At 39.6% G+C, this 57,671-nt stretch carries 57 protein-coding genes and 1 tRNA gene (2 of these 58 only partly in view); 29 read left to right on the top strand and 29 right to left on the bottom strand.

The features are described from left to right. Nucleotides 1-1,536, bottom strand: the 5' portion of a protein-coding gene (locus C4F40_RS19175; RefSeq protein ID WP_196941033.1) for a carboxy terminal-processing peptidase. 582 nt of this gene lie to the left of the window's left edge; the window shows 1,536 of its 2,118 coding nt (coding positions 1-1,536); it begins with the start codon at nt 1,534-1,536; its stop codon lies off the left edge, out of view. A gap of 199 nt (nt 1,537-1,735) precedes the next feature. Continuing rightward, nucleotides 1,736-2,842: a tetratricopeptide repeat protein gene (locus tag C4F40_RS19170; RefSeq protein WP_196941032.1), complete on the bottom strand. Its 1,107-nt coding sequence runs from the start codon at nt 2,840-2,842 to the stop codon at nt 1,736-1,738. 155 nt (nt 2,843-2,997) lie between these two features. On the opposite strand from C4F40_RS19170, the gene C4F40_RS19165 reads away from it, so the two are divergent. The 7 genes from C4F40_RS19165 to rfbA all read left to right on the top strand — a co-directional run bounded on the left by C4F40_RS19165 (nt 2,998) and on the right by rfbA (nt 9,388). Further along, a complete protein-coding gene (locus C4F40_RS19165; RefSeq protein ID WP_196941031.1) occupies nt 2,998-4,278 on the top strand; it encodes a replication-associated recombination protein A in 1,281 nt (426 codons plus the stop codon). An 85-nt stretch (nt 4,279-4,363) separates the two neighbouring features. Beyond that, complete coding sequence (locus tag C4F40_RS19160; protein WP_196941030.1) at nt 4,364-4,882, top strand: 3'-5' exonuclease; 519 nt, start codon at nt 4,364-4,366, stop codon at nt 4,880-4,882. Nucleotides 4,883-4,902: 20 nt separating this feature from the next. Next, complete coding sequence (locus C4F40_RS19155; RefSeq protein ID WP_196941029.1) at nt 4,903-5,892, top strand: mannose-1-phosphate guanylyltransferase; 990 nt, start codon at nt 4,903-4,905, stop codon at nt 5,890-5,892. Nucleotides 5,893-5,932: 40 nt separating this feature from the next. Further along, nucleotides 5,933-6,985, top strand: a complete 1,053-nt coding sequence (gene rfbB, locus C4F40_RS19150) for a dTDP-glucose 4,6-dehydratase (protein WP_196941028.1) — start codon at nt 5,933-5,935, stop codon at nt 6,983-6,985. Nucleotides 6,986-7,018: 33 nt separating this feature from the next. Continuing rightward, nucleotides 7,019-7,567, top strand: a complete 549-nt coding sequence (gene rfbC / locus C4F40_RS19145; RefSeq protein WP_196941027.1) for a dTDP-4-dehydrorhamnose 3,5-epimerase — start codon at nt 7,019-7,021, stop codon at nt 7,565-7,567. Nucleotides 7,568-7,630: 63 nt separating this feature from the next. Then, nucleotides 7,631-8,485: a dTDP-4-dehydrorhamnose reductase gene (gene rfbD / locus C4F40_RS19140; protein ID WP_196941026.1), complete on the top strand. Its 855-nt coding sequence runs from the start codon at nt 7,631-7,633 to the stop codon at nt 8,483-8,485. Nucleotides 8,486-8,506: 21 nt separating this feature from the next. After that, the gene (gene rfbA / locus C4F40_RS19135; protein ID WP_196941025.1) at nt 8,507-9,388 is read left to right on the top strand and encodes a glucose-1-phosphate thymidylyltransferase RfbA; all 882 of its coding nucleotides are present in this window, start codon (nt 8,507-8,509) and stop codon (nt 9,386-9,388) included. Nucleotides 9,389-9,658: 270 nt separating this feature from the next. Here rfbA and C4F40_RS19130 read toward each other — a convergent pair whose 3' ends face one another. Further along, nucleotides 9,659-10,246 carry a hypothetical protein gene (locus tag C4F40_RS19130; protein WP_196941024.1) on the bottom strand — a complete coding sequence of 196 codons (588 nt, stop codon included), beginning with the start codon at nt 10,244-10,246 and terminating at the stop codon, nt 9,659-9,661. After that, nucleotides 10,246-11,061 (bottom strand): metallophosphoesterase family protein, encoded by an 816-nt coding sequence (locus C4F40_RS19125; protein WP_196941023.1) that lies wholly within the window; start codon nt 11,059-11,061, stop codon nt 10,246-10,248. The genes C4F40_RS19130 and C4F40_RS19125 overlap by 1 nt, the downstream gene beginning before the upstream one ends. 284 nt (nt 11,062-11,345) lie before the next feature. Here C4F40_RS19125 and C4F40_RS19120 point away from each other — a divergent pair, with 284 nt between their 5' ends. Then, nucleotides 11,346-14,693 (top strand): DEAD/DEAH box helicase, encoded by a 3,348-nt coding sequence (locus tag C4F40_RS19120; RefSeq protein WP_231390141.1) that lies wholly within the window; start codon nt 11,346-11,348, stop codon nt 14,691-14,693. A gap of 148 nt (nt 14,694-14,841) precedes the next feature. On the opposite strand, the gene C4F40_RS19115 is transcribed toward C4F40_RS19120, so the two are convergent. Beyond that, nucleotides 14,842-15,942: a DUF4407 domain-containing protein gene (locus C4F40_RS19115; RefSeq protein WP_196941021.1), complete on the bottom strand. Its 1,101-nt coding sequence runs from the start codon at nt 15,940-15,942 to the stop codon at nt 14,842-14,844. A gap of 150 nt (nt 15,943-16,092) precedes the next feature. On the opposite strand from C4F40_RS19115, the gene C4F40_RS19110 reads away from it, so the two are divergent. Both C4F40_RS19110 and C4F40_RS19105 read left to right on the top strand, forming a co-directional pair. Then, nucleotides 16,093-18,207: a M3 family metallopeptidase gene (locus tag C4F40_RS19110; protein ID WP_196941020.1), complete on the top strand. Its 2,115-nt coding sequence runs from the start codon at nt 16,093-16,095 to the stop codon at nt 18,205-18,207. 110 nt (nt 18,208-18,317) lie between these two features. Further along, nucleotides 18,318-18,635, top strand: coding sequence for a hypothetical protein (locus tag C4F40_RS19105; protein WP_196941019.1), 318 nt, complete (start codon nt 18,318-18,320; stop codon nt 18,633-18,635). A 215-nt stretch (nt 18,636-18,850) separates the two neighbouring features. On the opposite strand, the gene C4F40_RS19100 is transcribed toward C4F40_RS19105, so the two are convergent. Together C4F40_RS19100 and truA are read right to left on the bottom strand one after the other, a co-directional pair. After that, entirely contained in the window at nt 18,851-20,548 is a 1,698-nt protein-coding gene (locus tag C4F40_RS19100) for an ABC transporter ATP-binding protein (RefSeq protein ID WP_390881663.1), read from the bottom strand. Between the two features lie 62 nt (nt 20,549-20,610). Continuing rightward, nucleotides 20,611-21,378: a tRNA pseudouridine(38-40) synthase TruA gene (truA, locus tag C4F40_RS19095; RefSeq protein ID WP_196941017.1), complete on the bottom strand. Its 768-nt coding sequence runs from the start codon at nt 21,376-21,378 to the stop codon at nt 20,611-20,613. A 251-nt stretch (nt 21,379-21,629) separates the two neighbouring features. Here truA and C4F40_RS19090 point away from each other — a divergent pair, with 251 nt between their 5' ends. Together C4F40_RS19090 and C4F40_RS19085 are read left to right on the top strand one after the other, a co-directional pair. After that, nucleotides 21,630-22,103, top strand: a complete 474-nt coding sequence (locus C4F40_RS19090) for a DUF4293 domain-containing protein (protein ID WP_196941016.1) — start codon at nt 21,630-21,632, stop codon at nt 22,101-22,103. 7 nt (nt 22,104-22,110) lie between these two features. Further along, nucleotides 22,111-22,569 carry a hypothetical protein gene (locus tag C4F40_RS19085; RefSeq protein ID WP_196941015.1) on the top strand — a complete coding sequence of 153 codons (459 nt, stop codon included), beginning with the start codon at nt 22,111-22,113 and terminating at the stop codon, nt 22,567-22,569. 150 nt (nt 22,570-22,719) lie between these two features. Here the strand turns inward: C4F40_RS19085 and C4F40_RS19080 are convergent, their stop codons facing one another. Further along, complete coding sequence (locus tag C4F40_RS19080) at nt 22,720-23,259, bottom strand: tetratricopeptide repeat protein (protein ID WP_196941014.1); 540 nt, start codon at nt 23,257-23,259, stop codon at nt 22,720-22,722. A gap of 238 nt (nt 23,260-23,497) precedes the next feature. Between C4F40_RS19080 and ung the strand changes: the two genes are divergently transcribed. Then, complete coding sequence (gene ung, locus C4F40_RS19075; RefSeq protein ID WP_196941013.1) at nt 23,498-24,172, top strand: uracil-DNA glycosylase; 675 nt, start codon at nt 23,498-23,500, stop codon at nt 24,170-24,172. Here ung and C4F40_RS19070 read toward each other — a convergent pair. Continuing rightward, nucleotides 24,169-25,248: a DUF6695 family protein gene (locus C4F40_RS19070; protein ID WP_196941012.1), complete on the bottom strand. Its 1,080-nt coding sequence runs from the start codon at nt 25,246-25,248 to the stop codon at nt 24,169-24,171. The two genes, ung and C4F40_RS19070, sit on opposite strands and share 4 nt — an antisense overlap. An 8-nt stretch (nt 25,249-25,256) precedes the next feature. Continuing rightward, nucleotides 25,257-25,727, bottom strand: coding sequence for an Lrp/AsnC family transcriptional regulator (locus C4F40_RS19065; protein WP_136901767.1), 471 nt, complete (start codon nt 25,725-25,727; stop codon nt 25,257-25,259). Nucleotides 25,728-26,076: 349 nt separating this feature from the next. On the opposite strand from C4F40_RS19065, the gene sufB reads away from it, so the two are divergent. The 3 genes from sufB to sufD all read left to right on the top strand — a co-directional run bounded on the left by sufB (nt 26,077) and on the right by sufD (nt 29,713). Further along, nucleotides 26,077-27,528 (top strand): Fe-S cluster assembly protein SufB, encoded by a 1,452-nt coding sequence (sufB, locus tag C4F40_RS19060; RefSeq protein ID WP_196941011.1) that lies wholly within the window; start codon nt 26,077-26,079, stop codon nt 27,526-27,528. A gap of 67 nt (nt 27,529-27,595) precedes the next feature. Then, entirely contained in the window at nt 27,596-28,354 is a 759-nt protein-coding gene (gene sufC / locus C4F40_RS19055; protein ID WP_196941010.1) for a Fe-S cluster assembly ATPase SufC, read from the top strand. 51 nt (nt 28,355-28,405) lie between these two features. After that, nucleotides 28,406-29,713 carry a Fe-S cluster assembly protein SufD gene (sufD, locus tag C4F40_RS19050; RefSeq protein ID WP_196941009.1) on the top strand — a complete coding sequence of 436 codons (1,308 nt, stop codon included), beginning with the start codon at nt 28,406-28,408 and terminating at the stop codon, nt 29,711-29,713. 119 nt (nt 29,714-29,832) lie between these two features. Here sufD and C4F40_RS19045 read toward each other — a convergent pair. Both C4F40_RS19045 and C4F40_RS19040 read right to left on the bottom strand, forming a co-directional pair. Beyond that, a tRNA-Gly gene (locus C4F40_RS19045) sits at nt 29,833-29,905 on the bottom strand. A gap of 271 nt (nt 29,906-30,176) precedes the next feature. Then, nucleotides 30,177-31,718 carry an NAD(P)/FAD-dependent oxidoreductase gene (locus tag C4F40_RS19040; RefSeq protein WP_196941008.1) on the bottom strand — a complete coding sequence of 514 codons (1,542 nt, stop codon included), beginning with the start codon at nt 31,716-31,718 and terminating at the stop codon, nt 30,177-30,179. A 137-nt stretch (nt 31,719-31,855) separates the two neighbouring features. On the opposite strand from C4F40_RS19040, the gene C4F40_RS19035 reads away from it, so the two are divergent. From C4F40_RS19035 to C4F40_RS19020, 4 genes are read left to right on the top strand one after another with little or no spacing between them, the layout of a single operon-like run. After that, on the top strand, nt 31,856-32,434 hold the full coding sequence (locus C4F40_RS19035; protein WP_196941007.1) for a LemA family protein: 579 nt from the start codon (nt 31,856-31,858) through the stop codon (nt 32,432-32,434). Nucleotides 32,435-32,487: 53 nt separating this feature from the next. Further along, complete coding sequence (locus C4F40_RS19030; protein ID WP_196941006.1) at nt 32,488-32,922, top strand: TPM domain-containing protein; 435 nt, start codon at nt 32,488-32,490, stop codon at nt 32,920-32,922. A 4-nt stretch (nt 32,923-32,926) separates the two neighbouring features. After that, nucleotides 32,927-33,727: a TPM domain-containing protein gene (locus tag C4F40_RS19025; protein WP_196941005.1), complete on the top strand. Its 801-nt coding sequence runs from the start codon at nt 32,927-32,929 to the stop codon at nt 33,725-33,727. Continuing rightward, the gene (locus C4F40_RS19020) at nt 33,609-34,886 is read left to right on the top strand and encodes an AhpC/TSA family protein (protein ID WP_231390140.1); all 1,278 of its coding nucleotides are present in this window, start codon (nt 33,609-33,611) and stop codon (nt 34,884-34,886) included. Before C4F40_RS19025 ends, C4F40_RS19020 begins: the two co-directional genes overlap by 119 nt. 50 nt (nt 34,887-34,936) lie before the next feature. Here C4F40_RS19020 and pfkA read toward each other — a convergent pair whose 3' ends face one another. The 4 genes from pfkA to C4F40_RS19000 all read right to left on the bottom strand — a co-directional run bounded on the left by pfkA (nt 34,937) and on the right by C4F40_RS19000 (nt 39,135). Beyond that, nucleotides 34,937-35,911: a 6-phosphofructokinase gene (gene pfkA, locus C4F40_RS19015; protein ID WP_196941004.1), complete on the bottom strand. Its 975-nt coding sequence runs from the start codon at nt 35,909-35,911 to the stop codon at nt 34,937-34,939. 107 nt (nt 35,912-36,018) lie between these two features. Further along, complete coding sequence (locus tag C4F40_RS19010; RefSeq protein ID WP_196941003.1) at nt 36,019-37,728, bottom strand: protein-disulfide reductase DsbD family protein; 1,710 nt, start codon at nt 37,726-37,728, stop codon at nt 36,019-36,021. A 77-nt stretch (nt 37,729-37,805) separates the two neighbouring features. After that, nucleotides 37,806-38,258, bottom strand: a complete 453-nt coding sequence (locus tag C4F40_RS19005; RefSeq protein ID WP_196941115.1) for a protein-disulfide reductase DsbD domain-containing protein — start codon at nt 38,256-38,258, stop codon at nt 37,806-37,808. Between the two features lie 103 nt (nt 38,259-38,361). Next, the gene (locus C4F40_RS19000; protein WP_196941002.1) at nt 38,362-39,135 is read right to left on the bottom strand and encodes a biotin--[acetyl-CoA-carboxylase] ligase; all 774 of its coding nucleotides are present in this window, start codon (nt 39,133-39,135) and stop codon (nt 38,362-38,364) included. A 44-nt stretch (nt 39,136-39,179) separates the two neighbouring features. On the opposite strand from C4F40_RS19000, the gene rsfS reads away from it, so the two are divergent. The 4 genes from rsfS to C4F40_RS18980 are packed head-to-tail and all read left to right on the top strand — an operon-like array spanning nt 39,180 to nt 42,984. Beyond that, nucleotides 39,180-39,554, top strand: a complete 375-nt coding sequence (gene rsfS / locus C4F40_RS18995; RefSeq protein ID WP_196941001.1) for a ribosome silencing factor — start codon at nt 39,180-39,182, stop codon at nt 39,552-39,554. Between the two features lie 35 nt (nt 39,555-39,589). Next, nucleotides 39,590-41,659: an ATP-dependent zinc metalloprotease FtsH gene (ftsH, locus tag C4F40_RS18990; protein WP_196941000.1), complete on the top strand. Its 2,070-nt coding sequence runs from the start codon at nt 39,590-39,592 to the stop codon at nt 41,657-41,659. Nucleotides 41,660-41,700: 41 nt separating this feature from the next. After that, nucleotides 41,701-42,348 carry a LutC/YkgG family protein gene (locus C4F40_RS18985; protein ID WP_196940999.1) on the top strand — a complete coding sequence of 216 codons (648 nt, stop codon included), beginning with the start codon at nt 41,701-41,703 and terminating at the stop codon, nt 42,346-42,348. A gap of 6 nt (nt 42,349-42,354) precedes the next feature. Further along, nucleotides 42,355-42,984, top strand: coding sequence for a rhomboid family intramembrane serine protease (locus tag C4F40_RS18980; RefSeq protein WP_196940998.1), 630 nt, complete (start codon nt 42,355-42,357; stop codon nt 42,982-42,984). Here C4F40_RS18980 and C4F40_RS18975 read toward each other — a convergent pair. After that, on the bottom strand, nt 42,981-44,519 hold the full coding sequence (locus C4F40_RS18975) for a YifB family Mg chelatase-like AAA ATPase (protein WP_196940997.1): 1,539 nt from the start codon (nt 44,517-44,519) through the stop codon (nt 42,981-42,983). The genes C4F40_RS18980 and C4F40_RS18975 overlap by 4 nt on opposite strands. A 360-nt stretch (nt 44,520-44,879) precedes the next feature. On the opposite strand from C4F40_RS18975, the gene C4F40_RS18970 reads away from it, so the two are divergent. The 3 genes from C4F40_RS18970 (at nt 44,880) to C4F40_RS18960 (ending at nt 46,205) form a co-directional block, all read left to right on the top strand. Further along, entirely contained in the window at nt 44,880-45,149 is a 270-nt protein-coding gene (locus C4F40_RS18970) for a YtxH domain-containing protein (RefSeq protein ID WP_196940996.1), read from the top strand. 86 nt (nt 45,150-45,235) lie between these two features. After that, nucleotides 45,236-45,706, top strand: a complete 471-nt coding sequence (locus C4F40_RS18965) for a phage holin family protein (RefSeq protein ID WP_196940995.1) — start codon at nt 45,236-45,238, stop codon at nt 45,704-45,706. Continuing rightward, nucleotides 45,687-46,205 (top strand): hypothetical protein, encoded by a 519-nt coding sequence (locus C4F40_RS18960; RefSeq protein WP_196940994.1) that lies wholly within the window; start codon nt 45,687-45,689, stop codon nt 46,203-46,205. Before C4F40_RS18965 ends, C4F40_RS18960 begins: the two co-directional genes overlap by 20 nt. On the opposite strand, the gene C4F40_RS18955 is transcribed toward C4F40_RS18960, so the two are convergent. Further along, nucleotides 46,202-47,131: a GDP-L-fucose synthase family protein gene (locus C4F40_RS18955; RefSeq protein WP_196940993.1), complete on the bottom strand. Its 930-nt coding sequence runs from the start codon at nt 47,129-47,131 to the stop codon at nt 46,202-46,204. The two genes, C4F40_RS18960 and C4F40_RS18955, sit on opposite strands and share 4 nt — an antisense overlap. Nucleotides 47,132-47,186: 55 nt before the next feature. On the opposite strand from C4F40_RS18955, the gene trmB reads away from it, so the two are divergent. Next, nucleotides 47,187-47,840: a tRNA (guanosine(46)-N7)-methyltransferase TrmB gene (gene trmB, locus C4F40_RS18950; RefSeq protein WP_196940992.1), complete on the top strand. Its 654-nt coding sequence runs from the start codon at nt 47,187-47,189 to the stop codon at nt 47,838-47,840. 31 nt (nt 47,841-47,871) lie between these two features. Here trmB and trhO read toward each other — a convergent pair whose 3' ends face one another. The 4 genes from trhO to C4F40_RS18930 all read right to left on the bottom strand — a co-directional run bounded on the left by trhO (nt 47,872) and on the right by C4F40_RS18930 (nt 50,194). After that, nucleotides 47,872-48,858 (bottom strand): oxygen-dependent tRNA uridine(34) hydroxylase TrhO, encoded by a 987-nt coding sequence (gene trhO / locus C4F40_RS18945; protein WP_196940991.1) that lies wholly within the window; start codon nt 48,856-48,858, stop codon nt 47,872-47,874. A 71-nt stretch (nt 48,859-48,929) separates the two neighbouring features. Beyond that, the gene (locus tag C4F40_RS18940; protein ID WP_136900424.1) at nt 48,930-49,166 is read right to left on the bottom strand and encodes a DUF3820 family protein; all 237 of its coding nucleotides are present in this window, start codon (nt 49,164-49,166) and stop codon (nt 48,930-48,932) included. Further along, complete coding sequence (locus C4F40_RS18935) at nt 49,147-49,914, bottom strand: glycosyltransferase family 2 protein (protein ID WP_196940990.1); 768 nt, start codon at nt 49,912-49,914, stop codon at nt 49,147-49,149. The genes C4F40_RS18940 and C4F40_RS18935 overlap by 20 nt, the downstream gene beginning before the upstream one ends. Nucleotides 49,915-49,966: 52 nt before the next feature. Beyond that, nucleotides 49,967-50,194 carry a hypothetical protein gene (locus C4F40_RS18930; RefSeq protein ID WP_196940989.1) on the bottom strand — a complete coding sequence of 76 codons (228 nt, stop codon included), beginning with the start codon at nt 50,192-50,194 and terminating at the stop codon, nt 49,967-49,969. Nucleotides 50,195-50,672: 478 nt separating this feature from the next. Between C4F40_RS18930 and C4F40_RS18925 the strand changes: the two genes are divergently transcribed. Beyond that, complete coding sequence (locus tag C4F40_RS18925; RefSeq protein WP_196940988.1) at nt 50,673-51,596, top strand: glycosyltransferase family protein; 924 nt, start codon at nt 50,673-50,675, stop codon at nt 51,594-51,596. Between the two features lie 19 nt (nt 51,597-51,615). Here the strand turns inward: C4F40_RS18925 and C4F40_RS18920 are convergent, their stop codons facing one another. From C4F40_RS18920 to C4F40_RS18890, 7 genes are all read right to left on the bottom strand, one after another. Continuing rightward, nucleotides 51,616-52,506 (bottom strand): glycosyltransferase family 2 protein, encoded by an 891-nt coding sequence (locus C4F40_RS18920; protein ID WP_196940987.1) that lies wholly within the window; start codon nt 52,504-52,506, stop codon nt 51,616-51,618. 8 nt (nt 52,507-52,514) lie between these two features. Next, entirely contained in the window at nt 52,515-53,291 is a 777-nt protein-coding gene (locus C4F40_RS18915; protein WP_196940986.1) for a class I SAM-dependent methyltransferase, read from the bottom strand. Between the two features lie 137 nt (nt 53,292-53,428). Further along, a complete protein-coding gene (locus C4F40_RS18910) occupies nt 53,429-54,901 on the bottom strand; it encodes a lipopolysaccharide biosynthesis protein (RefSeq protein ID WP_196940985.1) in 1,473 nt (490 codons plus the stop codon). A 36-nt stretch (nt 54,902-54,937) separates the two neighbouring features. Then, nucleotides 54,938-55,681, bottom strand: coding sequence for a DeoR/GlpR family DNA-binding transcription regulator (locus C4F40_RS18905; protein WP_136818915.1), 744 nt, complete (start codon nt 55,679-55,681; stop codon nt 54,938-54,940). 14 nt (nt 55,682-55,695) lie between these two features. Further along, complete coding sequence (locus tag C4F40_RS18900; RefSeq protein ID WP_196940984.1) at nt 55,696-56,673, bottom strand: hypothetical protein; 978 nt, start codon at nt 56,671-56,673, stop codon at nt 55,696-55,698. Between the two features lie 71 nt (nt 56,674-56,744). Continuing rightward, nucleotides 56,745-57,470, bottom strand: a complete 726-nt coding sequence (locus C4F40_RS18895; RefSeq protein WP_196940983.1) for a YebC/PmpR family DNA-binding transcriptional regulator — start codon at nt 57,468-57,470, stop codon at nt 56,745-56,747. Between the two features lie 4 nt (nt 57,471-57,474). Then, nucleotides 57,475-57,671 carry the 3' portion of an NAD-dependent epimerase/dehydratase family protein gene (locus C4F40_RS18890; protein ID WP_196940982.1) on the bottom strand. The gene runs 751 nt beyond the window's last position, so only the last 197 of its 948 coding nucleotides appear in the window; its start codon lies off the right edge, out of view; its stop codon occupies nt 57,475-57,477.

Raw genomic sequence — 57,671 nt, 5'->3', positions numbered from 1 at the left:
ACTGATAAAGCGAGCCATTTCAATAGCCGATTGTACAGTACCTTTTCCATAGGTGGTGGAGCCTAAGATAAGACCTCGACTATAGTCTTGAATTGCTCCTGCAAAAATTTCAGAAGCTGACGCAGAGAATCTATTGATAATAACACCGAATGGGCCGCTCCATTTTACACCGCTTTCATTATCACTTTCTACTTCGACGCGATTACGGACGTCGCGTACCTGTACAACAGGGCCTTTGTCTATGAACAACCCTGTAAGCTCGATCGCCTCTTGTAACGAGCCCCCACCGTTATTACGTAAATCCAATACAACCGCATCTACTTTCTCATCGTTGAGGCTGTCCAAAATCAATTTGACATCCCGGGTGGTACTCTTATAATCTGGATCACGCTTGCGGTAGGCATCAAAATCAATGTAGAATTTTGGTAAGGTAATAACACCCACCCTATACGACTTGCCGTCCTCACCTAGAACCGTTTTAATCGATTTTTTGGCAGATTCTTCAGCAATAACAATTTTCTCACGCGTTAACGACACAATTTTCGGTTGTGCTGTCAACTCCTGTCCAGCAGGAAGTATTTTTAATCGAACAACGGTTCCCTTAGGGCCTTTTATTTTAGCTACGGCGGCATCTAAACGCCATCCAATGATATCTTCAAATTCGGTGTTTTCTTGCGCTACGCCAATAATACGGTCGTCCATTTGTAAGGTCTTATCTTTAAAAGCAGGACCTCCAGCAATAATTTCCTTAATTGTCACCATTTCATTTTCCATCTGAAGACGCGCACCGATACCTTCTAACGTGTTAGACATCCCTTCGTTGAATGCTTGGGCAAAAGAAGGGTTGTAATAAGTTGTATGTGGATCTACGGCGTCCGTCAGCGAAGTCATGATTAATTGAAAAGCATCGTTGGAGTTTGTTTTTTTTGCTTGGGAGATCAAATTGTTATAACGTTTACGCAAAGTCTCTTTATGTTTCTCTTCGTCAGCATTCTTGTCTGTACTGGTCAGACGAAGGTTTAACAAATCATATTTAACGCGTTTGCGCCATTGATCATTTAGCTCCTCTTCCGATTTAAACCAATTTAGTTTCTCTCTAAAGTTCGAGTAATTCTCATCCACCGTAAAATCATGGGGTGCGTCGATCTGTGTTAACGCGTATTCCATACATTGCAAATAGCGTTGCGAGTAGATGTTGAAAATATGAAAAGAAGCAGATAGATCGCCTTGACGGAAATCCTGGCTAATTGTGTTTTTATATTGCTGGATATTATCAATATCCGATTGGATGAGATAAGTTTTACCCTGATCTACTGACTTGACCAAATTATTAAAGACAATAGCAGATAAGGAATCGCTCATAGGAACCTTTTTATAGCTGTGATTTTCAAGTAGCATGGCTACTTCTTTAGCTATGACCTCATGTTGCACTGTAGGTGCTAAGTTTATACCCCCCTCTTCCAACTGTACACGCGGCTTAGATCCACATGCTACAACTGAGATTAAGGCTAGACAAAAAATTAAGTTTTTAAACATATATATCGTTGTATTAAATATCATTCTTTTCCTTTGCAAAATTCTCTCCAAATCTTGTAAGGGCTAAATTTAGTTAAAAAAATGTCAAGCTTATATCTGCCTAACGTAATAAATTACTGAAATGCGTCGATTTTTTTGTAACTTTCGTAGTACGCTGACCTACGGTAAGATTGATTTCGCAAATTTAGTTAAAAAACAGTTATCTCAAAAAAAGCTCTGCTCTTAACGCCCAATAATGTTCCAGATTCTCTGCGGCATCATCGGTGTTGTGCTGGATCATGTTGATACGACCCAGTTTTTCGACGATGGCCAACTGCAACAACTTGTTATTCTCTTTACGGGCAAGGTTATTCGCTCTGTCTAGCTCTTTTTTGGCGACACTATAGTTTTTTTGTATGAATTTGGACGAAGCCAGCATGTACTCTATCTCGGCGAGTTCATTCGGGAATTTTTTTGTCTCGGCCAGATCACGCGCCTGTATCAAAAACCACTGTGCTTCAGTATGTTTGTTTTGCATCTGGTAAATGCTAGCCAACTCCTGCCAGGCCAGTATTTTCCCTTCGTAATGTTTACTTCTATTAAACAATGGGATGGCTTTTCGGATAATGGTGTTTTCCGCGGATTTGAAATCCTTATCCTGCGCTTGAATTTTCGCGATTTTAACCAGCGATTCGGCCTGCTCCACTATACTCTTATCCTTTACCGCTTGTTGATAATATGCTTCTTCATAATTACCAGCTTCTATAAACTTCTTAGAATAAATTAATAAGGACGAAAGGTTGGATTGAATAATTCCACGATCGTGTATGTTTTGTTGTTTATTTGCATGTTGTAGGGCGCTTTCCAATAGACTGATAGCTCGGTTAATCTGTTCTATGGATAACGACTGATTAGCATATTCGTTAAGTAATCCGTACGCAATACCGTAGTTTTCTTGTTGTATATTTCTCTCAATTACTGTGTTCCAGGTAAGTTCATCTTGCGGTAGCGGGTTGACGATTGTTTTTACCAAGCCCTCATTATTGGTCGATTTGAAATCAGACACCAGACGTTGATAAATAATAGCCTGTTGTATACTGTCTTGAAACGATAGAATTTCTGCAAATGTATCTCTGAGCATTTCTTCCTTTGTTCGGGGGGCAGGCAATACATATACTTTCGGCCCTATTCCCGCGAATGATGTATTATATTTTGTAACAAATCCAGCTGGATCGAGTACAGCTTCTTTACGCTGGGCAATTGAGGCATCTATTTGAAAAATAGACGTTAATGTAGATATAAAGATGGTGAAAAATGATCTTTGCATATGACGATTTTATCAAACTTAAGTAAAATGCTTTGTATTCACGAATACCTAATCAAAAATAGAATTCGTAATTTACAAGTGCGTGTAATATTCTTTTCGGCCCACCGAAGCCTTCCTATTTGAGTTTCGTCAAAAAATCACTTAAGTTTGTATGTATGGTTACACGAATTCCATTAGCAGAACGATTACGTCCTAAGACTCTAAGCGATTACGTAGGTCAGCAGCATATTGTAGGCAATGATGCCATCCTTCGTAATGCAATAGCGCAGCAAAATATTCCTTCCATGATACTTTGGGGACCTCCGGGAGTTGGGAAAACAAGTTTGGCTTTTCTGATTGCTAAAGAATTGGAGCGACCTTTTTTCAGTTTAAGCGCCATTAAATCGGGGGTGAAGGATGTGAGAGAAGTGATCGATAAAGCCGAGCAACTGATGAATTTCAACCAAGAGCAACCAATTCTTTTTATCGATGAGATACATCGATTTTCAAAATCCCAGCAAGATTCGCTATTGGGCGCGGTCGAAAAAGGACTGGTCACACTTATCGGTGCTACAACAGAGAACCCGTCTTTTGAAGTGATTTCAGCATTACTTTCCCGCTGTCAGGTTTATGTATTAGAAAATTTAAGTGAGAAGGATCTAATTTCGTTGATTCAGAAAGCCATTGAGGAAGATGAGTTCTTGAAAAATGACAACATAAAGATTGAAGAATTTGATGCGTTGATTCGTATATCGGGGGGAGATGCCCGACGTTTGTTGAATGTATTTGAGCTTGTTGTGAATGCTGCCGTTCCATACGGTAAGACCATTACAAATGATTTCGTATTGCAACAGGTACAACAAAATATGGCGCGCTATGATAAAACAGGCGAACAGCATTACGATATCATTTCGGCTTTTATTAAATCCATTCGGGGTTCTGATCCAAATGCTGCTGTATATTGGTTGGCACGAATGATAGAAGGTGGTGAAGATCCATCCTTTATCGCACGGCGACTGTTAATCTTGGCTTCCGAAGATATTGGCAATGCTAATCCAAATGCCCTACTGTTAGCCAATAACTGTTTTCAGGCCGTCAATGTAATAGGTTGGCCAGAATCCCGGATTGTTCTTTCGCAAACAGTTACTTACCTAGCGAGTTCGGCCAAGAGCAATGCTTCATACGACGCGATCAACAAAGCCCAGGCGCTGGTGAAGCAGACCGGGGATCTGTCTGTTCCACTACACCTCAGGAACGCGCCTACCAAATTAATGAAAGAGCTAAACTATGGCGTTGAATATAAATATGCACACGGATTTGTAGGCAATTTTGTGGACCAAGAATATATGCCCGATACGCTAACTAGTACAAAATTGTATAATCCTGGCAAAAACAGTGCTGAAGATAAGCTTCGGCAGTCGCTAAAAGAGAAATGGAAAGATAAATATGGGTATTAGCCTAAAGACAGGGGGATTAAGAACAAATCCAATATCTCAAGACTAAAATCTAATATCTAATATCAAATTGTTAACTTTGTTCAACATGGAAACATTTACCGCAATAGATTTTGAATTAGCTACCTCCGATTATGTGAGTGTGTGCTCTGTGGGGATTGTGAATGTTGTGGATGGGAAAATCGTTAATGAATTCTACAGTTTAGTACATCCTCCACAGAACAAATACATGTGGCAAACTACGCGGGTTCATGGTATTAAAGCAAAAGATACCCTGAATGCACCTACTTTCAAAGAATTATTTCCACAGTTAGAACCTTTGTTATGCAACCAAAAAATGGTTGCACATAATGAACTTTTTGACCGATCGGTGTTACAACGAACGATGAAATTTTATGGGTTGAATTACAAAACCTTAGATCTACCTGAAAAATGGGATTGCACCAGCAATATTTACAGATCAAAGGGTTTCTTAAAAACAAAATTAAGTATGTGTTGTCAGGTAATGGGCATTCCATTAGACCATCATGATGCGCTATCCGATGCTCGTGCAAGTGCGTTATTATATCTCCATCAAGATAGAGCAGCTGATTCTTTAATCATTTAGATATCTATGAAAATAAATATATGGCATCTGTTGTTAATGTAATATTGTCTGGAGGCGTGGGATCGCGTCTATGGCCTTTGTCTCGTAAGTCAAAGCCCAAACAATATATTCCTTTGTTTGAAGGGCGATCCCTGTTTGAATTAACGGTAGACCGAAATCAGGCGGTCACAGATAAGACCCTCATGGTAGGTGGAATCAAAAATGTAGACTTAGCTAGGGAATTCCTCCCCACAGCGACGAGTCATACAATAGTCGAGGCAGCACCTCGTAACACCGCTGCGGCGATTGCTTTTGCGGCACTGGCATGCGATCCAGATGACATCCTGATCGTTACACCATCGGATCATTTGATCGAAAATCAGGAAGCGTATGAAAATATTATGCGTCAAGGTGTAAAATATGCAGAAGACGGGTTTTTAGTGACCTTCGGGATCCAACCTACACGTCCAGAGACTGGATATGGTTATATCGAATATCAAGGAAATGACGTGCTTTCATTTCGGGAAAAACCCAATGAAGATACTGCAAAGGAATTTTTGAAAAAAGGGAACTTCTTATGGAATTCGGGGATATTTTGTTTTAAGGCGTCCATTTATCTTGAAGAATTGTTCCGTTTTGAACCTAAAGTATTCCGGGCGTCTAAGGAAGTATATGAGTCCGCACAAGAAGGCGTGTTCTCAGCAGATCTTTCAGCTAAGATACCCTCAAAAAGTATTGATTATGCTGTAATGGAACGTAGTGAACGTATTAAGGTCATCCCTTCCAATTTTATTTGGTCTGATATGGGATCGTTTGACTCCTTGTACGATTACCTCAAAGTAAAAGGACACCAAGTCGACGGTAGTGGCAACATGGTCATTGGCACCGAAAAATATGTTTCTTTTTTAGGGGTAGACAACACTATTCTTGTCCATACGGATGATGCCATATTGGTTGTGGATAAACGCTCGTCACAGGATGTTAAGCACTTGTATGAAGAATTGGAACACCATAATTCGCCGTTGCTGTAGTATGCAACAGATTGCCACCGGCGAAGATTAAATGAAGTAAATGAATAAAACCATTTTAATTACAGGAGGCGCCGGTTTTATCGGCTCCCATGTTGTGCGTGAATTTGTAAAGAAATATCCTACATACCGAGTTGTTAACCTCGATGCGTTGACCTACGCCGGAAATCTTGAGAACCTTAAAGATATTCAGGATTATCCTAACTATACTTTTGTCAAGGCAGATATCGCTAACGTCGAAGCCGTAAATCAGATCTTTACTACATTCAAACCCGATGGTGTCATTCATTTGGCGGCAGAATCCCACGTCGACCGGTCTATTGTTAATCCTTCCGCTTTTGTCATGACCAATGTAGTCGGAACGGTCAATCTGCTGAATGCCGCAAAAGAACTTTGGAGAGGTAGGGAAAAAGATAAACGTTTTCATCATGTGTCTACGGATGAGGTGTATGGAGCATTGGGCAATATTGGTCTTTTTACGGAGGATACTAAATACGATCCCCATTCTCCCTACTCTGCTTCAAAGGCAGCATCTGACCATTTTGTACGTGCCTATTATGATACTTATGGTTTACCTGTTGTTTTGACCAACTGTTCAAATAATTATGGCCCTAATCACTTTCCCGAAAAACTGATCCCGCTATGTATTCACAATATATTAAATAATAAGGCGTTGCCCATATATGGCGACGGTAAATATACTCGGGACTGGCTTTTTGTAATAGATCATGCTAAGGCGATTGACCTGGTATTTCACAAAGGTAAGGAAGGCGATTCTTATAACATCGGAGGCTTTAACGAGTGGCAAAATATCGACCTTGTAAATGAACTTTGCAAACAGCTGGATGAGAAACTAAATCGTCCGGTAGGTACAGCCAATCGATTGATTACTTTTGTAAAAGACCGTCCGGGGCACGATCTTCGGTACGCGATAGATGCTACGAAGATTAATCAAGAACTGGGTTACAAACCTTCCGTAACTTTCGAAGAAGGCTTAAGCATTACAATAGATTGGTTTCTGAATAATAAAGAATGGTTAAACAACGTAACATCTGGAGCTTACCAGAAGTATTACGAAGAGCAGTATCGCGCATGAGGAACGTTCTCAACCTTTTTAACTCGATCATAAATGAAAATTACGAATACAAATCTAAATGGTTGTTATATCCTCGAACCTACAAAATATACCGACAGCAGGGGATACTTCTTTGAAAGTTTCAATGCGCGTACATTTAATGAATTGACGGGTACAGAAACTCAATTTGTACAAGATAACCAGTCTTACTCCACCAAAGGCGTATTGCGCGGGTTGCATTCGCAAGCTGGAGAACACGCCCAAGCTAAGTTGGTACGCGTACTAAGTGGCGAAGTGTTGGATATTGTGGTAGATGCGCGCCCGCGATCATCAACTTTCGGACAACACTATGCTGTTAAGCTATCCGGAGAGAATAATTTGCAACTATTTGTCCCACGCGGACTTCTACACGGATTTGTGGCGCTGTCCGATACCGTCGAATTCTTTTATAAATGTGACAATTTTTACAACAGCACATCGGAGCACGGCGTCAAATATAATGATCCCACTTTAGGGATAGATTGGATATTGCCACATGAAGAATTAACGATATCTGATAAGGATAAAGCTTTACCGAGTTTTAAAGAAGTGTTTGGAGAATAAGGTAAAGGTGATATACTTTATCCTTTTTTAACTTTGTCAACTATAGAGGTGAACAACGAAGGAATGAGAATATTAATTACAGGCTCCAATGGACAGTTGGGCTCGGAACTACAAGACATATTAAAGGACAATACGAACTACGAATGTTATTTTCTAAATCGTAAACAATTGCCTTTGGATCAGACCGCGATTATCCAGGATATCCTGGGTACTTATCAACCCAATGTGATTATACACACTGCAGCCTATACTGCTGTGGATAAAGCGGAGGCAGAGCAAGAGTTAGCAAATAAGATTAACTATCTCGCCACAGAAGAGATAGCGCAATATTGTCGATTGAATGAAACGAAACTCCTCGCCATCTCTACGGATTATGTGTTTGATGGAAATTCTTCTGTAGCACTACGAGAAGACGCCACCGTAGATCCTCTCAATGTATATGGACTGACAAAATGGAAAGGAGAGCAGGCTATTCTCAAATGGTATCCCGAAGCGATAATTATTCGTACGTCTTGGGTTTATTCCACATACGGCACAAATTTTGTAAAAACGATGTTGCGGTTGATGTCCGAACAAGAAGGAATTTCCGTGATCAATGATCAGATTGGTTCCCCCACCTACGCTTATGATTTGGCGCAGATCATTGTTTACATTATTGATTCCGGCAAGTGGATAGCTGGAATTTATCATTATTCCAATGAAGGACAAATTTCATGGTATGATTTTGCAGTTGCCATCCGGGATATACAAAGACTAAACTGCCAGATTGATGCCATTTCCACTTCCGCTTATCCTACTGCGGCTAAAAGGCCAGCATACTCACTTTTGGACAAATCAAAAATTAAAAATACATTTGGAATAGAAATTTCGGATTGGAGATCGTCACTTGAAAGAATGTTAATAAAGTTGAAGAGTTAAGAAGGTTATAACAGAAAAATAATGAAAGGAATAATATTAGCAGGGGGGGCGGGGACACGTTTACATCCGCTCACATTGGTCATAAGTAAGCAGCTACTGCCGGTTTACGATAAACCAATGATTTATTATCCCCTTTCTATTCTCATGTTGGCCGGTATCCGGGAAATATTGATTATTTCTACGCCTCAGGATCTACCTAATTTTCAGCGCCTTTTAGGAAACGGATCGTTATACGGCATAACATTACAATATGCCGAGCAGCCTAACCCTGAAGGGCTAGCACAAGCATTTATCATCGGGAAAGATTTCATAGGTAGTGATGACGTTTGTTTGATACTCGGCGACAATATATTTTATGGAGCAGGGCTACAAAATCTTTTACAAGCCGCACAAGAAACAGTTTCCAAAAGCAGGGAAGCTGTAATTTTTGGATATTATGTAGAAGACCCTGAACGCTACGGTGTGGCGGAATTTGATGATAGCGGACAAGTACTCAGTATTGAAGAAAAGCCCATTAAGCCCAAGTCCCATTACGCAGTAGTTGGCTTGTACTTCTATCCCAACGAAGTAGTACAGATCGCTGCGAACGTGCGACCATCTGCAAGAGGAGAACTTGAAATAACTACCGTCAATCAGACCTTCCTATCGCAGGAGAAATTGCAGGTGCAATTATTGGGACGTGGATTTGCCTGGTTGGATACCGGTACACACGAATCTCTGTCCGAAGCTACGGAATTTGTTAAAACGATTGAAAAACGAACTTCCCTTAAGGTCGCATGCCTGGAGGAAATCGCACTCTTTAAGAAGTGGATATATAAAGATGAGGTATTGCAGCGATTGTCCGAAGTGAAGGGCAGCTATTATGACTATATACGGCGATTGGCCACGGAACAGGATAAATAAGCCAAAACGGATAATATAGATACTTTCTGAAAAAAAGAAAGGTTTTCAAACGGGGAGAATGAAAACCTTTACTAACCAATTATAAACCTAAATTATGATGACACAAATATAAGGTGGTTTTTTTTAAGGACAAAACAAAAAGCCAAAATAAATGTATATTTAACATTTGTTTAACATTAACTACTTTTCGGAAGCGACAACGCTTTTTTAAGTATATTAGTTGTCGAATCAAGTAGGGGAAGGCAAGATGGATGCTCCGGAAAATAATACCTAAGGCTTTAAATAGAATGCCAATCCGATACCTGCACTTACAATATGGTTAAACTGTACCGATCTGAAATTTTTAATAAAATGGATCAAATATTTGTCCGTCGTACCCACCTCATAATAAAGCCCCCAATTTTTATAGCGCGCCTCACCTCCTAAAAAGCCGCCGATGTTTAATCCCGGACGGATCAGATAATAATTCGGCTCATAGTAATCCGGCAGGGTGAAGAAAAAATCCTCATTTAATGCATAATTAATCCACAAACCCATCTGGAGCCACTCCACTTGAATCCCTTCACTGTATTCTCGATGCAGGGTACTATATTTACCTTTAACGGTCAGGGAGTGGATAGGTTCCGTGCCAGAGTATTTACGAGGTACAAATCCATATAACAGATCACCTTTCCAACGTTTGTTGGGCGATTCATAACCAATACCTGTCGAAAACATACCAATATTTCCAGCGTATTGAAGCTTGATGCTGTGGGGCATGATCTTGTAGGGTAGATTATGCTTTCGAAGCGTATCCTGACCAAGAGAAGCCTGTGCGAGTGCGGTGAATAGAAGGAGTAATAAAATGTTTACTTTCATTAGTAGTAGATAGGATTGATAGAAACAGATTGGTGCTGAACGGTTATTTCGATGAACGAACGTTTTTCCAGAGAAGGGGCGACGAGATACTGCATGCCGTCATTATAGGGTTCGTCATAGAAAAAGACATGAGTATGCCCATGAATAGAAAGGCGTGCTTTATCTGTAGAAGCGAGCATCTTGGTAAACGAATCCACTTTATTGGGGTCGAAATCGGTAGACATGGGAGCTACATGTGAAAGGAAGAAGATGTTATCCGTCTGCTCTGCGTCAGTATTTTGGAGCTGTTGGGTGATCCACTCCTCGTTGGGTAGCGTACCATCGAATCCTCGTTCCCTTGAATTAGAATTAAAGACAATAAATGTGTTCTTTGCATACCGAAATGTGAAGTTGTCGGGTCCGAAATATTGTCTATATATTTCCGATCCATTACCAAGCATATCATGATTGCCGATAGTAGCGATAGTAGGGAATTTTAGTTTTTTAATGTCGTTGTAGTAGTCATTATATTCATAGTTTGCACCAAAGTCCGTAATATCACCACCATGCAGTACAAAGGCAATTTCATCATTTTGATAATGCTTGTTAGCATATTTTACAAAATCTTTGAGCTCACCCAAGGCAATCTGGGTATCCGAGATGACCAAAAAAGTGAAGGTGCTTTTCTGTGGAAGGGAGTTGATTTTATCAATGGCCTTTGAGTTTAGATCGCGAGCCAAAGGTCTAACTTCCAATAGCGAGTATTGGAAGGCTTTTTTACAACCTGTTAGCAGCATTAGTAGTCCTACACCAAAGAGAAGTACACTGTTTTTCATTGTCTATATCGTATTAACATGATGAACACCTAGCTATCACACTTAGGCATCCCGACCATTATGAACGCTTCTAGGGTATCTATGTACCATAAAAACAAACAATCCCGGCATTTGCTTTCGCGAGGTAAAATTATAATTTAATATTTTAACTTTTTAGGTGAAAAAGTCAGGATAGTTTCATGTTTGCAAATAGTAGAAAAATCAATATTTTAGCGAACTTGCGGTTGCTCGCATGTGGGAATGTATCTTGCGTGCGAATTTTAGGATAAGAAGAGATGCCAGGCATGCGTGAATCGTTACACGAATACATATTACACGATACGGATATACACAAACTATCTTACACTGGCCTATTGAAACACGTTCAATCGGTCGTTTCGTTAGATACGCGGGATTTCGGATCCATTTATCCGCTCGCACTTGAAATCAATGCAGGTGTTTTTTCCAAGACAACCTCTGCAGTAGTATTTCCAAAAGTAGCAGTAAGTCAGGTAGGTACGTCGTTGGTGACCTCCTGCTCCTGTGATTACCCAAATAGTTTTTTTCTTTGCCCACACCAAGCCGAAATTATTTTATGCATTTTAGCACAGAAACATTTTCGCCTCTTTTTCGACCGTATTCTCCGTCGACAGACCTTACTACCTGTTGCTAAAGGATACGGGCTGGAAAATGAAACTGACTTGGATGTTTATTTTGAGTTTATATATCAAGGTGGGCTAGTGGATATAGAGCCCAAGTTAAAACAACTGCTGAAACATGATACAACCGTATTTACGCAACAACTTTTACCGCGACGTAGATCCAAGGTAGTAGCGCTTGCCCTTCGGGATACCGGGAAAAAACAGATCCTTGTAATCAGCAAACATCGATTTTATCATCATCTGAGCATTCAGGTAATGGAAGGCGAAGAAACCCGATCGGGCAAGGTCAAAAATCCGCTGACACTTGTCGATGCCAAGCAGCTAATATGGAAATCCCAAGATATACTACACGTTAAATTTTATAGTGCGGTTAGTGCTTTCCAATATAATTATACAACGGAAATTGATGAGGCTGGATACGACGCACTAAAAATCATTGTACAGAATCCACTGGGGCTGGATACGTATTACCACGATAAAAGCATATCGGAAAAAGTAACCGCAAAATCCATTGTACCTATCGAAATCGACATGCTGCAAGCTGAAATAGAATTGCATGTCTTTAAAAAGGAACCGTTTTACGAAATTACTGGACACCTAATATTTAATGATGCTACAGTACCTTTCAAAAATGTGATCATTCGAAATGAGTACTTTGTCGTACAAGATAATAGAATGAGTTTGATAGGTGACCCCGATCAACTTCGGGTGATTAAGTTCTTTAAGCGTAATAATGAGGAATTATTGGTACATTCTTCTAAATATGACGAATTTCTCCAGACCGTTCTCTCCGCCTTGGGACAGCGTATCCGGATCAACTACAGTTACATTAGAGCAGCTACAGCTGTTGAATTAACGGAGAAAAGTTATCAAAGAGAGCAAGTTGTCTATTTGCATCAAGAAGGCAGTTATATTTCTATCACGCCCGTTATGCGGTATGGTATAATCGAAGTGCCTGTTTATTCGCGACAGCAGTTGTTTGACAGCGACCAGAATGGGAATCCGTTTCAGGTGCAGCGCGATCAGGCAGCCGAATTGCAACTTACAATCTTGATCATGCAACAGCACGCTGATTTTAAAGAGCAGCTGCAGGAACACGAGTATTTTTACCTGCATAAAGATATCTTCTTGAATGACGGTTGGTTTTTGGATGCCTTTGAAACATGGAGGCGGAGTAGGGTGACTATCTTAGGATTCAATGATCTTAAAATCACCGCTTTGAATTCTCATAAAGCCAGGGTGCATATAGAAGTCATCAGCGGCGTAGATTGGTTCAATGTCCATTTAAAGGTAAGCTTTGGTAAACAACGGGCGTCTTTAAAACAATTGCATAAGGCGATTAGGCACAAGCGCAAATTTGTACAATTGGACGATGGAACACAGGGCCTGTTGCCCGAGGAATGGATGCAGAGAATTTCGTACTATTTTCAAGCAGGAAATATAGATAGGGAGCTGATCAATATCCCGAAAGTCAATTTTACGGCGATTGCTGATTTGTTTGAGAAAGAAATGCTGAGCGAAGAGGTTCAGACCGAATTAGCGGATTATACGCAGCATTTTCTAGAAGGAGCCCCACTTGTGGAGGTACCCGTTCCTGCCGATCTGCAGGCGACTTTGAGAAACTACCAGCGGGAAGGCCTGAATTGGTTGAGTCTGCTTGATCAGTTTAACTTTGGTGGTTGTTTGGCAGACGATATGGGGTTGGGAAAGACAATACAGGTTATTGCTTTCATCCTTTCACAGCGCGATAAGCTCACCCATAATACCAATCTCATCATTGTGCCTACCTCGCTGCTTTCCAACTGGCAGGAAGAGGTTGCAAAATTTGCCCCTTCGTTAAAAGTAAGCGTGCATTATGGTCCGGATAGAAATAGAGACAAGGGAATGCACGAATATGAGATGATACTGACTACTTATGGTATGCTGCTTTCGGATATCCGTTTTTTAAAGGAATTTCGGTTCAACTACATTTTTCTCGATGAGTCGCAAGCTATCAAAAATCCGGATTCCGAGCGCTATAAAGCGGCATGTTTGCTACAATCCAGAAACAGAATAGTACTTACCGGCACACCGATTGAAAACAATACCTTTGATATGTTTGGACAACTTTCCTTTGCCTGTCCGGGCTTGTTGGGGAGCAAATCTTATTTCAGAGACGTTTATGCTTTTCCTATCGACAAGTTTCAACATAAGGAGAGGGCGCTCGAATTGCAGAAGAAGATCCAACCTTTTGTGTTGCGTCGTACGAAAAAACAGGTTGCCAAAGAATTACCTGAAAAGACCGAAATGGTGATCTTTTGTGAAATGAATTCAATACAACGGGAAATATACGATAGATATGAACAGGAGCTGCGGGAGTATGTATGTGCCGCGGACGACGCCGAAATTAATGAAAACGGGATGCACATGCTAACTGGGCTTACCCGTTTGCGGCAGATCTGTAATTCTCCGGTATTGCTGAAAAAGGGATATTCCGGTGCCAACTCCGCTAAAATTGAGGTTCTGATGGAACAGATTACCAGTAAATGCGGTGAACATAAAATCCTGGTGTTTTCCCAGTTTGTAGAGATGTTGGATCTCATGCGGACAGAACTGGAAAATAGCAGCATTCCTTTTGAATACCTGACCGGGCAGACCAAAGATAGAGGAGCAAAGGTCAATAATTTTCAGACCAATGAAGATATACGGGTGTTCTTAATAAGCTTAAAAGCAGGAGGTACAGGACTCAATCTCACTGAGGCAGATTATGTTTATCTAATAGACCCCTGGTGGAATCCTGCTGTTGAGAATCAGGCTATAGATCGCAGTTATCGGATTGGACAAACAAAGAATGTAATTGCCGTGCGGTTGATTTGTCCCGATACGATCGAAGAAAAAATTAGGCATCTTCAACAACGCAAAAGCAAACTCGCTCAAGATCTGGTAAAAGCAGACGACGCATTCACGTTGAGTAATTTATCCAAAAATGATTTGCTGGAATTGTTGAGATAATGTGTTGCTGGGTGTACTTAAAGTTAAAAAGTTGTTAAAATGACATGACCATTGTAACAAATTGCGGCAAACTTACGTTATTTGTAATAGGTTAATAATTGGTTTGAAAGATTCTGTCGCTCCCCGCTTCAGGATCTTTCTTTTTTAGTCATTTCGACGCCTCATGCTCATCGCTCAACCTCTCCATACGGCGTTGTATCGCTACGTCGGTACGATGCCCATTTAATTTGTCTAATGCTTGCTTTTCAATATCAATATTGGTGTCGGATTCGTAATTGTTAATGATTTTTTGACTCAGTATTGCGTTGTCATATGTATCCCGTCCGCTCATTAGCTTTACAAAAACAGGCAAACATTCAAAAAATATAAAAAGAAGAGCAATGAAAATGACGGCATATTCAGTGGATTCATTTATCGTGCCATCTGGATTTTTATGAAGATTGCTCAAAGCCGCGTTTCGGTCAGCAAATCCAGCGATATTTATTACGCTATCCAACCCCTTGTCCGACAATATCTTTTGGTCCATCAGACCTTCATGTGTTTTTCTATCCAATAATTGAGATTCCTTGGTCTGAATGCGCGAGCCTAAGGTGTCCAAATAAATTTCTTGTTTTTTTAGATTTTCTTCCTTCATCTTTGCATACGGCCCATAGCCTAGTACGCCGGAAGTTTCTTCTGTCTTCGTTCCGAAAATTTCGTGATTTAGCTGTTGCCGTGAAGTTTTAATAGTACTTTCTAGCGAATCGGCCTGTTTTTTTAAAGTGGTAAGCTGGCTATATTCTACTTGGTATTTATTTTCAAATGTGCTATTCAGCGTATCAATAGTGGCGCGCTGCTGTTTGAGGTATTCCACCCGAAGATGCTCTTTGATTTCTTTGTCAAAAATCTTTAGTTCAAGTGGACGCGAGATAACCAATCCGATAATTATCGCCAATACAATACGTGGCAGTGCCTGTAAAAATTGTTTGCCACTAGACTGTGTTTTGTCGATGCTCAATACGATGTATCTGTCTAGATTGAAAATGGCTAGTCCCCAAATCAAACCAAATAGGATAGCATAAAATAATGCATTGGGACTTCCACTGAATACAAAATATAAAGCATATCCTCCAGCAACACTTGCAAAAAGGCCGGTAAAAAAAATTGTTGCGCCGATACTTACATATTTGCTATGCTCTTCAGGGTAGCGTACTAGTGTTTTTTCGTGAACACCGGCACACCACCAAAAAAAATGTTTTATTGAGCCCATTTTGAAAATTTATTATATGACGCTTTTTGCAGTTAAAAGTAACAACAAAAACGGAATAAATTTTAAAAATATGCTGGAGCAAAAGGATTGCTCAAATAATCCTTACCTTTGCAAGAAATTTTAGTAGTGCAAACAAATAATAAATCCGAAATGAATAAAAAAAGTTTCTTACCGTTTCTGGTAATCGCTTCAATATTTGTTGGTTGTAACAATGAACAAGAGTCACAGCAATCAGATAATCCGTTATTGGTTGATAATGAGACACCTTTTGATGTTCCTGCGTTTGACCAGATTAAAGATGAACATTTTCGACCTGCTTTTGTGGAAGCTTTACAGCGACATAATCTAGAAATAGACGAGATTGTCAATAATGAAGGCCAACCCAGTTTTACCAACACTATTGTAGCCTTGGAGAATGCTGGGGCACTACTTAGCAATGTATCTACAGTTTTCTTTAACCTGAATTCAGCAAACACAAACGATACGATCCAAGCGATTGCTAAGGATTTGGCTCCTGTGCTTTCGGCGCATAGTGATGAAATTAAGCTTAATCCAAGGCTTTTCGCACGGATAAAAGAAGTCTACGATAAAAAGGAAAGTTTGGGTGTAGACGCTGAGGATATTAAATTGCTAGAAGAAACGTATAAAGGCTTTGTGCGTTCGGGCGCAAATTTATCCGATGCGGATAAGGAAAAGCTTAAGAAGATCAATGCTGATCTTTCGGTTTTGACAACGCAATTTGGACAAAACCTATTGGCCGAGACCAACGCGTATGAGTTGGTCGTGGATAAAAAGGAAGATCTAGCGGGTTTACCTGAGGGATTAATCTCGGCGGCGGCAGATGTGGCCAAAATAAAGGGCAAAGAAGGGAAATGGGTGTTCACGCTTTCGAATCCTTCTGTTATGCCGTTTTTGCAATATGCGGATAACCGCGACCTACGTAAACAAATCTGGGAAGCCTACCAGGTGCGAGGTAACAACGGAAATATGAACGACAATAAAAAAGCGTTGGTAGAGATTGCAAACCTGCGATTGGAAAAAGCGAAATTACTCGGATATCCGTCGCATGCAGCTTACGTATTGGAAGAATCGATGGCATCAGATCCAAAAAATGTATATGAATTACTGAACAAACTGTGGGCTCCTGCTTTGGCGAAGGCTAAGATCGAAGCCGAAGATATTCAAAAGGAGATCGAAGTCGCTAAAGATACATTCGAGGTTGCGCCGTACGACTGGAGATATTATGCCGAAAAAATCAGGGTTAAACGTTTCGCGTTGAATGAAGCAGAGATCAAGCCATATTTTAGCCTTGCAACAGTACGCGAAGGCGCATTTGTAACCGCTAGCAAGTTATGGGGCTTATCGTTCGTTGCACTAAACAACGTGCCTGTCTACCATCCGGAGGTAGAAGTCTACGAAGTAAAAGATAAAGACGGATCGCACCTTGGACTGCTATTTGCAGATTTTTTTCCACGCGAATCAAAACGTGGGGGTGCTTGGATGACTTCTTATCGTAAGCAGTATAAAGAAGCGGGACAGCGTGTAGCACCCGTAATTTCTATTGTGTGCAATTTTACAAAACCAGTGGGAGACCAACCGGCACTATTAACATTTGACGAGGCAAGTACGCTATTTCACGAATTTGGCCATGCGTTACATGGTTTATTGTCCAATGTTAAATATAAGTCGCTTTCTGGAACATCGGTGCCGCGTGATTTTGTAGAATTACCTTCACAAATCATGGAAAATTGGGCCGCTGATGCAGAAGTACTAAAAACATATGCAAAACATTATCAAACAGGTGAAGCAATCCCAGATTCATTAATCGCAAAAATGGACAAAGCCGGTACGTTTGACCAAGGATTTGCAACAGTAGAGTATTTGTCTGCCTCTCTGTTGGATATGAATTATCACGCCGCTACCATTCCGATTACTGCGGAAGTAAATGCTTTTGAAAAAGAAGCTATGGCAAAAATTGGCTTAATAGATGCGATCATTCCGCGCTATAGAAGTTCATATTTCCAACACATTTTCTCAGGAGGATATTCTGCAGGCTATTACAGCTATATTTGGTCTGAAGTACTGGATTCTGATGCATTTGCAGCGTTTAAGGAAAAAGGGCTGTACGATCAAGGCACTGCAGCCTCATTCCGTAAAAATATTTTGGAGAGAGGGGGAACGGGGAATCCGGCAGAGATGTACCACACGTTTCGTGGGACAGATCCAAACCCGATTCATTTGATGAAGAAGCGTGGACTAAATTAAAGTATTATCCCAAACACAAAAAAGGCAAACTGAAAAGTTTGCCTTTTTTGTGTAATAAAATTTGCATCTTAAATAATCTTATTTATATTTGATCTAAATAAGATTAGTATATGTGTCAATCCATTATTTTAAGTTCCAAAGGAAATACAACAATAAGTTATTGTAGTCGATGTCAAAGTCATTATATATGGCAGAATTCTTTCCTGCTGACTTTTAATGTCAATCAGTATACTAGTTTCTTAGGTGAGATAAGAAGTAAAATAGGGTCGGAAGAATTTGTCAGATTTCCAGATGGCGACTCTCGGTTACTGCTCACTACCCCGGTATATGAAATTTTATTTACGTTCACAGAAGACGAATGGGCTGATTTCACAGGATCACTAAATGAAGCCTATTATATGCGTGAAATTTATCAATTGATAAATTAACAATATTAAGTCCTAGCGGCTTGTGCGTTTTCCCAATGCAACGAGCCGGCTAGGCACTATTTTCTAGTTTGTTGTATCTCTTCTCAATGACAACTCCCTCAATGGATTTCCCTGCGAGGGATTGTTTTTGTTATTTGTCGGAAATAAGTTTCTACCCAAGACACGAGATATTGAGGAGAGATGGGAGCTAACGCATAAACTATTCTAATGTACGATTAAATCCCAATTGAATTAAACTGCAGATCATACAGTTTTTTATAATGTCCGCCTAGCGCAAGAAGCTCCTGATGTGACCCCATTTCTTTAATTTCGCCCTTATCGAGTACGATTATTTTATCTGCCTTTTGAATGGTAGATAACCGATGGGCAATGACAATAGCAGTTCTTCCTTCCATTAAATTATCTATAGCGGACTGAATTAGTTGTTCGGTCTCCGTATCAATAGAAGAGGTAGCCTCATCGAGAATTAATATTTTAGGATCATGTACGAGTGCACGAATAAAGGATACTAGCTGGGCTTGTCCTGCGGAAAGCGTTGCTCCACGTTCCTGTACTTCATAGTTGAAATCATTTGGAAGGCGCATAATAAAATCGTAGGCACCGACTTTTTTCGCGGCATCTACGACATCCTTTTTTTGAATAGCGGGATCACGTAATGTAATATTATTCAAAACTGTATCCGAGAACAGAAATACATCTTGCAATACAGTAGCGATGGTTTTGCGTAAAAAGTTTAAATCGTATGCGCGAATATCTACACCATCTAAAAGTATTTCTCCTTTTTGGATTTCATAAAAACGGCTTAAAATATTGATGGTAGAGGATTTACCTGCTCCTGTAGCACCTACAAGTGCCAGCGTCTCTCCGGCGTGTACTTTAAAGTTAATGTTTTTTAATATCCATTTTTCATCGTTATAGGCAAACCAAACGTTTCTAAATTCAATCTCACCACGGATATGATCGGGCTTGTACGTTCCCTCATTGGGAGTAGACTCATCGGTATCCAATACTTCAAATATCCGCTTTGCAGAGACCATTCCCATTTGAAGCGTGTTAAATTTATCAATGAGCTCACGGATAGGCCTGAAAATCATATTGATGTACATCAGAAAGGCCACTACGACCCCGGGTGATATGACATCGCCCAAGATTTGTTTCGATCCATACCATACCAGTAGGCCCGTTGCTATTGCAATAATAATCTCTAAAACTGGAAAGAATATTGAGAAGTACCAGTTAGCGCGAATATGCGCATCTCGATGCTCTTTGTTGATGTCCCTAAATTTTCGGATTTCCTGTTCTTCTCTCGCAAAATATTGAATTATACTCATTCCTGAAATATGCTCCTGTAGAAATGTGTTGAGGTTCGAAACCCAAAGCCTTACAGATTGAAAAGCAGATTTCATAGCTTCTTTGAAGATGTAGGTTGCCCCGATCATCAATGGCATAGGGATTAATACAATTAAAGTGAGACGCCAATCGGTATAAAACATGACTCCGAGGATTACGACTAATTGGAGTAAATCCCCTATAATTTGGATTAATCCTTCGGAAAAAATATTTGATATCGTTTCTAAATCGGAAATCGTCCGTGTGATCAACCTTCCAATAGGTGTATTATCAAAGTATTTTAATCTAAGTTTGGTAATGTGATTAAATACCTGAATCCGGATATCCCGAATGACCGATTGTCCTAATGTATTGGTCATTAGTGTATGAAAATAACGTATGACTGTCTGTGCGATGAGTAAAAGCATCATGACGATCAGCATCGCGGTTAAACCTGTGTAGTTGGCGGACAAAATATAACGATCCAGCGTATGTTCTATCAGGAGGGGAAGAGCGGGTGCAACAGCAGCCAGTAGTACGGTCAATATAACGGATATCCAAAATATACGACGATATGGCTGCATATATTTCGTTAACCGACTGATCAATCTGCCGTCGTACGCTTTTCCTACTATCTTATTTTCTTTCAATGTTGTTCTTTAATTGGGTCAATATAAGGATATTTTATCTGAGTGAGATACAATCCGTGTGCTGGAACTGAGGTGCCAGCTCTAGAACGATCTTGGCTGGCGAGCACTTCTTTTATAAATGAAATTGGTTGGCCCTTGGCACCAACTTCTAGCAATGTTCCAACAATGGCACGCACCATATTACGCAGAAATCGGTCTGCGGTAATACAGAAAACCAATTTTTCCGCTATTTCTTCCCATTTTGCTTCTGTTATCGTACAGATATTCGTGAATACCTGCGTGTTCGATTTGCTAAAACAGCCAAAGTCCTTTTTTCCCAATAACAGCTTCGCAGCTTCATTCATTCTTTGCACATTCGGTCGATCGCGGAGTTGCCAAGATTTATTGATTAAAAATGGATCTTTTGTGAAATGAATATGGTATTCATAGGACCGTTCGGATGCATCGAAACGAGCATGTGATTCGGGCGGCACTTCTAAAAGTCGTGATACGGAAATATCGAATGGCAGTACGGCATTAAGTGAATGTATGAAGCGGTCGGGATTATTTATAAGTTGTGCATTACCGCTGTCAAAGTGTACATATAATTGCTTTGCATGTACTCCAGTATCCGTTCTTCCGGCACCAATGGTTTCTACTCTTTCGCGCAATAAAGTCTGTAAAGCTCGGTCTAATTTCTCTTGCACTGATACAGCATTAGGCTGCATTTGCCAGCCGTGATACGCCGTACCGTCGTAAGCAATTTCTAAAAAAAAGCGTTTCATACCTTTCACCAAGCAAAGGTACATAAATTAGTAATGCGCTAGAATGTCTAGCAAGTTTAAAAGACGAAAAATGACGATGAACGTATGATTTAGATATCGAGATTGAATTGATAATAAACCAAATGGTCTTTTTTTTGTTTATACTATATTTCTATTTAAAAAAGTATGTTATTGATGGCAGATGAGTGCCCAAAGGCTTGGATTTAAGCGACAAGTTATCTAAGTTTGTTCAATTAAAATATCGATATTCTATGATACAACGTATTCAAACAATATGGTTACTATTAGCTGGTATTACGGTTTTTGGCTTATTTTTATTCCCTTATTTAAATTACAACGATTTAGTAGGCTTAGGGAAAAAATTATATGTGACAGGTTCCTATACCGCTGTGAATGGCGAACCTATAAAACAAGATTCGAATATATTACAGATGATAGCGACGATAGTCCTAGGTCTATTTCCTATTTATATTATTTTCCAGTTCAAGAATAGAAAACGACAGGTATTGTTGGTTTTAATAGAAATTTTACTGGTCGTTCTATTTTCGGTTTGGCTTATAGTGACGGCGAATAATGTCCTTTCTCTGACTTCACAATCTATTGGAACTAATAACATTGGGATTGGGTTTTTCTTACTACCGATAACAGTTATATTATTGGGAATGGCAGTTGGAGGCATTCGTAAAGATGAAAAAATTATCAAATCGGCGGATCGTTTAAGGTAACAGGAATATGCAAAAGATAATTTGGAACTGTATTTTTTCTATGTTATTTACCCATTTGGTGTCCGCGCAGGAAATAGATACTGCAACGGTCCTCGTGGATGAAATTCAGGTGGATGTAAAGAACGTCGCCCTTTCGATAAAAGGAGATACCGCTACCGTTGATTTGTTTTTAATATCATATCAACGGAATCCACGGGAGCTTAAGTTGAACACCTATGCCACGCAGATCACCGATTCGAAAGGAGATTTCCATTTATATGATAGCATGAAGATGGGAAGGGTGCTGATCTTATTGGCGCATCGTCAAAATTATCTTCATTATTTCATGGAAGAAGATGTTCCGGTACCTTTTCAAATCAAGGTGGCAAATTGGACTAGGGATAAAGGGAAACCTACACATGTAAAGCTCGTGTTTGAGGATAGTAAAGAAGAGGGTAGATATTTAGAGAGGATTGTGGAGTTATAATAATCAACGATCTTTTTTTACAATCCAAATGCGGAAGATTTGAATACAACTTTTTTACAAATCAAGGTAATGTAAATTGCTAAATACGGATCGGTATGTAATGATCTTCGTTGTGCATGAAAAAAGGCCAACAATTTGTTAGCCTTAATTTTATCTTGAATATCTAAACTGTTGTTTGTCCATCATCGTCATTTGTTCCTTCATCATCTTGATCTGATCAGCGAGCAATTTGTTTTTATCGGCCTTTTTAGCCTCCTGTAATAATTTTTCGGCTTCCCTTTTATTCCGTTTAGCCATCATTACGCCCGCTAAACTTAATTTTGCTAATGCAACGTTATGATCCATATGTAAGCCTAAAGTTAATGCCTTTTTAAAGAATTTTTCAGATTGCATGGGCGCACGTTGTGACTCGATAAGGCCTAGAAGCAAATGATAATAGCCTCGTTGAGCCGAAATAAGCTGTTTTTCGTAATCTTTAATTTTGTTCAGCCACTTTTCCGCATTGGCGATATTTTGTTTTCGAAAATACCACTGCGCAATAAGCATGTTTTCATTAAAGAAAACTGTTACCCAAGCTAGGATAGTGACCAGTATACCTAAAATACCCCATCCCCAATGGCCGAACCAAAACAAAGCAACGGTTCCCGCCAAAAAAAGACTACTAATTATTATGCGCACTAAATTTGACATCTCTCTTCTTCTAATTTACATACAAATATCCGTTAAATTGCGAAGTTATCCAACATGTTTACGTGATAAAAATGTAAAATTGTCTTTTTCTATAAATAAATTGTCAAAGGCAGAGAGGAGATTGAACCTTCTCCGTTATATGCAACGCGATTACAATTGCGCATTAAGGCAAATTACGAATAATATTTTTTCTGTTCGATTTTAGCGAATGCGACGTATTTTATCTAAGTTTGAGTGTATGAACACTAAATATCACGAAAGTTGGACTCCAATATTGAAACCCCTATTCGCTCGAGAGTATGTGAAAAGGTTATCTCTTTTTGTTCAGCAAGAGCGTAGACAGCATAAAGTTTTCCCTCCTGAAGAACTTGTCTTTAATGCGTTCAAACTTACCAGCTTTCCGGATATTAAAGTTGTGATATTGGGACAAGATCCTTACCACAACGATGGACAGGCTCATGGTTTGTCATTTTCTGTACCAGCAGGCGTTGCCTTTCCTCCATCACTAAAAAATATTTTTACGGAATTGGTTTCTGATATTCCTGGCTTTCGTTATCCCACAACGGGAGATTTAACCAATTGGGCAAAACAGGGAGTTCTACTACTGAATGCAACTATGACCGTCCGGGCTCATCAAGCAGCTTCCCACCAAAAGATGGGTTGGGAAGAGTTTACGGATTCAATAATCAAGAAAATCGCTGAAGAGCGAGAAGGAGTGGTTTTTTTACTGTGGGGTTCATACGCCCAAAAGAAGAGTGTATTTATTGATTCGTCGAAACATCTTATTCTAAAGTCAGCACATCCATCGCCCTTATCCGTATATCGCGGATTCGCTGGGTGTAAGCATTTTTCGAAAGCGAATACATACCTTGTCAGCCAAGGGAAGAAGCCGATAAACTGGCAGATTGATTAGGCATACAATTCTGTGGTGTCTTTATACATTTGACTCGTAATCGAAATTCGCTCGATATGATGGATTCTGTATTTGATTCCCTCTTGCTCGAGATGCGTAAATAGAAGATGACTGTCATAAACCACTTTCCAGGGTTTGTTGAAATCAATAGCTTCTTCTTTTTTGCCAATTACAATATACTCCAGCTCGCCTAATGAAGTGTAACGTTTTATAGTAAGCTTATTTTTGTCTGTCGGTTTAATAGCGTACCAAGCACCGTCTCCTACACCTCCTAAATACATCGCGTCCTTGGGAATTACAATCGGCTTTGATCGAAAATCTACCGCTCCAATTATTTGGTCATTGGGTAGGAGATTGGCTTTGTTGCGGTAAACATTATCTCGTAATTGTTTGACTAAAAACCAAAACGATTGCCAACGGTTCATTCTAAAGTTTTTTAATCCTTCTCCAGGAGTAAACGAATACACCATTCTATTTTTAGCTGTATTTACTACATTGCTAATCGGGCTAGCTTTTATAGTTTCTGGAATGTTAACCCCATGCCAAAAATGGTACTTCGAGGAAGCTCTCATAAGCATCCGAGTGATGAAACGAGAACAATTATTGTTGTTCCTAGCTATGGCGCCGTAAGGAAAGGTTCCTTCTTCTACGCAACTGTCACCATATTTCTTTGCTAATTGAAAATCAATGTTTTCCGTTACCGAAAAATAGACCCTTCCTTCTCCATACATAGCTGGTTTAAGCTCTTCAAAATGACCAATAATCTCAGATAGATTTATGATCTCATCGTTTTGAAACGACGCATTAATTTTGATTTCCAATCGTGGATCAGAAAATTTTGACCGTGCTCTACCATACCCTCTTGGCGTGATGTAACGACCAAAATCATAAAACAACATTTCGCCGTTTTTATGATTTACGAGCACTATGCCGGTATGGCCAACTTTAAAATTTAGATTTTTGACGATCCCGATTTTCTTGAAAAACATCATCCATTTTTCATCTCCCCTTATTGTGGCATCTGGCCAAGTAAGGATAATTGCAAAGTCTTTAAAGGATGATTTTTTTTTAAGCATAGGAATGGTTAGTATTCTAATGGGATGATAGGCTCTTTCTTAGATGTGGACATGATCATCATGGTTTGAAAGGTTTTAACGAAAGGTATCTTCGAAATCTTTTCCATGATAACAGCCTCATATGCTTTGATGTCTTTAACATATACTTTCAAGATAAAATCACAATTGCCGGTAACGTGGTGGCATTCCGTTACTTCAGGGATGGATTTTACCGCTTCCACAAATTCGGGAATAGCATTATGCGTATGAAAGTCCAAAGAGATCTGGATAAAAGATTTAATGCCGAGACCCAACATCTCTTCATCAACAAAAGCATGATAACTTTTGATAAATCCGCCATTTTCCAATTTGCGCACACGCTCTAAGGTAGGAGCGGGCGAAAGCCCGATGTTCGTAGCCAATTGAAGATTGGTGATGCGTCCATTTTCTTGTAACAACCGCAAAATCTTTAAATCTAATTTATCAAGTTGATATGTCATATTGCCCATTAATGATATCAAAGGTATGTAAACTTAGATAAATTTGCTTTTATATGCAATTTTAATCGCGTTGAATACGTCAAGTCAGAATCTAAAAACGTGATTATCACTAAAATCTATTTCTAAAATAAGTTTGAATAGATTTATCTTATTTAGGATCATTTTTATGTCATAATAAATAGAGTGAAAATGGGTCTATCATTAGAAGAAATGACTTTTAGCATAAATTTCGTCAAAAATCTGCTTAAACCACCAAGGAATACTGTTTTATTAAGGGATAAGTCGTAACTTTGTTGTCCGAAATGGGGTTAGGCTATGGCTTAAATCAGATAAAAAAAGGGAAAGAGTTATGAGTACCAAAGACGACGAATTACTTAAAGAGCTGGAGCAAGAGGAATATAAATACGGTTTTACAACCGATATTGAGATGGATATTGCACCAAGGGGGTTGAATGAAGATACTGTTCGCCTGATTTCTGCAAAGAAAAATGAACCCGAATGGTTATTAGAATGGAGATTGAAAGCCTTTCGTCATTTTTTAACAATGAAAATGCCTGCATGGCAAAACTTTGATAATCCAGAAATTGACTTTCAAGACTTATCTTATTACGCAGCACCAAAGCCTAAAAAGCAGTTAGAAAGTTTAGATGAGGTTGATCCGGAGCTGCTTTCTACGTTTGCTAAATTAGGGATTCCTTTAGACGAGCAAAAAATATTAGCGGGTGTTGTAGCGGTAGATGCCGTCTTCGATTCGGTTTCAGTAAAGACGACTTTCCGTGAAAAGTTAAAAGAAAAGGGCGTAATCTTTTGTTCATTTGGCGAAGCCGTTCAAGAATATCCTGAATTGGTACGCGCATATTTGGGAACAGTAGTTCCGCAAACAGATAACGTATATGCCGCATTAAATTCTGCTGTATTTTCCGATGGTTCGTTCGTGTATATTCCAAAAGGCGTACATTGTCCTATGGAATTATCTACCTATTTCCGTATCAATGCACAGAATACTGGGCAATTTGAACGAACCTTGATCATTGCGGATGAAGGATCGTATGTGTCTTATCTTGAGGGTTGTACTGCGCCAATGCGTGACGAAAATCAATTGCATGCGGCGGTAGTCGAACTGATCGCACAAAGAGATGCAGAAATTAAATATTCAACGGTTCAAAACTGGTATCCGGGCGATAAAAATGGAGTGGGCGGAATTTATAATTTCGTAACCAAACGTGGGATATGTAAAGGAGACAATTCCAAAATTTCCTGGACTCAGGTTGAGACAGGTTCGGCTATTACTTGGAAATATCCAGGCGTAATTTTGAAAGGTGATAATTCGGTCGGTGAATTTTACTCTGTAGCGATGACGCGCAATAAGCAGTTAGCGGATACGGGAACGAAGATGATCCACTTGGGTAAAAACACGAAGTCAAAAATTATTTCTAAAGGAATCTCTGCCGGAAATAGTCATAATAGTTACCGCGGGTTGGTGAAAATTGGTCGTAATGCCGATAATGCGCGTAATTTCACACAATGTGACTCTTTGTTAATTGGAGATCGTTGTGGAGCGCATACATTTCCGTATATAGAAAGTAAAAATAAATCGGCGAAATTAGAGCATGAAGCGACAACTTCCAAAATTGGAGAAGATCAGGTTTTCTATTTGAACCAACGTGGTATTGATTCCGAAAAAGCAGTGGGGTTAATCGTAAACGGTTATGCCAAAGAAGTATTAAATCAATTGCCCATGGAGTTCGCTGTCGAAGCGCAAAAGCTATTAGCAATTTCATTAGAAGGTTCTGTAGGTTAATTAAAATAATGAATGAAACATTGAGAAAGCGTCTCTTATCCCTATCTCAATACTCAATACTAAAAAAATGTTATCAATTAAGAATTTATACGCGTCTGTAGAAGACAAACAAATATTAAAAGGACTAAATCTAGAAGTTAAAGCTGGTGAAGTTCATGCCATAATGGGCCCCAATGGTGCTGGAAAAAGTACATTAGGCAACGTTTTAGCAGGTCGTGACTCGTACGAAGTGACAGGCGGGACAGCTTTATTGGATGGAGTAGATTTATTGGATCTTTCTCCAGAAGATCGTGCGCGGGAGGGTTTGTTTTTGGCATTCCAATATCCTGTGGAGATTCCGGGCGTCTCGAACATCAACTTCTTGAGAACGGCAGTAAATGATATTCGTGAATACAAAGGCCTTCCTCCGATGGAAGCGAAAGAATTCTTACAAATGGTAAAAGAGCGGCAAAAATTAGTCGAGTTCTCGGCAAATTTAGCTAATCGCTCTTTGAACGAAGGTTTTTCAGGTGGAGAGAAAAAGCGTAATGAAATATTTCAATTGGCGATGTTAAATCCTAAGTTATCAATTTTGGACGAGACAGATTCGGGATTGGATATTGATGCATTACGTATCGTTGCGAAAGGCGTAAACGAATTGCGTTCTAAAGACAATGCTTTTGTAGTTATCACACATTATCAACGTCTATTGGATTATATTGTTCCTGATTTCGTACATGTGCTACACGATGGCCGTATCGTAAAAACGGGTACGAAGGAATTAGCGTTAGAATTAGAAGAAAAAGGATACGACTGGTTAAAAGAATTAGATGCGCAAAATGCCTAATCGGTTTTACGATAATTAATTAAGGTAATGAGCGGATTGATAACAAATAACATGAGTACATTAGTAGCAAACTCTTTATTCCAACAGTTGAAGTCAACTTTCCAAGAATTGGAATCATCAAATGAACCGACAACGCTTAAAGCAATACGTCAAGAAGCGTTTGATCGTTTTGAGAAAGAAGGTTTCCCAACTGTAAAAAATGAAGACTGGAAATATACAAACATTCAAAATCTTGTCAATAAAACATATTTATTGAACGAAGATGTAGATATCGCAGATATTGATTTTAGTAAAGCTGATATTCCTAATTTGGATGCACACCGTATCGTGTTGATCAATGGTCAATATGTGATGGCATTTTCTTCTTTGGAAGATGAAATTGGAGTTACAGTAAGATCAATTGAAGATGCCGCTCAAGAGAACGGATTTGAAAAACATTTTGCACAATATGCGGATAAAACCGACAATGTTTTAGTGGCTCTGAATACCGCTTTATATACATCTGGGATTTATCTGTCCGTTGGAAAGAATAAAGTGGTATCTAAACCCATTCAAATTGTACACGTTGCGACTGGAGGTACGTCATTCTTTTCCCAAACGCGTAATTTATTTGTAATAGAGGCCAATGCAGAAGTGGAGTTTATCGAATCTTTCATTACATTGGACGGTACAGCAGAAAATCTACATAATAAGGTGACTGAAATTGTATTGGAGGAAAATGCAAAAGTGCAACATTATTATCTGCAGTTGGCCGCTGATACCGGGAGTTATATCAACCATACCGAAGTGTATCAACACCAATACAGCTTGTATAATAATTATAACTGTACTTTTCCAGGAGTTTCGTTCGTACGTAATAACATTAATGTACGATTAGATGCTGAAAATGTGGAATCGCATTTATATGGTATCAATTTGTTGTCAGATAATCAGTTTGCAGATAACCACACGATTGTGGATCATCTGAAACCTCATTGCGAATCATATGAATGGTACAAAAACATTCCTCAAGATTCCTCAACTGCAGTATTTAACGGTAAAATTTTTGTGCGCGAAGATGCTCAAAAGACAAATGCATTTCAGCAAAATAATAATATGTTGATTGGTGATAAATCGACGGTTTACACTAAGCCACAATTGGAGATTTTTGCAGATGACGTTAAATGTTCACATGGTTGTACGATGGGGCAGTTTGACGATGAGGCATTGTTCTACTTAAGGGCCCGTGGTATCGGTGAAGAATCCGCCCGTATTTTATTGGTTCATGCATTCGCATTTGATGTCACCTCCCGTTTTTCTAATGAGGCAGTACGTAAATACGTCGAAGACCTTGTTGCAAAAGGATTGGAAAGAAAATAATTTAATATAGTTTTAGCGAAGAGCGTTTAAGTGAAGACTTAAGCGCTTTTTTTTGGATCGTTGAAACCTAAAGTTCACAGAAAAGCCTTCGAAATTTTCGAAGGCTTTTGCATTTTATGAGCGAAAGACGAGATTCGAACTCGCGACCCCAACCTTGGCAAGGTTGTGCTCTACCAACTGAGCTACTTTCGCTGATTGCGTTACAAAGTTACGATATCGTTTGCTATCTGTCAATAGTATTTTAAAAATTAGATGGTCTATATTCCTTCTCCCGATCAATAAGTAACTAACTTCTCTATTAACTAGGTATATAGATATAAATAGTATGGTGTTTACAGGGGTATTAATAGGGTTTACCCCTATAACCCCCTGTAAACCCCCTGTCATTACCTTGTAAACACCTTATAAATGGATAAGATGATGCCCTTTTTATTAGGTTTTGAATAGAAGAGATAACGGGTGATTAAAGTTGTATAGCATCTACACAGTTGATGCCATCAATAGCCGCGGAAACAATGCCTCCGGCATATCCTGCACCTTCTGCACACGGGTATAAGCCGCGGACTTGTGGATGTTGTAGTGTGTCTTTATCTCGGGGAATACGAACAGGCGAAGACGTGCGGGATTCAACACCTACTAAGATAGCTTCATTTGTATAATAGCCACGCATCTTCTTGCCGAAAATGGGTAAGGCTCCTCTTAAGGCACTATGCACGAAGTTCGGGAACGCTTCTTTTAAATCAGCTGATCGGGTACCTGGCTTATAGGAATTGGTTGGCAAATTATTAGAGACCCTATTTTCTACAAAATCTACCATCCGTTGTCCTGGAGCGACTAACTTACCTCCTCCGAGTTGAAAAGCTTTTTGTTCTATTTGCTGCTGAAACTCCAATAAAGCAAGCGGGTTATTGGTGGCGTTAGGGATGTCGTCTATATTGATTTGGATGACTGTTCCCGAGTTAGCATGTGGATTGTTACGTTTGGAAGGGGACCATCCATTTACGACGATCTCACCATCGTTTGTTGCACAGGGGGCGATAATTCCACCGGGACACATACAAAAAGAAAATACTCCCCTGTCGTTTACCTGTTCTACTAAGCTGTAGTAAGCAGGAGGGAGATTTTCATGGCGTATAGTGCAATGGTATTGCGCGTTGTCAATGATTTCTTGGGGATGCTCAATGCGCACACCTAAGGCAAAAGACTTTGCTTCTAGTAACCAATTTTTTTGACGGAATAGCTCAAATATGTCTCTTGCAGAATGTCCAGTGGCCACGATTACATGCTCGGCATTTACGGTTTCTCCCCTATTTGTTTTTACACCTTGTACATTGCCAAAAGCTTCATTAATATCAACTACCTTCGTATCGAAGTGTATTTCACCGCCCATTTCGAGTATAAGTAAGCGCATACCTTCAATAATGTGGGGCAATTTATTTGTGCCGATATGAGGGCGGGCGTCGACTAGTATATCTGGTGTAGCTCCATGTTCGACGAATATGGACAGCACTTTATGTACATCACCACGTTTATTTGAGCGTGTGTATAGTTTGCCGTCTGAATAGGTTCCGGCGCCACCTTCACCGAAACAATAATTGGATTCTGGATTTACCAAGCCCTCTCGATTTATTGTTGCCAAATCTCTTCGACGCTCTTGCACGGGTTTTCCGCGCTCGATTAGAATAGGTTTTAATCCCCGTTCTATGCAACGGTATGCCGCAAAAAGTCCTGCCGGGCCTGCTCCAATGATAATAACGGGAGTGGCATCTTTGACATTTTTAACGTTACTTCTGAATACATCCACGGTCACCTCTTCATCAATAAAAAAAACGACACGTATGCGGTAGAAAACTTGGCGGCTCCTCGCATCGATGGATCTTTTGCGGATGTGAATGCCTTTGATTTGCTTTTTGTCGAGTTTTAATTTTTGAGCTCCTAGTTCTATAATATGGGTTTCATCGTTGATGAAATTAGGAACGATTGCTAATTCTATTTCTTTTTGCATGAGTAGCTGCTGGGGATTTATCCCAGAACATACAAAGGTAATAATTAAGTTAAAATTTAGAATAAACAGTCTTTAGCATTTGCATTGTCTTAACTTTTATTTGTATTTTTAGGCAAATATAGTTTGAAAAATTAGACATGAAAAGATTATTAGTCGCTTTAGCGGGAGTGTTTACAGCCCTTTCTTTTAGTTCTTGTGGTTACAACACAATGGTTTCAAAAGATGAAAATGTAAAAGGAAAATGGGCTCAGGTTGAAAATGCATACCAACGTCGTGCAGATTTGATTCCGAATTTGGTGGCCACGGTAAAAGGCGCTGCTGAACATGAAGAAAATACGCTAACAGCAGTCGTAGAGGCACGTGCTAAAGCTACTTCGGTGACAGTTGATCCGTCTAATTTATCGGAAGAGGCGATTGCGAATTATCAACAAACGCAGGATGCACTCTCTCAATCCATTGGTCGCTTATTGGTGAGTGTAGAAGCATATCCTGATCTGAAAGCTAATTCGAATTTTCAGGAATTGCAGGCACAGCTGGAGGGCACTGAAAATCGTATTTCGGTAGAACGTAGAGCTTACAATGAAGCAGTTCAGGATTATAATACAACGGTTAGAAGTTTTCCGAATAATATCATGGCTGGTATTTTTGGTTTTAAGGCCAAGGGGACATTTGCAGCGACGGAAGGAGCTGATAAAGCACCGACAGTTTCATTTTAGAAGATAGAAAGCATTTTATAGGGATAGGAAGAAGGGCGAATCAAAGATTAAAAATGGCAGTATTAAGCGCAGAGGAACAGGAAAAAATAGTTCACGCCATTAGTTTGGCAGAAAACAAAACATCAGGCGAAATCCGGGTAGTGGTAGAGAATACTGTAGGTGATGTGGATCCTATTACCAAGTCAAAACAGTATTTTGAGGAATTGGAAATGCATAACACCGTACTTCGGAATGGCGTGTTGATTTATCTCGCGGTAGCGGATCATCAATTTGCGATCATAGGTGATGCAGGGATTGATCAACATGTCCAACATGAGTTTTGGGAAAGTACCAAGGAGAAAATGATTTCTTTTTTTCGAAATGGAGATTATGTAAATGGCCTGATTGAAGGTATTCACGAAGCTGGAGATCAACTACAGCATTTTTTTCCTCGAAAAGAAGATGACATTAACGAACTTCCTAACGACATATATTTTGGAAAGCACTAATTGCATGAAAAAGGCGACTGTTGCTGTACTACTTTTTATCGGATTAAATCTTACTCCTTTATTTGGTCAGGATTTACCGCCCGCGCCGAGTAAATTGGTAAGCGATTTCACCAATACATTAAGTAGCAGTGAGGTAAATGATTTAGAACGAAAGCTCCTCGCCTTTGAAGATAGTACGTCTATTCAGATCGCCGTTGTTTTAATAAACTCTACTAACGGGTATGATATAGCAGATTACGCTGTACGACTAGCTCAAAAATGGGGTGTAGGACAATCAAAGTATGATAATGGCGTTATGGTTTTAGCAGCTCTCGGGGATCGGGCTGTTACCATTCAGACAGGATATGGTATTGAGGGTGCTGTGCCTGATGCCATTGCCTTCCGAATCATTGAAAATGATATTAAGCCAAATTTTCGTCGCAACGCATACTACGACGGTTTAAATTCGGCAACGAGTTCCATCATTGCATATACCAAAGGTGAATATAAGGCAGATTCTAAAGAAAAAGGGGATTCTCGGGGAAAGGGTAGCGGCGGACTGTTTGTTATTATTATCGTTGTTGTCGTTATTGCACTGATCTCTAGAGGTGGCGGCGGTGGTAAGAATAAAGGCGGGCGCATGATGGATGGTAAAGGAACTTCCGATCTATTTTGGTGGGCTTTATTGCATGGATTAGCGGGTGGCGGTGGTCGCTCCAGTGGTTCAGGAGGCTTTGGAGGCGGAGGTTTCGGCGGAGGAAGTGGTGGTTTCGGTGGTTTCGGTGGCGGAGGCTTCGGCGGCGGTGGAGCAAGTGGCCGATGGTAACACAATAAATAGTGAAAAATTACAGTTTAATAATATGAAGAATTTAATTTTATTAGGAGCGGCTTTAGTACCGTCTCTATTATTTGCTCAGGAGGACTATACGATAAAAGGCAAAATAGGATCTTTTAATTCACCTGCTAAGATATATATGCAATATGCTGATAAGGGTCAACGGTTAGTAGATTCTGCAGCTATCACGAATGGTGAGTTTAAATTTAATGGAACGGTAGAAGAACCTACACAGGCCTACCTGATTCTTTCTCCAGACGGACTTCCGCTTCGCGAGTTACAAAATCCCGATGTTAATTCGTTGTACCTTTCTAAAGGTGTTGTTAACGTAGCAGGGACAGGTCTAAAAGATGCTACGATTTCAGGAAACGCTCTTAACGAAGAGATGACGGTTTATAAAGAGCAACTGAAGCAGGTTGAAGGAGGTTTCAAAGCGCTTAACGCTGAATATGCAGCTGCTTCGCCGGAGAAAAAGGAAGATGAAGCATACATTGCGGAATTACAAGGCCGGGCAGGAGAACTTTATAAATTGCAGACGTCATTAAACGAACAGTTTATAAAGAATAACCCTAAAAGTTATATCTCGTTAAACCTAGTAGATGAGATGCTTACCCCTGAAACTATCGCAAGCTTCGAACCTGCATTTCAAAATTTATCTACTGATCTTAAAAACTCAGCTAAAGGCAAATCAATCACAGAAAAGATAGAAGGGATGCGTAAATTAGCAGTAGGGGCAACGGCTCCAGACTTTACATTGCCTGATACCAGCGGGAATGATTTGTCTCTTTCATCCCTGCGGGGAAAATATGTCCTAGTCGATTTTTGGGCGAGTTGGTGCGGGCCATGTAGACATGAAAACCCGTTTGTAGTGGCTGCTTATAATAAATATAAAGATAAAGGATTTACAATCTTGGGTGTGTCCTTGGATAATCCGGGTAAAAAAGACGCTTGGGTAAAAGCTATTGCAGACGATGAATTACAGCAGTGGTCACATGTATCGGATCTTTTAGGTTGGCAATCTGATGTGGTGAAATTGTATTCCATTCGTGGGATCCCTCAAAACTATCTATTGGACCAAGAAGGAAAGATTGTCGCTTCCAATTTGCGAGGAGCAGCTTTAGATGAAAAGCTGGCGGATTTGCTAAATTAATTCTCGATATATAAGAAAGGGCTTTAAGTTTTTAAAGCCCTTTCACTTTCTTATAGCGATAAAATCTCCACTATTCGTGTGAGGTTTGTATTTATTTTATTAATGTGTTTTATAGCTTTATTGAAAGGAGTAAACTGTACGTTGCCACATATTAGCCCAGCCATCTCGCCGCGTCTACCTTCTAATAACCCTTCTACTGCCGCAACACCTAGACGGCTTGCCAATACGCGGTCCATACAGGTCGGTTTGCCCCCACGCTGGATGTGCCCTAATATCGACACCCTTACGTCGTAGTGCGGGAAGTTTGATTTGATTTTTTCTGCTACGACTAATCCTCCTTCTTTATCTCCTTCCGCTACGATGATGATGCGCGAAGATTTGTTTTTGCGTGATTTGTCAAGACGCTTCATAATTGCATCATAATCTACTTCCAGTTCTGGAATAAGAACGGCTTCTGCTCCTGTGCTAATGCCTGACCGTAAGGCAATTAATCCCGAGTCACGGCCCATCACTTCAACGACAAATAGACGGTCATGAGATTCTGCTGTATCTCTAATTTTGTCTACGGCATCGACAACAGTATTGATCGCGGTATCGTAACCAATTGTGAAGTCTGTACCCGCTAGATCATTATCGATCGTACCAGGCATACCTATTATCGGAATATCAAATTCTTCAATGAACTTAGACGCGCCTGTAAAAGTACCATCGCCACCTATTACCACAAGGGCGTCGATATTCAGTGTTTTTATGTTTTCATATGCTTGTTTACGTCCTTCGTAAGTTCTAAATTCTTCGCTTCTAGCTGTTTTCAAAACAGTACCACCGCGTTGGATGATATTGGCCACAGATTTTGCATCCATGGCGATTATTTCTCCATTTACCAACCCATCATATCCTCTTTTTATTCCAAAAACGTTTAATCCGTGATATATGCCTGTTCTCACCACAGCACGGATGCCCGCATTCATGCCCGGTGCATCTCCTCCTGATGTTAAAACTGCTATGTTTTTTATTTTACTCATATCTTCAAACTTAGATAAAATGCTTTGCATTCACGAATACCTAATGGAAAAAAATACAATTCGTAATTTGCTTTTATATGCAATACAATTATAATCGGTTGTTATAATTATTTCGCAGCTTTATAAGCATCAATTCCAGATTGCAGGTATTCCGTATATTTTTCAATATCGTAATTTGCTCCGCTGGAAGGAATCAGAAGCTCTCCTCTATTGTCTACGATTGCATACAGAGGCTGCGAGTTACTATGAAAGTTACTGATTTGAAAATCCGTATTCTTTTTCCCAACTGTATTAATTTTTTTTCCGGTTTGAGGTGATACGTATTGTTCTGATTCCGGAAGTTTTAGGTCATGCTCATCGACATATAATTCCACCAAAATAAATTCGTTGTTGATGAGATCTTTTACTTTCTGATTTGACCATACACCTGCTTCCATTTTACGACAATTCACACAGGTCCACCCTGTAAAGTCGATTAATAAAGGCTTTCGCTGCGCCTGAGCTGCAGCTAGCGCTTCGTCATAGTCGTAATACGGATCGAATCCTTTTATAGTAGCCCGACTGTGGAAATGGGTATAATATTTCCTGTTGGCGGCATCCGCATTGTGGTTATTGCTCTGCCCAATTCCTGCTGATACGTCAAAATCCTGTGTGCCGATAGGCGGTAGGAACGCGGCTATTGATCTCAATGGTGCTCCCCATAGTCCGGGAACCATGTACACGACAAATGAGAATACGATAATAGCTAGCATGGTGCGTGGAACTGATAAATATTGTAAGGGGCTGTCATGTGCAAATCTGATTTTACCTATTAAATACAAGCCCATTAAGCCAAATATGACGATCCAAAGGGAGAGGAAAACCTCCCGATCCAGCAATTGCCAGTTGTAGGCTAAGTCTACATTTGATAAGAATTTCAGCGCTAACGCCAGTTCTAAAAATCCTAAAATAACTTTTATACTATTTAACCAGCCGCCTGATTTGGGTAACGATTTAAGCATGGAAGGAAACATCGCAAATAACACAAATGGAATCGCCAGGGCTAATGAAAAGCCAAACATACCGATTGCAGGTCCTAAACGCTCGCCTTTCGTAGCGGCTTCAACCAACAGCGTTCCTATGATGGGGCCGGTACAGGAAAATGATACGACAGCAAGACTGGCTGACATAAAGAATAGCCCTAATAATCCGCCTTTATCTGAATTGGAATCTATTCTATTAACGAAAGAACTTGGTAAGGTAATTTCAAAAGCGCCAAAAAATGATGCCGCGAAAGTGACAAGAAGTAGAAAGAATAGGAAATTGAATACCCCATTGGTAGAGATCTGATTCATGGCTTCCGCGCCGAAGGCTATTGTAATAAGCATCCCCAGTGCGACATAGATAACGATGATAAATATACCATATAATAGGGCTTGCGTTACTGCTTGAGCTTTGCTGCCCGACTTTTTTGTAAAAAAACTTACAGTCAAAGGTACCATTGGAAAAATGCAGGGCATCAAAAATGCGGCAAAGCCTCCAATCAAGCCTGCTATAAAAATGCCCCAGAGAGATTCCGTTTTTTCGTTTGTGTTTTCTAGCGAAGTTGTTGTTGCTTCGGAATTTTTACCCCCATCCTGATCGATGCTGTCTGTACCGTCCGAAAAAGCCAGGTCTTCCGGAACTTCCACTAGTGAACTGGTGTCGGTAGCTACCCCGTCGGTAAATTCAATATTATCGAAAGAGAGCAGGGTGTCGTCTTGAGCGAAGGAGAGTGTAAATGATGAAGCAGCGAATGCGGTTAATGTAAGTAATAGAAGATACTTGTAGATTTTCATGAACGAGAAATATAATTAGGTAAAAATAAAAAAAAGGCAGTACTAAACCGCCTTTTTAAACTTTATTAGAGTCGTAATTATTTTATTGTGACTGTAAAATTATATTCATCAGGGGGAAGACATTGTGTTTTATCACAAGCCATAAATTCTACTGTTCCACTTACCGAAGTCGGTTTCGAAGTATTTAGTTTCACTTTCTGCTGAAATACGACTTCTGTACTAAAATAAGGTACGTCCATTTTGAAGACATCTTCGAATTTTGTTTTTGGTTTTGGTTCTGCTGTTTTGCCATTTAGCGTAAAGTCTTTAGAAGCTTTATATGCAAAGGAAGTAGGGATAGGGCCGCCTTCTCCTACAGTTTGAGAGTATATGTGCCAGCCGTTTTGAATGGTCGCTTTAATAAATACTACTGCTTCTTTACTATTCAGTTTTTTTGAAGCTACGGACCACTTTACCGGATTGTGAATTTGAGCGAATGCCCCAGTCATTGTTATTAAAACAGCAACGATAAGTAAGCTAATTTTTTTCATCATCATTTTTCGTATCTAAATCTTAGTTTTAAGACTTTGTATAAACTTAAAAGTTTAATGCTAAATTACATTTAAGCATTTCCATCAGCAAGTAATTTTTTTGTTATAGCTGATATGCTATATCCTTAAGATCGTATTTTATGTTTTTTTGTTTGTACTCGACTTCTAACAATCCGTCTTCACCTACTCGTACTATCCGAGCTTCCACGGGCGTTCCCTTTACTGTAAATAGAGCGTCTACGCCCCTTCGGAATAAAGATTGATTATAAAGGGTTAATAAATCATCGTATCGCTCGTTTAGTAACATCTCATTGTAAAATTTTATTTTGGTTTGAATTTCGGTCACTAAAGACGATATCGTGGTTTGCAGAGAAGGCTTTTCCTTATGCAGAGAGGTCGTTTTAAAGGAAATTTCTTTAGGAAACTGTGTTTGAAATACATTCAGTCCTATCCCTATGATTGCGTATTTAATCTTTGCATGCGAAATTTTGTTCTCTATCAATATACCCCCGATTTTTTTGTTGAGGATCATGATGTCATTTGGCCATTTTATAGTAGCTTTCGTACCAGTGTACGTGGAAACTATATCGTAAACCGCTAGACTCGATATGATTGTTAAATAGAACTGTTTTTGAGGTGTTAACTTTGGGGGTAATAAGAGGAAGCTTGCGCTTAAGCTTTCGCCCGGTTCGTCAATCCAAGTAGTACCGCGTTGTCCTTTACCTGCCGTTTGTTTTATTGCCATAATGGCAGTGTACTCTTCTAATGGCGTGAAATTTGACAATAATTGTTTTAAATAATCATTTGTAGATGTTGTTTCGGCTAGAACAATTATGTCCTGAGCGTTAGAATGTCCGAAAAATGTGTTATTTTGCAAAAGAATAATATTTAAATGAGTTAATAAAGCTATAATAATTCTTAATGAGTAAAAAGAAAAATTCAGAATTGTCTGCAAAACTGGCGGAAATTGTAGTTCATGGGATGCAGGAGAAGAAGGGTAATGAGATTGTGAGACTGGATATGCGAGAAGTAAATGCAACAATTTCGGATTATTTTGTCATCTGTCACGCAGATTCTAATATACAGGTTAATGCAATCGCAAAAAGTGTGGAAGATGAGGTTTTTAAGACCTTAGGCCAAGATCCTTGGCATAAAGAAGGACACGGAAATGGAGAGTGGGTATTATTGGATTTTGTGGATGTTGTGGTACATATTTTCAAAACAGATAAACGGTCTCATTATCGCATCGAGGATTTGTGGGGAGACGCAGAAGTACAATCTTACCAGAGTGCTTAAGTTAAATAATAAAATAAGAGACTGATAGATACATAATGAAGAAAATTCCAAATAAAAAAGTAACGCCTATTCCACCGAAGTTTAACATGATGTGGCTTTATATCGCGATGATATTAGGCTTTTTCGCACTTCAGTACGTATTCAGTGGTAGTAGTGCAAAAGAAACCACATACGAAAATTTTGAAAAAAATATGCTTTTGACTGGTGATGTTGAAAAGCTTGTAGCGCTTAAAGGTAACGATCTATTAGAAGTGCAGGTTTATATCAAAAAAGATAAATTAAAAGAAGAAAAATATAAAGATGTGGCTCCATCGGAGAACAATTTGATGGTTTCTCAATCATCAGGGCCTCAATATATTTTTACATTGGGCTCGGATCAGATATTTGAATCAAAGCTAAATGCATCTCAAGAAAAGTTACCAGAAGGTATAAATAAAGTGACGGTAGAATATGGAAGTAAGAATAGTCCATGGAGTGGATTCTTCGTCTCTTTCATATTACCTTTGGTCATTATTGTAGCACTTTGGATGTTCCTGATGCGTCGAATGAATGGAGGCGGAGGAGGTGCTGGCGGCCAAATTTTTAATATTGGTAAATCGAAAGCACAGTTATTCGATAAGGAATCGCAAATAAATATTACATTCAACGATGTCGCCGGACTGGAAGAAGCAAAACAGGAGGTGATGGAGATTGTCGACTTCTTGAAGAACCCAAAAAAATATACTGATTTAGGAGGTAAGATTCCCAAAGGTGCGTTACTTGTAGGTCCTCCGGGAACAGGTAAAACCTTGTTAGCAAAGGCTGTAGCGGGCGAGGCTCAGGTGCCTTTTTTCTCCTTATCCGGATCGGACTTTGTAGAGATGTTTGTTGGTGTTGGTGCTTCACGCGTGCGTGACTTATTTAAACAGGCGAAGGAGAAAGCTCCGTGTATTATTTTTATTGATGAGATCGATGCAATTGGTCGTGCGCGTGGTAAGAATTCAGTAATGGGCGGCAACGACGAGCGCGAAAATACGTTAAACCAATTGTTGGTGGAGATGGACGGATTCGGTACAAACGTTGGCGTAATTATACTGGCGGCTACTAATCGTTTAGATGTATTGGACTCTGCATTGTTGCGTCCGGGCCGTTTCGATAGACAAGTTTCAATAGATAAGCCTGATTTAATTGGGCGCGAACAAATATTTAATGTTCACCTTAAACCATTAAAATTGGCGGAAGAGGTAGATGCTAAGAAACTTTCTGCTCAAACTCCTGGTTTTGCAGGAGCGGAAATTGCTAATGTCTGTAATGAGGCCGCTTTAATTGCTGCCCGTAAAGGAAAACCAGCAATTGATATGCAGGATTTTCAAGATGCGGTGGACAGAGTAATTGGTGGTTTAGAAAAGAAAAATAAGATTATATCGCCAGAAGAGAAGAAAATTGTGGCTTATCATGAAGCTGGGCATGCTATCGCAGGTTGGTACTTGGAGCATGCAGATCCTTTGGTGAAGGTTTCGATTGTTCCACGTGGTGTAGCGGCGTTGGGTTATGCGCAATATTTACCCAAAGAACAGTTCCTTTATACAACAGAGCAGCTTTTGGACAGTATGAGTATGACGATGGGTGGCCGTGTAGCGGAAGACATTACCTTCGGCCGTATTAGTACCGGTGCTCAAAATGATTTAGAACGAATCACGAAGTTAGCTTATGCAATGACGGCCGTATATGGTATGAATTCGAAGGTTGGAAATGTTTCCTTTAGAGACAGTGGAGGTGAGTCGCAATTCCAGAAGCCTTACTCGGATCAAACGGCTGAATTGATTGATGAAGAGGTTCGCGTTTTAATTTCGAGTGTTTACGATCGCACTAAATCATTATTGTTAGACAAACAAGATGGTTTGGTTAAGATTGCTGAAAAATTACTGGAAAAGGAAATCCTATTCCAAGCGGATTTGGAAGAAATATTAGGAAAGCGACCCTTTTCCAACCGTACCACTTATGATGAATTTGTAAACGGCGGTGCTGACGGCGGGGGAGTTCCTCCTACTGAGCTACCTTTGCCGCCGATACCTGAGGATACGGTAAATCCAGAAGTTCCAAAAATAAACGAAGAAAATAGTTAAAATGAGGTGCACTGTGATTACAGTGCACCTACTTTTTAGTCATGAATATCAGAAATACGACCGCTAAAGAGCGAATGCTGAAGCAGATAAGACAGGCTTTATTGCAGAAGCGAGATAACCCCTATCCTGACTTTGAAGATGCTCCTCTTTATAAAGATGAAGATGAGCCGTTGGATGTTACTTTTGCTAAAGAATTTACAGCAGCAGCAGGTAATTTTGTTTATTGTGATGGTGAAATTTCCATTATTGAGAATTTGATTGCCTTGATAGAACAGTTAAATGTTACCAAAATTCATGTTTGGGAACCTGAAATTCAAAAATTGTTGAGGCATTACGGTTTTCCAATGATAACTTCAGACAGTAATTTCGGAGAGGCCGAAGCAAGTATTACTACATGTGAATCCTTAATAGCTCGCAATGGAAGTATTATGATTTCAAATGCAAATGCCGGAGGCCGTCGTTTGAGTATTTATCCGCCTATCCATATTGTATTTGCTAAAGCTTCTCAGTTGGTAATGGATATTAAACATGCTTTTTTGCAGGTTAAAGAAAAATATGGTAGTGAATTACCATCAATGATCACGACTATTACCGGGCCTAGCCGCACAGCGGATATCGAAAAGATGCTCGTACTTGGTGCACATGGACCTAAAGAACTGTATGTATTTCTAGTTGAAGACCGATTTTAATATTATATGATTTTAGAATATTTGTATGCTACCCCTGTAGCCAGTATTATATTTGCTATTACCATAGCAACCAGTATTTATGTTTTTTCAAATCCGCAGATGTACGGAACAATGATGTTACATCCCTATAGCATACATCGTGATAAGACAAAGCTTTATACCATATTTACAAGCGGAATAATTCATGCCGACTGGGGGCATTTATTGTTCAATATGTTTACGTTTTACTTTTTTGGGTTCGCGTTAGAGCATTTCTTTGTGTTGGCAAGTGGTCCTATTGGTCACTTTTATTTTGCGTTGTTGTATATTGTAAGTTTGGTATTAAGTGATATTCCAACAATTGTTCAGCAAAAAAATAATGCAAGCTATCATAGTTTAGGGGCTTCCGGTGCTATTTCAGCAGTGCTCTTTAGTTATATTTTATTTCAACCGAAAGCGATGCTGGGTATTTTCATGGTTATACCTATGCCGGCCTATGTATTTGCCGTTTTATATATAATATATTGTATTTGGGCTTCCAAAAATTCAAACGATCGCATCAATCACGATGCGCATTTATTTGGTGCCTTAGCAGGCGTTTTAATTACGATATTATTGTATCCATGGATAATACGACATTTTGTCGAGCAGTTTTAACCCATCCAATTTTCTCTATCTAAACTTCTAAATTGGATAGCTTCAGCAATATGAGCCGTTTGAATCCTTTCTGAACTTTCCATATCGGCTATCGTGCGTGCGACTTTTAGAATGCGATCATATGCTCTGGCAGAGAGGTTAAGGCGTTCCATTGCTGTTTGCAATAGTTTCTTTCCCGTATCATCAAGAAGACAAATATTGCGTACCGATTTGGAATTCATTTGCGCATTGCTGTGCACGTGTGGATTATTTTCAAAGCGTCTCTCCTGAAGCTTTCTTGCCGCAATGACGCGTTGACGAATAACACCGCTATCTTCCGCTAATCGTTCATTTGATAATTCTTTGAATTCGACGGGAGTAACTTCCACATGTAAATCAATACGGTCAAGAAGAGGTCCGGAAATTTTACTGAGATACCGTTGCACTACCGTGCTACCACAAATACATTCTCTATCAGGATGATTGAAATATCCGCACGGGCATGGATTCATTGCAGCAATCAACATAAAGCTGGCGGGATATTCCACTGTAAATTTAGCCCTTGAAATGCTAATACTTCGGGATTCTAATGGTTGTCGCATGACTTCAAGCACCGTTCTTTTGAATTCAGGTAGCTCATCTAAGAATAAAACCCCGTTATGTGCCAGAGAGATTTCACCTGGTTGCGGATTTGCACCTCCTCCTACCAGTGCTACATCCGAAATAGTATGGTGTGGATAACGGAATGGCCTTATAGTCATCAATGCTTCAGAAGCAGAAAATTTTCCCGCCACGGAATGGATTTTTGTTGTCTCGAGTGACTCTTCTATGGTTAAAGGGGGTAAAATAGTAGGCAATCGTTTAGCTAGCATTGTCTTCCCCGCCCCTGGAGGGCCTATCAAAATAACATTATGCCCTCCGGCTGCGGCAATTTCTAAAGCCCTCTTAATGTTTTCCTGTCCTTTTACGTCTGCGAAATCTACTTCGTAATTATTTATTTTATGGGTAAATTCATCATCAATGTTAACTACTGTAGTGGAAATACGCTCTCTCCCTCCAAAAAAACCAACGACTTGATCTAAACGGTCTACACCTAGGATATCTAACTCCGAGACGATCGCTGCTTCTCGGGCGTTGGCAGTAGGTAGAATAATACCTTTAAAACCATCTGCCTTTGCTTGAATAGCAATAGGCAAAGCTCCCTTTATGGGTTGGATAGATCCGTCTAGCGAAAGTTCTCCTAAGATAATATATTTCGATATTTCTTCGTTCAGAAGCTGTCCAGATGCTGCCAGTATTCCGATCGCAATACTAAGGTCGTACGCGGAACCTTCCTTGCGAATATCCGCGGGAGCTAAGTTGACTACTATTTTTTGCCGAGGCATTCGCAACCCTATTGCCATAATGGCACTTTCGATACGTTGCCAACTTTCTTTAACAGCATTATCGGGCAGACCCACTATATAGTACTTCGTGCCTGTAGAAATATTTACTTCTACATTAATCGTTGTTGCTTCAATTCCATAAACGGCGCTTCCAAAGGTTTTTACCAACATGTAGCTAATTAAATTGGTTTCTTAAACTTAGGGAAAATTGCTGTTACATGCAAATATATCCCTCCTCTATTATTCGAAATTTATGTAGAGCGGAACGTGTATGTGTTGAATTCGATAACGTGGAGGACTAATATATTCGCGGATTTTATATTATACTTAGCCTGTTGGGTTTAAATAGGTTATACTACAGTCCACGATGAATCAAAATTATTTTCGAAATCACGTTTTGTTTTTGCTGAAATTCAACAAAAGTTGTAACTTAAGGGGGTGAACAACGAAAATGTAAATAAATTAAACGATTTTAGGTTTTAGTTGTTTACTAATATAGAATGGATTAGTACAAATAAATTTTGAATAGTAATGAACGATAGCGGAAAAATTGTAGCAGCTTTGCTAGCAGGACTTGCTGCAGGAGCTGTATTAGGCGTTTTGTTTGCGCCAGAGAAGGGAACTGAAACGAGAGACAAGATTAACGAATCTTTAGCTGATTTGGGCGAAGCTTTGAAGGAAAGAGCCGAAGAACAACTTGATCAGTTGAATGATTTTAAAGAGAAAATTGTTTCGGTAGTGAAGACGAAACTTTCGAAAGCTGAAGTTATCTTAGAAGACGAAATAGAAGAACATGCCTAAAATAAAGTGACAAAAATAGTAGGGTGTGTATTCAATCTAAAGAGCCATGTAATAAATAGACATGGCTCTTTATAAAAAGCAAATGAATGGAAGAGCAAAAATTTTCTTTTTCGGGGAGTTTCCAAAAGATCCAGGAATATGTGGATACCCGGATAGATTTAATTAAATTAAAGGTCGTTTCGAGGTCGTCGAGGATAATAGGTGCATTGATAGTAGATGTAAGTAAGTTAGTTTTATTATTGATAATCATTTTTTTCTTTTCGTTGGCTTTAGGTTTTTATTTAGGCGAGCTTTTGGGGAGTTATTCTTTGGGTTTTCTAGCAACGGGTGGTATCTTTTTAGTGTTATTGCTAATGATTAAATTTTTTGAACCGAAATTGGAGGCAAAACTTATGGATATTACGATTCAAAAAGTGATGGGAAAATGGAAAGAGGATGATGAATATTTTGAGGGAGAAGATACAGATCAGGATTTGGCGGATCTAGCCGAAAAGGTTGAAGATGATGTTAAAGAAATTATCAAAAAGGATTTGAACCATGAGTACGAAAATAAATAATATTGATGAGTTGAAGGCTGAGATTGCCCGTTTGAAAAAGCTGAGAAACGAACAAGAGTTTTATTTGAGCACTCAATACACGCTACTACGTAAAAAAGTAGGAACACCTTATCGTGTACTTAGCGCAATTACATCGCGGGTGCCAGGATACGGACTGGTAAAGGGTTTGATTTCTCTGATGTCTGAGGGAGAGTCGGAGAATGAGATAAAACAAGGCAGTCGTTCGGATTGGTTTACCCGTACGCTGCAATTAGGATTACCACTTGTGTTAAATAAAACGCTTCTTAAAGGGTCAGGTTGGTTGAAAAAATCTTTAGTATTACTGGCTTCTGAAACTGCAGCAGGACAGATTAACCAAAACAGCGTGATATCCGCTATATCTAAGGTAACCGAGTTCGTAAAACCAAAGAAGAAAAAGAAGCACAACGATGTACCTCCACTAGAGGATGAACCGGATGTTATTAATTTTGGTATTCCGCCAAGTAGTAAGACTTATTAAAGTTCTTTTTCTTTAAAATCAATATATGCACGTTTAATCCCTTCTTTCAAAGGGGTTTTGTGTTTCCAACCAAGGCTATGAAGTTTGGATACATCCATTAGTTTTCGGGGTGTGCCATCCGGTTTGGAGGAATCAAATGTGATCTCACCGTGATATCCGATGACATCTTTTATCAGTAAAGCAAGATCTTTGATACTAATATCGCTACCAATCCCAATATTCACGAACTGTTCTCCATCATAGTTCTCCATCAAAAAAGCACAAGCATCAGCAAGATCTTCGGAAAACAGAAATTCACGAAGGGGAGTGCCTGTGCCCCATATGGTAACCTGTGGATAATTATTTTCTTTCGCCTCGTGAAAGCGACGAATTAAAGCTGGTAAAACGTGCGAATTTTGTGGGTGATAATTGTCATTTATACCGTATAAATTAGTTGGCATGACGGAGATGAAATTACAATTGTATTGTGCGCGATAGGATTCACACATTTTGATGCCTGCTATTTTTGCGATCGCATAAGGCTCATTAGTAGGTTCTAACGTGCCTGTTAATAAATAGTCTTCTTTAAGAGGCTGGGCAGCTAATTTGGGATAAATACACGAAGAACCTAAAAACATTAATTTTTGAACGTTGTTTACGTATGATTGATGAATTACGTTGTTCTGAATAGCAAGATTTTCGTAGATGAAATCAGCGCGATAAATATTATTTGCCATAATTCCGCCCACTTTTGCGGCAGCTAAAAAAACGTATTTGGGTTTTTCCTGAGCAAAAAAATTGGCAACTTCGGTTTGATTTCTAAGATCTAACTTCTTAGAGGTTCGAGTTAGGATGTTTGTATATCCCAACTCTATTAATCTGCGGTGAATAGCTGAACCGACCATTCCTCTATGCCCCGCAACAAATATTTTAGCTTCTTTTTCCACGATAAATTATTGATTCCTGCAAATATAAGGTTATTTTTGCGACTTAATATTTGGTATGGGTAAGGATAAGTTAAGAAAATTTGCAGAAGTAGCAACCTTCAAAAATGTTGTTCAATTGGATGCAGGTCTTGGATATAAAGGAAAATGGTCTTCCGAATTCTTCGGAAATGATAAGCCCTTAGTTTTGGAACTGGCATGTGGCAAAGGAGAGTATACCGTTAATTTGGCAAAGTTGTTTCCAGAAAGAAACTTTATCGGAATAGATTACAAAGGAAACCGTATTTGGAGAGGTGCAAAAACGGCTTTGGAGGAAGGAATTGCCAATGTGGGATTTTTGCGTATCCAAATTGAGAAAATCTTAGAATTCTTTGAAGAAAACGAAGTGTCGGAAATATGGATTACATTCCCTGATCCTCAACCACAAGATAGCAGAGAAAAGAAGAGATTAACAAATCCTAAGTTTTTAGAGCGTTACCAGCTTGTTCTTAAAGAAGAAGGAATTATGCATCTAAAAACGGACAACGACGGATTTTATGCCTATACACTGGAGCAATTAGCGCTTTTGGAGACCCCCAAAAATAAGGAAACAGCAGACCTGTACAAGTCGAATCTAGTAGATGAAGTATTGTCTATTAAAACATACTATGAGCGAAAATATCTCGCTGTTGATAAGAATATAAATTACGTTCAGTGGACGTTTAAGGCATAATGCCAAAGCATCTATCATAGACGCTTTGAGGTTATAGATTGACTTGGTCTTTAGACGGAAATTTTTTATGCTTACGTTTGCTTATTTTTTCAACGTTTACCGGTTGAGGTACTTTTACATAATATCCTGTTCCATCATATTCACGTTTATGCGGATTTGATTTGCACTCATCTGAGCAACAACCTTCCATTTCCCATCCGCATTCATCGCATTGTGTAAAGTGCTCGTTGCATTCAGCACTTGCGCAATTTATCATTTTAGGGGTTGTTGTGCCACAGTTTCTACACGTGGAGACGACAACGGGATTTACGTTGTTAACATCAACGGTCACTCTGTTATCGAAAACGTAGCACTTTCCTTCAAAATCTTTTCCGCCGGCCTCTTTGCCATATTTAATAATTCCGCCATGCAACTGATATACTTCTTCAAATCCTTCTTGTAATAGGAGAGCGGAAGCTTTTTCACATTTGATCCCTCCTGTACAGTAGGTCAAAATCTTTTTGCCTTTGTATTGTTCCAGTTCCTTAACTTTCTCTGGAAATTCCCTGAAATTTTCGATGTCTAGCGTTACTGCATTTTTAAAACGACCGACATTGTGTTCGTAATTAGACCGTACATCCAGCACGATGACATCATCACGGTCTTTCATCTCCATAAACTCGGTGGGTTCTAAATGTACACCGGTTTGTTTGTTGGGATCAATTATTTCGGGATTTCGAAGTCCAGAGTGTACGATCTCAGATTTATAACGGCAATGCATCTTAATAAAGGAAGGTTCCTCTACGTTGTCAATTTTAAAATCTGTTTTTGCAAAACGGGCATCAGCGTGCACAGCGTCCATATAAGCTTGACACGATGCTGCTGTGCCAGACACTGTGCCATTTAGTCCTTCGTCGGCAACGATAATTCGACCAACTAGACCTAGTGATTTACAAAATTCTAAATGGTCTGCAGCAAATTGCTCTGCATGTTCGATAGGGCTGTAACAGTAGTACAGCAATGTTTTATATAGTGCCATATATTCATTGATACCGCTGCAAACGGCGTTTAATGTTAAAAAAATCTGCGAACAAAGGTAGGAAAAAAATATTACTTCTTAATTAGGGGCGTTAAGAGATACTCAAGGCCATTCAGTTTGATTTCGTATAAAGTAGCCAGCTGGATTCCTAATTTTCCGGGAGGAAATCCTTTTTTATGAAACCAAACTAGATAAGGCTCCGGCAAACGACATAGTAACCATCCTTGATATTTTCCGAATGGCATTTTCGAATTGGCTAGCTCTATTAGTAGTTCAGGATTAAAAAAATCATTCTCTTGTTTTGCCATGTATGATGCGGTGTTTGAGTAAGCGAAATGCAATGATGCTATGATTTATGATGTTGGGAATAGTTCCATAGTGTTTTTTTAAAATTTTATAGCGCTCCCTAAGACTTTGTTGATGTCTCTTTTGCGACACGCCGCCCACCAGATACTTCGCTACATATTGATGAATATTTACCGTAGTTTTAGCCTTTTTCGCCGCACGTATTACCCAATCGATATCTGCACTCAATTGATACTGCTGATCATAAGGCTCTGCAATCTCCCGTTTCACATAGATAGCTTGATGGCACACATTCATACCATAACGAAATGATTTCCAGTCGAAACGTTCGGGTGTTTTATGCCGGCGGTCGCCAATGATGTCGCGCTTCTCGCCGATCAGTTTCGTTTCTCCGTAATAAATGTCCGCATTCTCCGCCGAAGAAAAGATTTTTTCCAGTGTCATGTCTTCATATAATTCATCTCCGGAATTGAGGAACAGAATATAGTCGCCGGTGGCGGCAGCAAGCCCCTTATTCATCGCATCATAAATGCCGTTATCTTTTTCTGAGATGAGTATAGACACCTCTTCCCGGTATCGATCTATCATATCCAGCGTACCGTCCGTTGAAAGCCCGTCCACAATAATATATTCCAATTCGGCATAGGTTTGTTTCATGACCGAGCGGATAGTGTATTCGATCCCTCGGACATCGTTGTAGACAACCGTGACAATGGAGACTTTGGGCGTAGCGGGATTAATTATTGTCATAATTATCGTATACAGATAGAATCAAAATAAGGATCTTAAACGATGTCATAGTTCATAGGCTGTCCCAGAAATTCGTTAACTCTTCTTTGCTCTTGATCAAGGTTCCCTTTCCATTCTCAATGGCTTTAATAGGGGAGTTGATTTTTTCAAAAAACTCATTCCTGCTCATGTGCGCGCCATCCTGTTGTACGATTTTTATTTTTTTTGCTCCAAGGACTTTCAACACTGTTCGGATTTCAGAAACCTCTGAAGATTCTATTTCAAATGAAAGTGTTGCCATAACCTTGTTTATTTTAGAGCCGTACTACAATTTATTTTTTTTGCACAAACTCAAAGATACTTAATTTTCAAGAATATTCCTCCCAAATTTTTTAATCAGGCAATGTATCAAGCGTTGAACCATGTTTCCTTTCGGTGCGCATAAAAATCCTTGGTAACAAAAGGCTAAAGGCAGGTTGGGACAACAGGTACTTGATCCAACTTTTAACCAAATTTAAATGTGTTGACCCCGGGGATCATAGACAAAATCCGATATTAAAGACAAAATTTAGTATCTTTGAATCTATGAGGACATGAATACACAAATTGATGATTATACCGACTTGAACGAACAGCTAGCGGATTTTTATGAAGCTGTGGGCAACTTTGATGAAACGTTGACGGCAGGAGATCAGTAGGTTGGTGCGTGCCCTGTTACCGGGGATGCGAGATCTCTGATTTATTTATATTTGTAAGTGTAATTTTCGAAAAAGCAAGTCATGGATAAACTAAGTCCGATTATTCTGTTCGTATATAATAGGCCCGATCATACTAGAAGAACACTAGATGAGTTGGAAAAAAGCCCGCTGGCCCAAAGTAGTATACTGTATATTTTTTCCGATGGAGCAAGGAATAACGCTGTTAAAGCCGCTGTAGACAAAGTCCGTGCAGTAATCAACGCTCCTCGGGACTTCAAAAGTGTACACATTATTGAACGCGAAGTAAATTGGGGATTGGCAAAGAACGTCGTTGATGGCGTCACCAAAGTTATCGACGAGCATGGCAAAGCTATTGTATTGGAAGACGATGTGCTGCTGTCGGAGCATGCCCTGCCCTATTTTAATCGAGCCTTGACATGGTATGAAGACGAAGAAACGGTCATGCACATCGGCGGATATATATATGAGTTGGAACGGACTCATTTGGCTGAAGTTTTTTTTACCAGGTACACAGCCAGTCAAGCTTGGGCAACCTGGAAGCGAGCGTGGGATTATTTCGAAGCAGATATAGATGAAATCATCCGACAATTCGACAAGAAAAAGGTGAACGATTTTACTTTTGATCATACCATGAATTTTTGGCGGCAGATACAACAACAGAAGGCAGGAAAAGTTGATTCTTGGGCGGTCCGCTGGTATGCAAGCGTCTTTCTACGCGGCGGACTAGCTTTGTCTCCAAATCAATCGCTTATCGAAAACATCGGGCATGATGGTACGGGCGTGCATTCTGAAATAAGCGAGATGTTTGCTACTACACTCCGCAGTGAACCTATTGAACGATTCCCGTCCGAAGTGATGGAGTCAGAAGAAGGATACCGAGCGCTAAAAAAATACTTCAAAGATAGGAAGGGGAGCTTTGCCGAACGCGGGGTACGATTTATCAGAAATAAAATTTTTCATCGACTTACCAATAGAAGGGGGTGATTTTTCTTGTTAAGAAAAGTTAAAGGCTCTTGCGCCAATATGTATTATTGATCTTTTTGTTCCTTCGTCGGGTTGTGGCTACGGCTCTTGTTTCCATAATTAGCTTAAGAGCAACTTTAAGATAGGCAACAAAGGCACGTCGGTCTTTGTGTATGGCCTGCAGCGATTTTTTTACCGAGGCGAGCACGGCATATGTAAAAGCCTTAGGGAAGCTATAGTTGATATTGGCGTACTCGGTCAAAAAATAGACGAACTCTCTCTTGAAAAATGCCTTTTTGCTACCATCTGATGTTCTATTTTGCCGGTCATGGTAAGCGATCGCCTTACGGTTTACCGCTATTTTATAACCATGATAATGCAAACGGTGTACATAGTCATTATCCTCGCCATAATGATAGAACAAAGGAGAAAAACCTCCCACCTCTTTCAGTATAGATAGCGGTATAAGCCAAAAGGCAGCATTTACAAACGGAGGGATAACAAGGTCTTGATCGGTGTTCATCTGTTGCATATAATCAGCAAAACCCTTGTCGAGTACCTGTTCGGTTCCGTCATAATGCATTGGCGAAATGATGCCGATGTCTTTGGGGTAAGGTTTTTCCATTAAAGAGGCTAGGCAGCTTGATTGTACCCACGCGTCTTGGTTCACTAGAAGGACGAGGTCATAGCCTTTATCAAGCGCATATTCGAATCCTAAATTATTTGCTTTGCCGAAGCCTAGGTTTATTCTACTTGCGAGGAGAATTACCTGGGGGTAGTTTTGACGTATCCGTTCGACAGTATTATCTATAGAAGCATTATCTATAACGATAAGGTCGGCAGGATAGGAGGAATGCAAAAGACTGGATAAACATTTATCCAACCAAGGTTCGAAGTTATACGTAACGATAATGCTTAAAACACGCTTCATGCCATTCGTTATCTCCAAATAAAACCCTTGATTCTCAAAGAACGTAGAAATTTGTTGATTACCGTTAAAGCAGGCTTTTTAATCTTCCACTTTAGTTTATCAAAACTCGTTTGGTCTGCAAGATAATTTTCGATCGATTGTCTACCGGTTTTCATATCTGTCGGGGTTTTCCTTTCCTTTTTTTCGACAACCAGTACGCTATCATAATAATGTAAGGAATCCACAGACTGTGTAAATCCACTTACCTTCAATGCCCGTTGCTCGGAGTGGTAGGCATTGATATAATCTATAAAGTTTTTGCTATATTCGATGAATGTACCGTTTCGCTTGTATCCGCCTCCGTAATCCACCTCATAAGAAGTATGCAGGTCCTCGCAAAGATAAACACCGTTATTCTTCACGTGTCCGAACAGCTCTTCAAAGGTGATAATTTGCTGGAGCATCGTGTGCCCTCCATCATCGATGAGGATATCGATCGGTGGAATTGTCTGTTTTACCTTTCTTAGGAAATTTCTGTCCGCTTGGGAGCCAACAAGTATCTTGATGTTTTCTTCTTCCAGATCCTTACAATTAGGGTTGATATCAATGCCGTAGATTTTAGCTTTGTCACCGAAATAATTCTTCCACATCTGCAGACTTCCACCCTGATAGACGCCTATTTCGACGATCGTTATTTCTTTATTTCTGAACCGGCTAAAGTGCCGGTCATATATGTCAAAATAGTGAAGCCACTTATGGATCAGCTTGTCGTTATTGTTGTAGAAATACTTTTCTAAATCATTCATTTTATAAAATTTGATTTACCGACAGGCCCAATTATATTCCGATAACGGTAAATAGACCCGAAATTATAAAAAATAATCACTTTTGACAACTAAAAGCAAACAGCGACTTTGTGGTTAAGCACATCCGTCATAGCCGATTATTTATTCGTGTTTTTCTTATTTATAAGCTTTTCTTTCAAGAAAGAGATCACTTCCGATAGGATATCTGATTTAGTCATAAAAAGTAAAAAGAGGTAAATACCTAGCAATCCGGCTACCTTAGCAATAAATCGGAGATAAATATGATCGATAGGGCTAGCCCATAAATTTGTTATAAATAGGCTTAACGCCGCCGCGGCAGCAAAAAGAAAGACATCTTTAAATAAAAAATAATAGTGATATTGCAATTGATGTCTACAGATAAAATACCACGTATTAAGCCAGATTATCTGGAGAGCTGTGTATGCGTAAAGCAAATACATGATACCATGGCTTTTCAGTAATAAAAACAGCGCGATTTGTAACATACCGAAGCAAATGATATTCCACATATAGATGGTCGATCGCCCACGGCTTAGGATGTAGTTGGCAAACACATTGCTTGCTACGGCAAACGCTCCTCCGAAGGCGATAATGCGAAGATAATCGGCCGAGGCTAGCCATTTTTCGCCGATAAGAATAAGGATGAATTCATGTGACGTAAAGGATAAGCAAAACATCAACGGGAAGGTAATAAAAGATACAAAGGAAAGTAATTTGCGGAACACACGCGTTTGCCGAAGTTTGTCTGTTCGTGATATTTCGGACATCAATGGTTGTATCAAGCTGTTGTTGATGCTCACAATGAAGGTTTGCCCCATCAAGTTCCATTTGTTAGCCTGATTGAACTGTCCGACGGTGGCTGTCGGAAAAAATTTACCGAGGATGCTTGTTAAGAAATTATTGTTTATGTTGATAAAGACGTTCGTGATCAAGAGTTTACTGCTATACTGGAACATGGATTGAATAGGCTTAAAATTAAAATGGAGTGTGGGACGGAAGCCAGAATAATAGAAAAATCCCGAACTTGTCATTATACAATAGGCTAGGTTTTGGATAATCAGTGACCAATATCCTAATCCATAAAAAGCAGTAGTGATCCCACATATTCCACCGATGAATACCGCAACGGTTGTCGATAATGCCCGCTCGCGCATGAGCAGATTTCGGTTTAGATAAGCGCTATGAGCTATTCCGAAGCTACTTATAAAGAAGTTTAAGAACGAAACGCGGGCCACGGTGGCTAGAGCAGGGATATCATAAAAATCAGCAATGAATGGTGCTGCAATAAAAAATACAAGGTAGAGGCCAGTTCCAATCGCTATGCAGAGCCAGTGCACTGCGTTATAATCCTCTTGTTTGATGTTTTTCTTTATCATCAATGCGCTGCCGAAGCCAGATTCCATGAACGCAGCAGATACCGTAGAGAAAATAGTAAGGATGCCAACGATCCCCATATCTTCGGGCATGAGGATACGCCCAAGAACAATCCCAAACAGTAAGGCGAGTACTTGTTGAATGCCATTTGCTATACCGCCCCATAAAAATCCCTTTATCGTTTTCTGTTTTAAAGGAATCTCGTTATTGCTCATATTAGCACAAAAATAGTACTTATGGGAAATAACTTGCTACACAACAGATAAATACTTTTCAAATTCTTTCAATGACTTATCAGAAGGGTGCAGATCGGTAACTAAATAGCTTACGTCTTTAAGAGGCGCCACGCGCATTTTTTGATTAGAATTCAGTTTTTCCGCGATACTTAAAATCGCAACATGTTTAGAACATTTGATCATTGCACGTTTGATCTGTACAACTTCCCAATCTGAATCTGTAATACCTTCTTCGACGGAAAGACTGTTTGTCCCCAGTAAGCAAAGATCGACACGTATATCTGCTAATTCGTTGATTACTTGTGAACCGGTAACGATATTCGTATTTCTAGATAACTTTCCGCCAATTAGAATGACTTCGATGTTTTCCTTTTCAGCCAATTCGAGAGCTACAAGAGGACTGATTGTAAAGAAAGTGCATTGTATGTCATTCGGTATAAGACGGGCTAATTCTATCATTGTTGTACCGCCTCCAATTAAAACAGTCATGCCATTTGTGATCAGCGATAACGCTTTGCTTGCAATTTCTTTTTTACCTTCTTTTGCATACACATTTCCTTCTTGGAAAGGAAATTGAAAAGATTTTGAAAGTGCTCCACCATACACTTTGATGACTTGTCCGTTTTCGGCTAACTCATTCAGGTCTCTTCGAATAGTATCTTCAGAGACATTCAGTTGGACACTTAGATCTGATGAAAGCACCTTATTGTGCAGATTTATTTGATGAACGATGTAGGCCTGTCTTTCTTCTTTAAGCATGAGAACGTGTTTTATTATTGATCATTTGTTTTAGTATTGGAGTCTGGCGGTTTGGTTATCCCGGCTTTGAATCGAGGTTTGACCCCTGTAGGTTTATTTGCAGCAGTAATTTCTTCCGAAACCTTGTTTTTAGCGTTTTTTTCTTCTTCCGTAGATGTTTCGGCGGTAGTGGATTTTGTTACACCAGTTTTGAAACGCGGCTTGAATCCCGTGGGTTTACTTGTAACCGAGGATTCATCTGAAGTTTTATTTTCGGCATCTTCTTCCGTAGATGTTTCGGCGGTAGTGGATTTTGTTACACCAGTTTTGAAACGCGGCTTGAATCCCGTGGGTTTACTTGTAACCGAGGATTCATCTGAAGTTTTATTTTCGGCATCTTCTTCCGCAGAGGTTTCCGGAGCAGCGGATTTTGTTACACCAGTTTTGAAACGCGGCTTGAATCCCGTGGGTTTACTTGTAACCGAGGATTCATCTGAAGTTTTATTTTCGGCGTCTTCTTCCGCAGAGTTTTCCGGAGCAGCGGATTTTGTTACACCAGTTTTGAAACGCGGCTTGAATCCCGTGGGCTTACTGGTAACCGAGGATTCCTCGGAAGTTTTGTTTTCAGTTGCCTTATCTTCTCCCGTAGTTGGCTCAGTGGTAGCGGATTTCGTTATGCCTGTTTTGAACCGGGGTTTGAAACCTGTCGGCTTCTTAACTTCTTGTTGCTCGTTAATCGGATCCGCTGCAGAAGCTACTGTTTTAGATGCTGTGTCGGTAGGTTCAGTTACTAATACAGGATCGTTGCTTCCCTTCTTTACATCAGATTGCGCCGCAGGTGTAGTAGGGATAGTTATTCGCTTAGGGCTTTCTACTTCTTGTAACCTATAATTTTTTCGAAGTCTGTTAAACCAAAATTTTTTGGTATGATCAAAGCTTTTTTCGCCCATAGCAATGTAGTGGCTTTTGAATTCTTCGTAAAGCGGTAAATTAGACTGCTTTAAAGCAGTCAAATCAATTTTTTTCCTAACAAAAAAATCTTCGAAGGTCAGCATTCACAAATGTAACGAATTGTAAAGACAATTTAATCCATATTATGATATACCGCTTGCACATCATCGTCGTCTTCGATCTTGTCGATCAGTTTTAGCACGTCTACGGCTTGTTCTTCTGTCAAGGACGAATGCGTTAGTGAAATTCGTTCCAACTTCGCAGAAGTTACTTCTATTCCTTTTTCTTCCAGCAATTTCTGCATATTACCAAAATCTTCGAAAGAAGTCTGCAAGACCACTATATCATTTCCTTCTTCATCTGATTCCACGTATAGTTCTTCCAACCCACCATCAATCAATTCAAGTTCCAATTCTTCTACGTCCAATTCCTCCGCTGCAGGGAAGCGGAACATGGACTTACGTTGAAAGATGAAATCCAGAGATCCTGTCTTGCCGAGGGATCCTCCTGCCTTGGTGAAATAGCTTCGGATATTAGCAACTGTACGATTCGTATTATCTGTGGCTGTTTCGATTAGTATAGGTGCCCCATGCGGGCCGTATCCTTCGTAAACAAACTCTTCGTAACCTTTGGAGTCTTTTTCAGAAGCTCTTTTTATCGCGGCTTCAACACGATCTTTAGGCATGTTTACTGCCTTGGCATTTTGAATAGCGGTGCGTAGTCGAGAATTATTATCTGCATGTGGACCACCTTCTTTCACGGCGATTGCAATTTCTTTACCTAACCGTGTGAACTGAACCGCCATTTTAGCCCAGCGTTTAAATTTTCTTTCTTTTCTAAATTCAAAAGCTCTACCCATTTTATTATCCGTTTGTTTTAAGATTATTGATCATGTCCTTCGCCATAGCCTCCAAATCAAATTCTAGTTCCCAGTTCCAATCTTTACGCGCATAATCATCTTCAATGCTTTGGGGCCAGGAGTTGGCAATTGCTTGACGAGGATCACCCTCTTTATAAGACATCTCAAAATTAGGAAGAATTTTTTTAATTTCTTTCGCAA

Origin of the sequence: Sphingobacterium pedocola, assembly GCF_015209965.1 — a bacterium.
Taxonomy (GTDB): domain Bacteria; phylum Bacteroidota; class Bacteroidia; order Sphingobacteriales; family Sphingobacteriaceae; genus Sphingobacterium; species Sphingobacterium pedocola.
This window is presented reverse-complemented; position numbering and strand designations above follow the sequence as displayed.

Bases quoted from the DNA above. Each gene is read 5' to 3' on its own strand.
- C4F40_RS19170 (WP_196941032.1), bottom strand. From the start codon at position 2,842: ATGCAAAGATCATTTTTCACCATCTTTATATCTACATTAACGTCTATT.
- C4F40_RS19165 (WP_196941031.1), top strand. From the start codon at position 2,998: ATGGTTACACGAATTCCATTAGCAGAACGATTACGTCCTAAGACTCTA.
- C4F40_RS19160 (WP_196941030.1), top strand. From the start codon at position 4,364: ATGGAAACATTTACCGCAATAGATTTTGAATTAGCTACCTCCGATTAT.
- C4F40_RS19155 (WP_196941029.1), top strand. From the start codon at position 4,903: ATGGCATCTGTTGTTAATGTAATATTGTCTGGAGGCGTGGGATCGCGT.
- rfbB (WP_196941028.1), top strand. From the start codon at position 5,933: ATGAATAAAACCATTTTAATTACAGGAGGCGCCGGTTTTATCGGCTCC.
- rfbC (WP_196941027.1), top strand. From the start codon at position 7,019: ATGAAAATTACGAATACAAATCTAAATGGTTGTTATATCCTCGAACCT.
- rfbD (WP_196941026.1), top strand. From the start codon at position 7,631: ATGAGAATATTAATTACAGGCTCCAATGGACAGTTGGGCTCGGAACTA.
- rfbA (WP_196941025.1), top strand. From the start codon at position 8,507: ATGAAAGGAATAATATTAGCAGGGGGGGCGGGGACACGTTTACATCCG.
- C4F40_RS19130 (WP_196941024.1), bottom strand. From the start codon at position 10,246: ATGAAAGTAAACATTTTATTACTCCTTCTATTCACCGCACTCGCACAG.
- C4F40_RS19125 (WP_196941023.1), bottom strand. From the start codon at position 11,061: ATGAAAAACAGTGTACTTCTCTTTGGTGTAGGACTACTAATGCTGCTA.
- C4F40_RS19120 (WP_231390141.1), top strand. From the start codon at position 11,346: ATGCGTGAATCGTTACACGAATACATATTACACGATACGGATATACAC.
- C4F40_RS19115 (WP_196941021.1), bottom strand. From the start codon at position 15,942: ATGGGCTCAATAAAACATTTTTTTTGGTGGTGTGCCGGTGTTCACGAA.
- C4F40_RS19110 (WP_196941020.1), top strand. From the start codon at position 16,093: ATGAATAAAAAAAGTTTCTTACCGTTTCTGGTAATCGCTTCAATATTT.
- C4F40_RS19105 (WP_196941019.1), top strand. From the start codon at position 18,318: ATGTGTCAATCCATTATTTTAAGTTCCAAAGGAAATACAACAATAAGT.
- C4F40_RS19100 (WP_390881663.1), bottom strand. From the start codon at position 20,548: ATGCAGCCATATCGTCGTATATTTTGGATATCCGTTATATTGACCGTA.
- truA (WP_196941017.1), bottom strand. From the start codon at position 21,378: ATGAAACGCTTTTTTTTAGAAATTGCTTACGACGGTACGGCGTATCAC.
- C4F40_RS19090 (WP_196941016.1), top strand. From the start codon at position 21,630: ATGATACAACGTATTCAAACAATATGGTTACTATTAGCTGGTATTACG.
- C4F40_RS19085 (WP_196941015.1), top strand. From the start codon at position 22,111: ATGCAAAAGATAATTTGGAACTGTATTTTTTCTATGTTATTTACCCAT.
- C4F40_RS19080 (WP_196941014.1), bottom strand. From the start codon at position 23,259: ATGTCAAATTTAGTGCGCATAATAATTAGTAGTCTTTTTTTGGCGGGA.
- ung (WP_196941013.1), top strand. From the start codon at position 23,498: ATGAACACTAAATATCACGAAAGTTGGACTCCAATATTGAAACCCCTA.
- C4F40_RS19070 (WP_196941012.1), bottom strand. From the start codon at position 25,248: ATGCTTAAAAAAAAATCATCCTTTAAAGACTTTGCAATTATCCTTACT.
- C4F40_RS19065 (WP_136901767.1), bottom strand. From the start codon at position 25,727: ATGACATATCAACTTGATAAATTAGATTTAAAGATTTTGCGGTTGTTA.
- sufB (WP_196941011.1), top strand. From the start codon at position 26,077: ATGAGTACCAAAGACGACGAATTACTTAAAGAGCTGGAGCAAGAGGAA.
- sufC (WP_196941010.1), top strand. From the start codon at position 27,596: ATGTTATCAATTAAGAATTTATACGCGTCTGTAGAAGACAAACAAATA.
- sufD (WP_196941009.1), top strand. From the start codon at position 28,406: ATGAGTACATTAGTAGCAAACTCTTTATTCCAACAGTTGAAGTCAACT.
- C4F40_RS19040 (WP_196941008.1), bottom strand. From the start codon at position 31,718: ATGCAAAAAGAAATAGAATTAGCAATCGTTCCTAATTTCATCAACGAT.
- C4F40_RS19035 (WP_196941007.1), top strand. From the start codon at position 31,856: ATGAAAAGATTATTAGTCGCTTTAGCGGGAGTGTTTACAGCCCTTTCT.
- C4F40_RS19030 (WP_196941006.1), top strand. From the start codon at position 32,488: ATGGCAGTATTAAGCGCAGAGGAACAGGAAAAAATAGTTCACGCCATT.
- C4F40_RS19025 (WP_196941005.1), top strand. From the start codon at position 32,927: ATGAAAAAGGCGACTGTTGCTGTACTACTTTTTATCGGATTAAATCTT.
- pfkA (WP_196941004.1), bottom strand. From the start codon at position 35,911: ATGAGTAAAATAAAAAACATAGCAGTTTTAACATCAGGAGGAGATGCA.
- C4F40_RS19010 (WP_196941003.1), bottom strand. From the start codon at position 37,728: ATGAAAATCTACAAGTATCTTCTATTACTTACATTAACCGCATTCGCT.
- C4F40_RS19005 (WP_196941115.1), bottom strand. From the start codon at position 38,258: ATGAAAAAAATTAGCTTACTTATCGTTGCTGTTTTAATAACAATGACT.
- rsfS (WP_196941001.1), top strand. From the start codon at position 39,180: ATGAGTAAAAAGAAAAATTCAGAATTGTCTGCAAAACTGGCGGAAATT.
- ftsH (WP_196941000.1), top strand. From the start codon at position 39,590: ATGAAGAAAATTCCAAATAAAAAAGTAACGCCTATTCCACCGAAGTTT.
- C4F40_RS18985 (WP_196940999.1), top strand. From the start codon at position 41,701: ATGAATATCAGAAATACGACCGCTAAAGAGCGAATGCTGAAGCAGATA.
- C4F40_RS18980 (WP_196940998.1), top strand. From the start codon at position 42,355: ATGATTTTAGAATATTTGTATGCTACCCCTGTAGCCAGTATTATATTT.
- C4F40_RS18975 (WP_196940997.1), bottom strand. From the start codon at position 44,519: ATGTTGGTAAAAACCTTTGGAAGCGCCGTTTATGGAATTGAAGCAACA.
- C4F40_RS18970 (WP_196940996.1), top strand. From the start codon at position 44,880: ATGAACGATAGCGGAAAAATTGTAGCAGCTTTGCTAGCAGGACTTGCT.
- C4F40_RS18965 (WP_196940995.1), top strand. From the start codon at position 45,236: ATGGAAGAGCAAAAATTTTCTTTTTCGGGGAGTTTCCAAAAGATCCAG.
- C4F40_RS18960 (WP_196940994.1), top strand. From the start codon at position 45,687: ATGAGTACGAAAATAAATAATATTGATGAGTTGAAGGCTGAGATTGCC.
- trmB (WP_196940992.1), top strand. From the start codon at position 47,187: ATGGGTAAGGATAAGTTAAGAAAATTTGCAGAAGTAGCAACCTTCAAA.
- trhO (WP_196940991.1), bottom strand. From the start codon at position 48,858: ATGGCACTATATAAAACATTGCTGTACTACTGTTACAGCCCTATCGAA.
- C4F40_RS18940 (WP_136900424.1), bottom strand. From the start codon at position 49,166: ATGGCAAAACAAGAGAATGATTTTTTTAATCCTGAACTACTAATAGAG.
- C4F40_RS18935 (WP_196940990.1), bottom strand. From the start codon at position 49,914: ATGACAATAATTAATCCCGCTACGCCCAAAGTCTCCATTGTCACGGTT.
- C4F40_RS18930 (WP_196940989.1), bottom strand. From the start codon at position 50,194: ATGGCAACACTTTCATTTGAAATAGAATCTTCAGAGGTTTCTGAAATC.
- C4F40_RS18925 (WP_196940988.1), top strand. From the start codon at position 50,673: ATGGATAAACTAAGTCCGATTATTCTGTTCGTATATAATAGGCCCGAT.
- C4F40_RS18920 (WP_196940987.1), bottom strand. From the start codon at position 52,506: ATGAAGCGTGTTTTAAGCATTATCGTTACGTATAACTTCGAACCTTGG.
- C4F40_RS18915 (WP_196940986.1), bottom strand. From the start codon at position 53,291: ATGAATGATTTAGAAAAGTATTTCTACAACAATAACGACAAGCTGATC.
- C4F40_RS18910 (WP_196940985.1), bottom strand. From the start codon at position 54,901: ATGAGCAATAACGAGATTCCTTTAAAACAGAAAACGATAAAGGGATTT.
- C4F40_RS18905 (WP_136818915.1), bottom strand. From the start codon at position 55,681: ATGCTTAAAGAAGAAAGACAGGCCTACATCGTTCATCAAATAAATCTG.
- C4F40_RS18895 (WP_196940983.1), bottom strand. From the start codon at position 57,470: ATGGGTAGAGCTTTTGAATTTAGAAAAGAAAGAAAATTTAAACGCTGG.